Below are 57,214 nucleotides of genomic sequence, written 5' to 3'. Positions count from 1 at the left end.
GTCAATTTGAGGGCTTCGATCGTTTGCTGCATCACTGGGCGAGAAACGACGTTCTGTGCTTCTGTCCTGACAGGATTGCTTTGCATGGTCAAGTTTGACACTCGTCCCGCCGCTTCGCCTCCAAGCCCAGTTAAAGCAGGGATTTTGTTGGGTTTGAGGACGATTTTCCCAGTCGCGACATACGTTGGCTTCTGCGACGAGGATGCAAATCCAGCCACGATCAAACTCAGCGTAATGATCGCAGCAGTGGGCTTCCAACGTCGTTTTGCAATTAACCAATAGTTCTGAAAATCAAGCTTCTCTAGGTTGTCTAGAGATACCGTGCCAGAGTCGGCATTGTTCTTCGCTCTCATTGTTTGGATCGAATTAGTTTGAACAACTTGAAACCATTCTAGAAATAGTCCTAGTGGTATCTACAACCCTGTTAGCTCGATCAATTCCTGTATGATTCTAGAATCGTCTTTGCAGTATTGATCTTTTTCTGATACTTGATGCAACTTTACTCTACATCAATTCAGTTCACAATTTGAAAAACTCGCGTACTTAAAGTGTCCTGCAACAATTGATATTAGTGTTGCTTTTTTTACCCTATTTTCGATCAAAATCGGGATTATTTAGAGGATGAGTTGCATTTCTATCTGTGCCAGTCTACTGAAATTTACGTGTACGATCGCGCAACTGGAACTCGCTCCCGCGATCGCGCTTTCCATCTCCACAGCATATCTTCATAAACTCGGCTGACAATGGCTTGTGCTGCATAAGGTTGAGCCGCACCGACACAGGCTTCTACAGGAAAATGGTCGGGATTGAATAAAACTTGATCGAGAGCCTTCGCGATCGTGATTGCGGCTCGATCTTGACAAACGACTCCACTCTTTGAGTCGAGAAGTCTGGGAGTATCTCCGCAGTCAGTTGTTACAATCGGTGTCCCGCACCCTAACGCTTCTAGGACTGAAACAGGCAGTCCCTCAAATTGACTACTCAGGACAAAGACGCTGGCAGCTTGATAAAGTCTGAGCATTTCGGTCTGAGTTTGTGCGCCGAGCAGGGTTGCTGGAACGCCTAATCGCGCAATTTCAGCCCGAACTTCCGGCGCTAATTCTCCATCTCCAGCGAGCAGTAAATGAGCATTGGGATAGGATAAAGCGGCGATCGCTTGAATCAGCAGAACGGGGTCTTTTTGGGGTTGCAGTCGTCCGGCAAAGAGAATGAACTGCGTTTCTTCAGGCAAACTCATCGTTTGGGCAAGGACTCGACGATGTGCGCTGCGATCTGGGGCAGGCTGAAAGACTCCATCATCGTAGGAGTTGTTAATGTAGGTGATGCGATCGCTCAAATTTGGATAGCGATCCTGATACAGTTCAAGCGATCCGGTATGACAAGACAGCACTTGGTCAAACTGCTGAATCAAATAGCGTTCTAAGGCGTGATTCAGGGCTGGAATTTTCTGTTTTGCCGCTTGCTGCTTGAGATCATTATGGACAAACAGCGTTTTTTCACCTTGCCATTGTTTAGATGCGATCGTCGGTTCTAAACGATGAAAGTGCATGAAGTCTGATTCGAGACAGGTGCGCAGTAGCGCGGCGGTATATCGAACCGTGACCGGAATGCGTTTGCGGTGATTGTTGTCTTGTAGGGTGAGAATGGGCATGAACTGGAGAGCTCTGCCTGCATAGTTCGCTTCTCGCCAAGTGAATAGAGGTTCGGTGGGATCGTCCGTGGTTCCGACAAAGCGGATCTCGAAGCTATCGGGAGCATATTTGAGGAACGATCGAATGATAGTTTGGATACCGCCGATGCTACTTCGCCAAGGGTTGAATTGATAAAAGATGGTGAGAACTGGTTTTTGCATAGAAGGGGTGAGCAGAGAAGGACAAAACGAGCATGGGTGAGCTAGTAAGCTCCTTCTCGACCCAACACAACTTTCAGCGTTTTCAGAATGATCAGCAGGTCATACCCCACATTCCAACGTTCTTGGTACCTCAAATCCAAGTCTACAACCTGCTCAAAATCTTTAATCTTAGAGCGACCGCTCACCTGCCACTCTCCAGTTAATCCAGGTTTGACTTCTAAGCGTCGCCAATGCCGATTGTTGTAATGAGCGACTTCATCTAACGTGGGGGGGCGAGTTCCAACTAAGCTCATCTCTCCCATCAGCACATTCCAAAGCTGTGGCAGCTCATCTAAGCTCGTTCGGCGCAAAAAACGTCCTACTTTTGTAATTCTGGGATCGTTTTCGTTTTTGAAGAGGAGATTACTTCCTTCGTTTTTAATCTGGTGTTTTAGGACTTCGGCATTGTCCACCATGGATCGAAACTTGCGGATCTCGAAGGTTCGCCCGCCCAATCCACAACGCGTTTGCTTGTAAAAGATTGTGCCAGGACTATCGAGCTTGATCGCGATCGCAATCGGAACAAAGAAGATTGATAGCATCAGTAGCCCAACTAAGCTTCCCAGGACATCAATACTCCGCTTCAGCCCAGATTGTGTGGAGGGGTGAAACGTGATGGAGCGGGGGAGCGTTAAGTCAGGAGACAACTGAATAGACTGTAATTCAGACGCTTTGGGGAAGTTCATTTCTGCTTTTCCTTTTTCAATGGTGCAGTAGTTCGCAGGTGATGCAGGAATGGCAATCAGTTGCGCCCGTACTGAGGAGCACAAGCTACGCTGTACGCTGAGAGGATGAGCCTTGTGAGGGGTTTAAAGCAAGATTTAAACGGGTTCTGACAAAGCTTGATCCTTGAGATAAGCAGGTTGGACAGAGGTCGCCATGTGCTTCATCTTCGGTGTAGACAACGACCCTCGCGAGCATCGGTTGAAAAAGGTCAGAGCAGATCACACAGGTCTGCCGAGTCGGACGGGAACACACGTGTTCGATTTGCAATTGCATATAGGATGACAAGTCAATCAAGAGAGTATTTTGGACATTCTTCTGAGGGTTCCAATTCAGATCCTCAGTAATTTAGCTGAGTGAATTGCTGATTTATGCAGCCGAAAAGGCAACATCAGGCTGAATGCAAGTTTTTGCAAATTTGTCTAGTGGAATAACACTGAAAATCCGCAGCACCCTTAATTTCTATCATGTATATCTATTGAGAGCAATAGCTGTTGCTATGAATGTGCGATTACATAGGATCTTTTTACATTCAAGTCAGTTTCGTGAAGTTGAACACACATACAACTGCGATCGATACTCGAACTACTATCGATCGCAGTTGTATGACAGCTAAAAAAAATGAGGAGCAGTGGGACAGATCAGCAGTGATCTACCCATCAGATTTATCGCTTGAAGACGACTAGGGAGATCAACATCTATCACCCCGAGGGATCGCGCTGATTACAGCGCGATCGCGCTCGGATGCATCACCGGAATGTCCTCTGCTTTTGCCATTTGCCGAGCATGTTGTGAGATTGTGAGCACTGTAAAATTATCAGTCAAGACCCGAATAATTTTGCTCATCATTGCCACTTTCTTGTAGCTCGGCAGATTCATTGCTGGAAAGAAAGCGAGTTCCGGCAAATCATCACAGCCCATAAAATCCAAAGGGTGCAGCAAGATAGAAGGCTGGACTTGAAACAATTTGCAAAGCGCGATCGCACATCGGAAATACAACATTGCCAGCATCGGAGAAAACACGCCCAGATACAGAATATAGCTGGCATGAATTGGAACCTTAAACACAGGCATTGTCGTGACTGGAAGCTCGACTAAACTGCCCGCATCCATTCTCAAGCGATACGGCTTGAGCGGGCGCAATCCATCTTGAAATTTCCCAAACAGTTGCTTGCGCTTTTCGAGTTCTTCTTTACTCAGCTTACTGGTCATAAAATAGTAAGCTCGCGCCAACGGTCCTAAGAAGGTTGGAAATGTTGAAGCATCGCAGAGATATCCTCGTCTCGCGAGCACTTGCAGCACAGTTCGAGACAAGCTAAAGCCAGGACCTCGAAAACAGATAGGACGCTGTCCGGTCGCCTGCTCGATGTGCCGTTCTGCGATCGCGAGTTCTGTATTAATCTGCTCCTCGGTGTACAGATGCAACCAGGGTTCATGCAGAAACGAATGGTTTCCAACTTCATGACCGTGATCGGCGATCGCTTTTAATGCTGCTGTATTTTTTTCTAGCGCAGCATCCTGTCCAACAATGAAGAACGTAATTTTCAGATCCCGCTGATCCAAAAACTCCAGTACTCGCGGGATCAGAAGATTTAAATAGGATGGAAAAGACTCCCAGCCCTCATCTCCGTGAGTTTTCATGTAAGACCATTGATTATCCAGATCAAGCGATAAGCTCGCGATCGGTTTTCTACGCTGTTTCATAGGGTTCACACTAATTCAAGTTCGCTGCAAGTTGACGCATTTTCGAGGTTGTGCGCCAGTAGATGTCCTCCATGAGTAAATGGGCGAATTCTCCATTGCGCCCAATACTGTAGAGTCCTGAAATCCCTGTGGAGCGGGCGAGTCGCTGACGATGCTCCTCATACTGGCTCAAGAAAACTGGATAAGCGATCGGAGTTTTCAACACCCGACAGCCAAAATATCGCTGCCGCGCATCTGGAATGATTTCACGCAAATGTTCGATACAGCGCTCTCCCAATTCTTCGTCTGACATCTGCCAAATCTCATCGCCGATTTCACAGCCGATATCTGCGGTGATCAGTGTTTTTCCTTCAGGAGCGAGCCACGGCATGGATAAAGGTGTCTCGGTTAAGCGAAAGAAGAGATAGTCGCGTTCTGGAGTCCAAACGACTGTATCAGAGAGCAAGCCACGACCATGCAAGCGCAAATTCACAAAAACCATCGGACGGTACTTGAAGCTCGATAAAGGCTTGACCGCATCCGAGCCTTGAACCAGCTTGGCTAAAATATGACAAGGTGCCGTACTAATCACAGCAGAAGCAGGCTGCTCTACCCCTTTGACTCGAACTCCGACTGCTTGCTCATTCTCAACGAGAATTGCTTCTACTGGAGACTCAAGCTGAATGCAATCTTGAAGATCTTCGGCTAGCTTTTGGCACAATAAGCCGAGTCCACCTTTAGGATAAACGTGCCAAACATGCGGATTTTCAGGCATGTCATGGCTGTATCCATTGGTGACAGCGCGCTGAGTGAAGCGAGCCATCAGCTTATGGACGATGCTCTGAGCAATTCCGGCTTGCAGCTTATCGCCAACAGACGTTGCTAAATCTTCAGCCGCAGCGCCTGACCAAGCTTCAGTTAATGGAATGGCGACTTCGTTGGCTAAAGTTTGACCATACTCAGCACGATACCATTCGGCTGCATTTTTCGGCTGATGCCGCTTCAATTTGCTGGCGATCCCGCTGGCAACATAGCGAGGATTTTGCAGTAAACCAAATGGATATGTGTAGTTACGACCTTTGAGGTAGACAGTTTCGCCATAGTAGCGCACGTTTCGGCACAGCGCACCTACGCCGATCGCGGCAGCGAGTCGATTGGTGACAAAATGTGCGCCGAAGTCATAAGTAAAACCATCGGGATCGTGAAAACTGCCTGCTAGTCCAGCAATCTGCTTGCCTGCCTCATAGAGTTTCACAGGAATGTTGTGTTGTCGAAGTGCCCAAGCGGCAGTCAAACCAGCTAGCCCACCGCCGACGATCACGACAGGTTTAATTTCAGTGTTCATAAGGTTCAGGGAGGAATTAAATCAGCTTATCAAGGCTTTCTCAACACGGCTCTCAGCAAAGCCCCATGACCCATCCGTTGATGAATCATGTCGAAAATCGTAAACACACCGAGCGAGAGGGTAGATTGCAAGCTGAATTGATTGATGAGCCATTTGGGTGCGTTCCAATCGACGAGCGCATTCCGAATCGAATAGACCCAATTGACTGGCGACACGATCGTGGTCATCTGAGCGACTTCGAGATCAACTTTCTGCGCCAGCATTCTTAAATTGGTTGAATTAAACAAATTCCAGTGTCGCGGAAAATGATAGCCGCCCCAGTGGCGGGCTTTTGAGAGTTTGAAATCCAATGTATCGGTGTTGTCGGTCACAATGACAATTCGACCGCCCGGTTTCAGGAGAGATCGCACAGCAGCGAGCACTTCAGCGGGATGATCGACATGCTCGATCGTGGCGATCATGAAAGCTAAATCATAGCTATTTTTGGGCAAGTCTAAGTCCTGAACCATGCCTGAATGAATCTCCAGTCCTTCATTCATTCCTGCTTTGACTGCGAGATCGCTCGGTTCAATTCCTTCAAGCCTCCAAGTGGGCTGTCCAAAATCACGCAGTAAGCGTAGATGAAAGCCATCCCCACAGCCGACATCAATGATTCGAGCATCTTTGCCTAGTCCTTTGCAAGCTGACAGCAATCGCTTTGCTTCTAATCGCTGCCGCACCCGGTAGACAAAGCCAAATCGCTCAGCCGAGAATTCATACGCATGATAGTCACGCGGGTAAATGCGATCGAGTTCGCTGATGTCAGGGCGCGGATTGAGATAGACCAATCCACAGCCACGACACTGCACAGCTAGAAACGTATCGGGACTAGTACGATACTCGAAATCTTCTCCAACTGCTACAGCACTTGCATCATCGACATCGCAAATACAGCACTTCACCCGTGTCATCGCGAGGGGAGCAGTTCCATCAGCACGGCAGGGCGCGCCATAAGGTTGAGGAAAGGTATCAGATAAATCTTTCATGATCTATAAGAGAGCTATTGAACTGAAGAAAGGAGCGCTTGCGGGGCTTCTAAATGATCGATCGTGGCTATCATCTTGCACGCAATTTTATGAGAATTGACGACCTGTAAGCTTGAGGTGAAACGACCGACCTAGGAAGCCGAAGATTTGAAATGCAGACCTGAGCGTTTTGCAATAAGCAATTTCTGAATTCGTCGATTAAACAAAGCGAACCAAGCCATTAATAGACCTCCAGCGCCAAAGCTCAGAACAATGCCAATCCGTTCTTGAGGCAGGGTTTCTAGCTGCACCGCGATCGTATGTTGACCCGGTGGAACTTTAATTTGTAGCAGTCCCTCTGGAGAGGGCTGTATTGGGAGAGAAAGAGAGTTGGTTTCAGCGATCCAAGCTGGATAGTAGAACTGTCTCAGCGTCAACCATTGTTCAGTTTCTAAACTGGTTTGTAAAGTTAGAAACCTGGGTTTCCAGATCGAAGCATTGACTCGATCTTGTGCTTCGATCGTCACCGCAGAGCCAAATTTCTCATCAATCAGTTTTCGCAGATTATCTGTTGTATAAAGCGATGCAGGAACCCATTTTGGGCGATGTAAGACGGCATCTCGCTGAATCTCAAGCTCTGATTTTAGATTGAGAATAGGATAGAGCGATCGTTTCATGACTACGCTGCTAGAAAAGAGCAATACGATCGTTAACAACAGACTGATTGTGGCGAGTTTAGAACTGACAAGGCGCGTCCAGTATAGAACAAATGTTGTTGCGATCGTACACAAAGTCACAATCACAATGAGCAGTACTTTGTTTGCTGCAGTCCAAGTGAAGAACATTTCTCGTACAGGCAGCAAACTTAGAAATGCTAATCCTGCGCCAATTCCAAGAAGGAGCACCGCACTTAAAATTGTTTTGAGGTTCAGTCGAGCAGGCTGAACAGAGGTCGCTGCCAATCCAACTAAAGCCGTTGTCGCAAGCGTCAAAATTGTATTAAATCGCCAAGGGGCTTCGATGATCTGTAGCGGTGGGATTAATTGCCAGACCCAGTTACTTTGAGGGAGGCACATCCAGCATGAAACCAGCGCGATCGCGATCCAAAACAAGCTAGAATGCCGTGTCGAATTCAGCCGATTTGCGATGAAGAATGTCGTCGCTGCCAGCACAAGCATCAGAACACTTGAGATTCCTAGAAATGAAATCACGCCCTGGAAATTCTGCCGAATGCTCTCTGCAAATAAGAAGTTTGTTGTGTAGTCGTAAAACTCGTACTGAGTCGGATCAGCCTTAAGGATAATGAAATCTTTGGTTGTCATCGCTGGAAACCAGTAGATTGCAGCTAATCCGACTGCCAAGATAAAGGCGATGCTGAAAGCGATCGCAATTTTGACTCGCTGCTTTCCGTACCAAAGCAGATAAAGAAATGGGACAGGTGAGAAAATCAGAAAAGTGGGCAAATGCGTCATGATCAAGAGCGCTTGCGCGATCGTGAATCCAATCGCTGCTTTTTTCTGACCCTGAGCCAATTTATGCGTGAAATATAGAATCAACGGTAGCCAGACAAAGCTCCAAAATTCTGCATAAGCAAATCGAACATACAGATCGACTGCTAAATGATAAGGTGCAATCACATAAAAAATTGCGGCAATGAACGCTGCTCTAGCTGGAACCAAACACTGCAACCACAGATAAGCCGTGATCCCCGATGCAGCGAGTCCCAGTAATGCGCCAAAGCTCAACTGATGCCACCCTAGCGGATCAGCCATCCAGACCAATGGACGCAGTAAGCTCGTGAAATAGTAGGGCACTGGGCTATAAAAGAAAAAAGTTGGACTGCCTAATCCTCCATTCAAATTGAGCAACCAACGGGGATATAGTTCTCCAGACCAGAATTGATCCGAAAACTGTTTTGCCCAACGCAGATGAAATGCAGGTAAGTCATGGGCATCGTACACGCCGTAAAACAGCATCGGCAGCATGACTAAAAGCGCGATCGCGACGATCGCCAAGCGATGGATTTGAGTCATCGATTGAGATTGCTTTGCAAGCACAGGCGTTGTTTTCATTGCAACTTTCGGTGTGAGGATTAGGCTCGAACGGCATCGATTGCGAACTGTCGAGAGCGGGTGAGCAATTCCACGGCAGATTTTTCAGCTAGCAGCACTGTCTCATTCACATTCAAGGTTCCATTCGGAATATGAGCAGAGTTAATGATGTGTACGCCTGGAACAGAAGTATGCATCGGCGGTAACTTTTCCGAATAGTTCAAGGTTGAAATCGCAAAGACCTGCCGCACACGCGAGACTCGGAAAGCTACCACATCATTGCGATCGAACTTTGGATACATCAAGACCAGCGTTTGAATAAACTCTTCTTGAATCTCTTCATCGGTTAATCCAAAGGCGGGATCATTGCTAGAGACATACTTCGGTAAGTAAACGAGCGATCGCTGATCAAATTCTGAGCGATCAACGAGAGCGGACATTTCAATGACACCTGTAAACGGAACCCAGGTATCTGTAATATTCGTGACGTAGTAAGATGCTAAGGGCTTTTTCAGCAACAGGGACGCACAGATAATGCCTTGATACTCAACGTTTCTGAGTAAGTCGTATTCCATCGCAGAAAGCCCTTTGCAGACTTGAGCCGCGATCGGAGATGCCATCGTCAGCACCACTTCATCGAAGTGTTCTGTCTGTCCGTTGGTAAATTCAAGTTGAACTTGTCCTTGCTTGCGAATCACGTGGCTCACTCGATGTCCAACTTTCAGCTCAACATTGTGTTCTGAAAGCACTTCAACGAATCGAGAGAGCAATCGTGCATATCCGCCTGGCAAGTAGCCGAACATTTCTTTTTTCAAGCCTGTTCGTCGCGCGGCATACATGCGAGCAATGATCGCCCAAATGAATGAAGCAGAAGCAATGTGATAATTTTCACCGAGCTTCGATCGCAGAAGCGGCAACCAAATTTTTTCAAATGTGCGATCGCCCGATAGTTTTCTCAACCAAGTTGCGACGGGAATCTTTTCTAGCTTTTTCCAGTTTTTGACCTTTGAGGCATACCAGATCGTGAAGCCTAATCGCAACTTATCGATGAATCGTAATGCTGGAAAGCTCAGAAATTCCAGCGTATTCGACATCGAATAGAGCTTGCCATCGGTGAAGAATCCTGTTTTGGTTTCGACCCATTGCATGTCTTGTTCTAAGCCTAGCTCTGTCAGTAGCGATCGAACATGAGTATCCGAGAGCAATGTGACATGATAGTGCCGATCCCAAAGGATGTTGCCTAATCGCCAAGCACTTGCCAGCCCACCAAATTGATGAGCGCTTTCGTATAAAGTAACTTGCTTACCTTGCTGAGCGAGACGGAGTGCGAGGGTCATGCCGAGGATGCCACCGCCTACGATCGCCCATCGTTGTGATGAAACTGACATGAGTATCTTGGGTAGGTGAATGAATGTGGGGAGTGGGGAGTGGGGAGAACTAAGGTGTCAATTCTTCAACGACCCCTTCGCGAATTGCATACTGAAGTCCACAGGTCGGACAATCAATATCTGCGTGAAACGTCTTAAGATCGGCTGGGAAGCGCGTCAATAGCTGACCGCATCGGCACACAGCGCCTACTGAGCGAGCAGGATGTCCGATCGCTAAATGGAAATCTGGAACGGATTTTGTGACTAGCGATCCCATGCCAACCATTGCGAACTGTCCGATCGACAAATCATTTCCGATCGTGCAATTTGCTCCGATCGTGGCTCCTGCTTTCACAAGGGTCGGTAAAGTATGCTCATCTGGATCAGAGGGACGCAGGTGTTTGAGATCAGAGGTCGTCGCTCTGGGAAAACGGTCATTGGTGAACACCGTTCCTGCACTAATCATCACTCCATCTTCGATCGTGACTGCATTGCAGATATACACAAAGGCATTGATCTTGACGCGATCGCCAATCTTCACACCATAAGCAATATAGGTTTTTTCACCAATGATGCATTCTTCGCCAATCTCAGTGTCAAAGCGAATATGAACATTGTCCCAGACTGAACTCCGCGCTCCAATCGAAACATTCGATTCCACGATCGCCGTTGGATGAATACGCACAGAAGGGCTACTAGAATTGATTTGCAGATTCATAGACTCGTTCTAGATTTTTAAACTAAATCCACGCACAGTAGGCTCGATAGTCTCGGTTAAACTTTGTTTAACCCGCAGGTTTGAAATTCACTCTCTTTGCGGGTTGAACAGCCAAACCCCAACCCTTACGATGCGCTAGCAAACGCTTTATCGCCATTGGTCGGCGCAGTCGCGAAGCCTAGCACCTTCAGCGAGTCGTAAGATACACCTGTCCACTGAGTTTGATTCATCGACTTGTAAGCCGCTTCGATCACTTCTACAGACGCAATACTGTCTTGCGGAGTGATCAACAAAGCTTCTTGTCCCAAAATCGCTTTCGAGAAGTTCTCGATTTGGCTCGTAAATGCTTGAACCTTGTCGTATCCGTTGCCAAACTTGATCCACTCAGGACTAGAAGATTGACGATACTTCGACTCTTTCCAACCGATCGAAATCGTTCCTTGAGAACCGTAGATCCGAATGTAGCTATCCAACTCTTTGTTGATACTCCAGGACAGATCCACGTTACCCACAACGCCGCTCGCACTCTTCGCAAAGATTCTCACGGTATCTTCTACATCCAAGCTCTGAATGCGTTTTCCTTCAATCACCTGGACTTCAGCTAGAGCGCCCAAGAAGTAGCGCATAATATCGATCGAGTGGGTTCCGTTATCAATTAACACGCCCCCGCCACTAATCGCAGGCTTCGAGTTCCAACGCGAGGACATATCCACCCGCGAAGTAAACGCATTCTCAAACAAAACAATCTCGCCTAAAACGCCCGACATGACTAAGCTCTTTGCCCGGATCACATCTTCGACATAGCGGAACTTCGATGCCATCGTCAAAATTACGCCGTTGCGCGCCGCAGTATCGACCATCTCGATCGCACTGTTCACATCGACACTCAGCGGCTTCTCACACAGCACATGAATCTTGCGATCTAAGAAGTAGACGGAAATGTCCCGGTGCGTCACAGGGGGTGTACAGATAATCACTGCATCAAGTTCCAAGCTTTCTGCCATCGTCTGATAGCTATCAAAGCTCTGGCAGTTCAATCGTTCTGCAAGCGCCTGTGCTGCCTCGGGTCGAACATCAACAACGGCGACTAATTGCGCGATCGTAGATTTTTCAAACGCCTGTGCATAAGCCTGTGCAATTCCACCTGCTCCAATCAATCCAAACTTCAGCTTCTCAGTCATGACATTTCCTCTTCACAGCTACTGATGTGTATTGATCCGTGGCAAATGTGATTCACCACGGTTCCAATGGCTCTACCGCGTACTTTTCTCGGATGACCTAAGCTAACGACTCATGAATTGCATTCGCAATGTAGTCAATATGCTCGTCGGTATAAGCTTCATTCCAAGGCAGTACCAGTACTGCTTCTAAGCCTGCAAATGTTCCCGGAAACTTCTCAGGGCTATAATCCACCGCCTCAGGACGCGCCAAAGTAAACGGAAAGCGCGAATTCCCAAACGTCCGCTGTTGCTCAAAAATCATGCACTGAAACGCGGGTTTCTGAATGTATCGAGGAGCCGAGAAAATTCCACGCTCTTTGAGTTTCTTCGCTAAACCGACTGCACCATCTGGCACGACCTTGCTATCGACCCGCAAGCAGTACTTCCAGAACACATGCGTATTGCGCTCATCGCAGTAGGGTGTTTCAATTCCTGCCAAGCCTTGCAGCTTTTGTGTCATCTTCTTCGCTGCAATTCGCCGATGTTCCACACAGCCCCAAAGCTTCGACAACTGTGCGACTGCAACTGCGCCTTGAAGTTCACACATCCGCCCATTCAAGGCAATGAAATAGTGATCAGGATTCGGATCGCCATAACCAAATGCTTTATTGATAAACAAGAACATTCGACGTGCTAGAGCATCATCGTTCGTGGTGACAATTCCACCTTCACCTGTCGTGATGTGCTTACCTTGCTGCAGACTAAAGCAACCAATCTTACCAATGGTTCCCACAGGTTTGTCAGCATGGGTTGCGAGAAACGCTTGAGCACAATCTTCGATCACAGGAATGCCACGAGACTCTGCTAATTCCATGATTGCAGTCATGTCACAGGGATTCCCGAACAAATGCGTCACAATAATGGCTTTTGTGCGATCGCTGATGCATTTCTCGATCGTTTCAGCCGTGACGTTCCAAGTTTGCGGATCAACATCTGCAAAGACCGGAATCGCACCTTGATACAGAATGGGGGTCAAAGCACCCATATCCGTGATTGAAGTCGTGATAATCTCATCACCTGGCTCTGGATCAATTGCTGCGATCGCAGTATGGACTGCGCCTGAACCGGAAGAGCAGGCATAAGCATACTTCACGCCTAGCATCTCTGCAAACCGCTTTTCTAGCGTTTTAACAAAGGTTCCTTTCGTGCTTGTCAATGTTCCGCTGCGAATTGCTTCCGACACCAATGCAATTTCTTCTTCGCCTAATGTCCGACCGCTCGCTTCTTGGTCAGAGGGTAGAACTAAACGAGTTTGTTGTTTCGGTGCTTGTACCATGTGTTTTTCTCCTGTACTGCAAGCAATTCCACGGACTCAGCACAAAGCTGAGAAGGCTTTCTACACAAGCCTTGGAACTGCAAATATTTTCAAGACTTACTTTTCGGAATTGCGCTTATAAATCGCGGTGCCTAGATAGAACAGCTCTTCAAAATAGCTCTTGTTCTGTACCGATACGATGCCTAAACTAAAAAGCTGAATTGCGAGCATCAAAGTTGTTCCGCCAATAAAGAAGGTATGCGGAGCCTGAGCGAATGCTAATGCAACTGCTTCTGTCGCATCTGGAAACTGAGTGTCTTGTGCTAAGCGCTGATATTGCGTGAAGCAATGCACCAGCACCCAAGCATTGGCATAGAGCGACATCAGAAAAAAGAGCACGCTTGGGACGATAAAAAATATCACAGGGCGTAGTAGAAAGCCAGAGAAAAAGATTTCCCAAGTATGCCGAAGCAACTTTGCGCTAGAACTCAGGCTCGATTTGCGCTGCGGCTGCTGCGGCTGGCTTTTCTGCATTCTCCAATTCAAATGGGCTGGAATCTCTTCTACTTTCGTTCCAAGTAAAAAGGCTTTGTGAATCAATTCAGGATTGATTTCCATACCATTTGAGCGCAGATTCAGCGATCGCAGAAATTCCGCATCATAAACCCGAACCATTCCGGTCAACGTCGATAAACTGCGCTTGGCTGCGATCGATAAAAATCGATTTGCCCACACACTTAACTCACGCCGTAACCAAGGGACATTTGAAACTCGTCCTCCACTCATATAAGGTGAAGCAACGACAACACCAGCTTGAGTGTCCTGAATCTTTTTCAGCAGCAAGCCGATATGCTCAGGACAATAGCTCAGATCCAGATCAACGACGACGACATAGTCCCCTTTTGCGCCGCTAAACCCGGTCTTTAATGCTTGTCCGAGTCCTCGATTGACGCGATGATGAAGCACTCGGATATTTGAGTGGGTGCGGGCAAATTCTTGAGCTAACCGACCCGTTTCATCGCGACTGCCATCATTCACAATCACAATTTCCCAGTCATACTCCGACTCTAGCGATCGCATGTAGTCGCAGAGAAAAGACAGGTTATCTTGCAGAATCAGTGCTTCATTAAATGCGGGAGCAATCAATGAAACGAGTGGCTTTTGATCGGATGAAGGCACAATCGAATATGGGCTGTGCCGAGTCGATCGCACAGGTGAAAATTGTTCTTGCATTGGAACACACCTATAGACAAATGATTGATGCAGACTCGATGCAGTCTGATCTCATCAGCTAAAAACTTTTAAAAGCATTCAGGTGCTAGAAAAGCAATATCGCTTAAATCTTCTACCTGCGTAGGCAATCTTTTTCTCGAAACCTAACCGAAACGTCCTCAATTCTCAGTGCCTAGCTTTTCTAGTCTCTCTACCTAACTTCTCTCTTCTGCCGTTTTCAATACGAGCAGTACAGATTCACACAGATTCACATTTTCTTAACACGATATCTTAATTGAATGATTTCATCTCAACCGTGCCACACCGAGCCATCTATATAAGTAAACGTATTCAATCAGTAAAGTCAAGCACGCATTTTGCGCTTGAATGGATGCACTGGCTACAAGGGATAACTAACTATCCGGATAACCTAAAGTTCCGTAGAATAAAGGTAGCTCCTCTATTTTTTTGGAGCTAGACACATACACAGAGAGACTCGTATCAAAACTCTCGTCAAAGCTAGAGCGATCGCAGTAAGTTTAGCGCTTGTCCTGCTTAGATGCAGAGTATATTTACTTCTAGTTAGCCTCTGTACAAGAAGCGAGTTAAAGCTTAAACATCACATTGATACTTACCTTGCGAAAAACCACCTCTCTACTGAACTCCGTTATGCGCTCGATCACTCAGACGAAATTAAAGATTTAAGAAAGTAATCAATATTTCCTTACTCGATTAGAACTCATCATCATTGATGAGAAGTCCTTTCAAGGGGAAAATTCGTCTCAATTTTTGGATTGGGCATTCTAGGTTCAACCTCTGAAAAGATATTTGAAAGATTATAAAAAAGCTGTTTCACTTCGATCTGTCTCGCTTTAGGTATTTAACCAGGACTGATGCACGTCTGTGCTATACGAACTGAGCGCTAGTTTTTTGTTTTTGAATCCTTTTAGTGAACTCACTCTGACTTGCAATCTAGAGATGGTTAGCATTCAACGACGATTTTCAAACTATTTTCAGAGAAATCGCTCTATTGTGTCTTGGATTTGACATGTCGTTATCGCCACTTGCCCAATATTGTATTCGGAAACTCTTACGCCAAAGTACCGATAATCTCGCGCAGCTATTCATGCCCAATTCTAGAGCGGCGGGTCTCAGCGAAATGAGCCTGGATAAAATCCTGTCGAACTGGTCATGTCAGCTAAACTCCGAAGGCTCAGAGACGGTAGAACTTGAACTGCTGCTGAAACTCTATCAGCAATTCGAGAAAGCACCTGCTCACTCAGCGAATCTCATTGAAATTAAGCGCCGAATTTTGCAAATTTTGGGCTTTCAAACCTCGCCTATCCTGCCGACCGAGTTTCCTACGATCATCAAACTTGGCTCGACCCAGCAATTTTCTTTCTTCTACAAGGGGCGAATTCAAACCGGGATGCGCTACCAAAACGAGCTATTTGGTGCTGTCAAGACATTTTCTTTAACACATCGATTGCAAGCGTATCAGAACGCTTGGGCACTGTCAGTCGCCAAAGTTCCGATCGTGCTGACATTCAGTACCTCAGAACTGGTCATCTGGATCAATTTACAGTCTCCAACATATGCGGTGTTAGTCCATCAAAATCCAGCTGTGTTCAGTACCGTTTTAACGCTCAATTCCGCTTTACATAAGCGGAAATTCGCGCGCGAGTAACTCTCCTTTAAGCCACAATCCGCACCTAGCAATCCTGAATCGTGAACTCTCTAGCATACAGAAGGTCAAAGTAAACTCTTACAACAATCCCCGATACCGAATGAAGAGCAAAACCACTGCCCAAGACCCTAGCGCAACTTTAATCGCGACTAGAACATTCAGCAATGGCAAAACTCCACCACTGATCAAAGCTCCCGGTTCTCCATGCGGCAACTCATAGCCAGCTAGCGTGATCACTGCCAACACAATGAACACCAAAACCGAAATCTTCTCCCACATCGCAGCTTTCCACTTGTGATACACTGCTTCCAACCATTCTGGCGAAGAAGTAATCGCAATCAGCCCGATCGCTGTTCCACCCGCAACCCCGGCAGCAAATCCGCCCCCAGGACTCAGATGCCCTCGGATGCCCAATTCAATACTGACCAATGCACAGATGGTCGCTCCTAATCTTGCCAACACAATGGAAGCTTGATCCGTAAAATGGTGCACTTTACTGGGCGGCTCATTCGATAAGAGATACTTCGCCCCGAGAATTGAGATTGTAAACACAATCACTTCAAAAATCGTGTCGTAAAGCCGATTTCTAAAAATAATTCCCGAGACTGCATTAATTACACCACTTTCTTTCACCACCGTTTCTGCGATCGAAAACGGCAATTCTGGCGCAGGATTCGGCATAAAAAGAAATTTCACATACAGCGCTAATCCGGCTGCAATGTAGAGCCATTTCATGATTTCTCTCCTTTGTAAGTCAGTTGAGCGAGAGGAAATGCTAGTTCGTTTTGTAAAATTTCATAGAGGCGTGGGATGCGAACTACTGTGTTATAGTTCTCCGAATCGCGCACACAAGTTGCATGAATTTCTTTCGTCATCAATGCTTGATCTAAATCTTGGCGATCGCGAAAGGGTACTAATTCCACTCGCATATAGTGCTTGTTCATGATCGATCGCACATTCTCAATCATTGGTTCCAAATTCTCTTCTGTAAGAATTCCTAGCCGCATGACGAATGACGATCGTACTGCTACTGCGTATAGCATCGTTGCCAGTAAGCTGCCCATCAATGCTTCTGTCAAGCCAACATCTCCCGCTCCTAACACGGCATATAACAAGGCAGCGATAGCCCCTAAAATGCCGCGAATGATCAGTGCATGATAGGGATTTGTTTGAAACACTAACATAGCTGCCACAATTGGCAAGAGCACGGCAATGATATTTACCTCAGTCATAATCCGGTTCCTCACTACTCGAACAGTGAGCCAGCACATAGCCCAACATGGTGTTCCAAATCATCAGACAAAAGAGCGCAAGCAGTAACAATGCCCATCGGTTCGGAATCCTCAGAAACAATCCGAAGATAATCGTCATCGAACCGAGCGTGTCAGCAACGGACAAACTGTGAAGTTTGTAAAGTACCGATCGCTGAGTCGGTAAGGCTAATGTCCCCCAAAACCAGAGAACAATGCCCGCTCCAATCAAAATATCACTGAGAATATTGATCATCCGTCATTCATCCTCTTGAGAATATGTGCGAGCAGCATCATGCCAGCGTTACCCACACTCAAAATGATCACAGCAACAACGCCAATCATCCAATCGTCTCGAAAGACCGCGATCGTTAAAGCAATAATGGCGGTCTTGGATGAGACGCTGGCAAATGCAAGCATCGTTTGCCAAATATCTTCATTCTTCCAAGCTTCGTAGAGCGGAATTAACAATGCAATCAGCATTGCAATCAGCAGGATATTCATGAAGCATCCCTCCGCACTTCATGCACTTCATACCAACCTCTATCATCGTGTTTCGTGACGATCGTTTTCGGTGTGAAGGTAATCAGAAAGATATCGAGAAAAATCATCCGTGGCGATCGATGAGCGGGAACTCGTTCTTTCACTATCGTTTCATGGCGGTGCGGATGCAGCATAATTTCAAACGCTTCTTGATACGCTGCCGGAATCACCATGAGAATTTTTTTCAGCGATCGTAGCCACTCTCTTAAAGTCTCTGGAGCCGTATAGCTCCGAGGTAAGAGAAAGGCAATACAGAGTCCAATCACAATATTTGCTGCACTGAAATCGGCAGTGAGCAAGAACCAGAGAACGAGTCTGACAAGAACATGTCCAATCATGCGAGTGCCATCCAGAACAACAGAATCAAGGTTAAGCCCATCATGCCGACTAGGTGCTCAAACTCTTCAAGCATTCGCGGCAGTTTGACCGTCGCCCGTCGAAAGATCACCCAATATGCCAACCATCCCCCGCCAATCGTGACGAAGGCTTTCACAATGTTTTCGACGGTATAAGCTTGGATATAGGCAATATTCGCGAACAACAAGCCTCCGAGAAGGAGCACGATCGCGGCAATCAATCCCGGACGCACTTTTTCCTCGGTCTTGCCATGTGGCAAAAAGATAAATTTTGCAAAAGAGGTCGCTGTGCCAACGGCACAAACATTCATTGCGATCACTTGCCAAGGCAGTAGATTCTTCAGGGTAAAAACCTTGGCTCCAAATCCTGCCCACAAAGGCGATCCAGAAATCGAAAGACTGGCAATCACCAACGCAATCCAAACCGGGGTCGAAATCGTCTTGGTCTGCAATTCCTTAAAGTTCCGACTGGGCAAATTCCCGGCGAGCAAGAATAGTGAGGATTTCACTAAGCCGTGCGAGAGCGTGTAAAAGCCTGCTGCCTCCGGTGCTGCCAGAATAAATCCCAATTGCGAAACAGTGTGAAATGCTAACATCCGTTTCGTGTCTTTCTCAAAGACCGCATAAAACACTCCTAAAAGCGTTGTTGCGACTCCAAAAATTCGTACGATCGCATCGATATCATCCAAAATCAACGCACATCGCACCAAAGCTAAGAGGCTTGCCTTGACCACGACTCCGGACAATAAGGCAGATACAGGCGTTTCTGCTTCAGAATGTGTCATCGGTAGCCACAAGCCTGAAATGAATACTCCTGCTTTGACCAGTAAGCCTAGAAACAGAAGCGCGACTGCTTCAGGTGGTGCATTCTGCAATCCTGTAAAACTGAAAGAATGATCTGCTTTATAAACCAAAGCTGTCCCAATCAGGTAGAACAGCATGGCGACATTACTGGTAAACAGATAACGCAGCCCGACCCAAATACTGCGATCGGTTCTCGGATAAGCAATTAGCAAAAATGCTGCAATTCCGCTGACTTCTAACGCAATATATAAGCTGAGAAAATCTGAGCAAACAAATGCCGCATTAATGCTGGCGTGTAAGAGCAGCGTTTGCGCGTAAAAAAAGGTTGATTTGCTGGTTTGCCAACAGTAAAATAGCACGGCAATCGTGACGATCGCATTCGTTAAAATAAAGTACGCTGTTAGCGAATCAACCGTTAAGACTACGCCAAAGCTATCTAATAGTTTTAGGTTTAATGCAGGCTCAGTAAATAGTTTCAAAGCATAAGCAACAGAAACTAATGTGCCGAACAATGAAAGCTGTTTATCGAGTTTTGGTACTAAATAAATCACAAACCCGAGAAAGAACGGGAATGTAATCCAGGCAAGTGTAAGAATATTCATGGTGTATTCTGTTTTTCAATTTCGTGACTCTCTAACGTTGGATTTTCTTTGGCTAACTTCATGACACCAACCAGCATGAGTGCCTGAATTGAGAAGCCAATCACAATACCTGTCAAAATCACAGCTTGAGGAACTGGATCAGCAAAAGCTCGTTCTGTTGTTCCAGAGAGAATAGGTGTGAACGTTCCTTGCCGAGCAGCAATCACGACATAGTAAGCAATCACCCCTGCACTCATCACATCCATTGAAATGATTTTCATGACAAGATTCTTTTTCAGAATAATGCCAAAAAAACCGCACAAAACTGTGGCAAAGACACACGCTTCTAGCACGAAATTTTCCTGTTAAAAACTAGGGTGTTCGATCGTAATTTGATCAATAGCGAAAAGTCGTAGCTTTGCACTATTGATTGAATAATATTGATGATCCATTAAAGGATTGATTCGTCTCTATTTGATATTACGAGATAGCTGTCTTAAAAAAAACTTGAAGAGTATAGAAAACCCCATACCTTACCATAGGTTTCATTCGCTTCAAGTCCTTAATAATTGAGTGGATTCGACCCTAACAACTCGAAATTTTCTATATAAAGTCCGACTGAAACCGAAAAGACAAACTCGGCTCTGCTGACCATTGTTCTCTTGCAGGACGAGTCTGGTTTATGTCATCTCGATCAACAAATTGAGCCTTCTGGCACAGGTTCAGCAAGACTTGCCGAACTCGTGCCAGGACAAGTTGGAATAACAATATCGGGAGATTCGGAGCAGCGTTCAATCGAGCGACGATTATTCGTTCTCTTCTTCGCTACCAAACAACACAGGTAGACTCACATGGGTAATCCGTTCTGTTTTCGCCAATTTGACAACTCGATCGCCGCGTTCATCTTTTGCTCTCAGTTCCAAACGATCGACATCGATCCGCGCTAAGTGATTTTCATTTGTCAATAAGAACACTAATGCTTGAGGCAGTACCGCCACGATTCCAGCGACTAAATCAGCCTTATTGTTGAAATGGAACGATTGAGTTCCAAGTTCTCCAGTACTGGCGCGACGCATCGCTGAGACTTCCATATGTTTTGCATAGCCCTGCTCGGAAATCATCAGGAAGGTATCATCTTCGTTCGCGATCGCCCATCCAACAATTCGTTCCTTCTTGCCCACGCGCATTCCCGTTTGACCTTGAGAAGTCCGGCTTGCTACGGGCACCTGCAAATCATTCACTTCAAAGCGTAAGACTCGCCCACTTGAAGTTGCTAACATCACCTGCTCACCTACTTGAACTGGGCTAGCAGCTAAGAGTTGATCCCCTTCTTTGAGTTTCAGTGCGGTCAAGCCTCGTCCGGTAATATCCGCAAATTCAGATAGCGGTAGACGTTTAATCTTGCCTTGCTCGGTTAGAAGTAGAACAAATTGATCGTCTAGAACTTCTGGCAGCATAAAGGTTGCCGCGATCGCATCGGGTTCTGCTTGCGCCGCAGGAGGTAACAACGTCACAAGGGGCGAACCTTTTGCTTTATTGTTATTCGCTTGCGGAATGTCTCGAACTTTCAACGTAAAGGCTTTTCCATTGCGAGTAAAGACAACCAGCGTTTTACCTGTGGTTGTAAAGTCAGTTTGAGTTGCAAAATCATCTCCGTCTTCTAAGTCTTTGGTGACGGTATCATCATTGCGAGTTTTGCTTAAGCGATCGTAGGTTTTCGGGGTCATGCGCCGCACATAGCCCCGCTGAGTTACTTCTACAACGGTATCTTGCTCTTCTTCCTCAAACTCAAAGGCTAAATTGACCGATTTTGCAGCAGTCGTCGCTTCATCTTTATCCTTGACTTCCATCGCTGCAACTTCAGTGGAAGAAAGGATTTTAGTGCGACGATCGTCTCCGTATTTCTTCTTCAATGCGCGTAGATCTTTCTTCAATGCTTTGAGCAATTCTTTACGATCGCTGAGCAGCTTGTGCAACTCATCCATTTTTGCCAGCAGCTCATCATACTCGGTTTGTAAGCTTTGCCGCTCCATTCCGGTGAGCCGACGTAGTGGCATCGACAGAATGGCATCTGCTTGTCGATCGCTCAAGTCTAAGCGCTCTTGCAGTTGAATCTTCGCAGTTCCTCCATCGGGTGCGTTTCTTAAAATATCAATCACGTCATCCAAATTCGCTAGCGCTTTTAAGCGACCTTCGACCACATGAAGCTGGCTATCGGCTTGATCGTATTCATGACGATATTGCCGCGTTAAAGTAGTTTCGCGGAAGTCTAAGAACGCTTGCAGCATTTGTCGGAGGGACATTTGCTTCGGTTGTCCGTTCTCAAGCGCGAGTAAAATTACTCCGAAATTGTTCTGTAAGGGGGTTTGACGATACAGGAAATTGAGAATTTTTTGAGGATTCGCATCGCGACGTAGTTCAATCACGACGCGAATACCTTCGCGATCGCTTTCATCGCGAAGATCACCAATCCCTTCAATTTTGCCAGTGTTGACTAATTCGGCAATCTTCTCAATCAAGCCAGCTTTGTTGACCTGATACGGTAATTCGGTAATGACGATCGCACTTCTACGATGCTTCCCTCGTCCGGTTTGAATTTCTTCTAAGTTTGCAATTCCCCGAATCGGAACACTGCCCCGTCCGGTTAAGTAAGCTTCTCGAATTCCATTCGTATCAATGATTTCCCCACCTGTCGGAAAATCGGGTCCTGGAATCAACTTGAGCAGTTCTTCATCTGAAAGCGTGGGTCGATCGATTAAGGCAATCAATCCTTCGACCACTTCACCCATATTATGCGGCGGAATATTCGTTGCCATTCCAACTGCAATTCCTGAACTCCCATTCAGCAGCAGGATCGGGAGTTGGGCAGGTAAAACGGTTGGCTCTTGCTGTGAATTATCAAAGTTCCCAATAAAATCGACGGTTGATTCGCCAATTTCTGTGAGTAAGGCTTCGTTCCCGATCGCGGAGAGTCGCGTTTCGGTATATCGCATTGCCGCAGGCGGATCGTTATCAACGGAGCCGAAGTTTCCGTGCCCCCCAAGTAGCGGATAGCGGCTGGAAAAATCTTGAACTAATCGAACTAACGCATCATAAACAGCTTGGTCGCCATGCGGGTGATATTTACCGAGTACGTCCCCGACGACACGGGCGCATTTCCGATAAGGACGATCGGGAGTTAATCCCAATTCATGCATTGCGTATAAAATACGACGATGGACAGGTTTTAAACCATCGCGCACATCGGGTAGTGCTCGCCCAACGATGACGCTCATGGCATATTCCAAATAAGACTGCTGCATTTCTGTATGTAACGCAGTCGGGATGACTTGCCCACTTGGAAGAATGTTTAACTGTTCTGATTGAGTTCGCGTCCGCGCCATGAGCCTACTTGTCCTGCTGAATTTTACAAACTATATGCGGAAATGATCGGTTCGGTGATTTAATTTGATCGCTGTCCTGAAAATACTAATACAGTTGCGTTATCTTACAATCGTTTTATTGTGCCGTATCCAGCATCTTGTCGTAAGAGGAATTTGATATGCAAACCGTCCTAATTGTGGAGGATGATCTGACAAATGCTAGAGTCTTTTCCAAAATTCTGACAAAACGCGGAGGTCTAGCGGTCAAACATACTGAAAATGTAGATGAAGTGATTGAGATTGCCCAGTCCGGCGAGGCAGACATTATCCTCATGGATGTCTCTCTCTCTCGTAGTATGTACCAAGGCAAAGCAATGAATGGGATTCAGCTAACTCAGTTGCTCAAGGCAGATGAGAAGACTGCAAGCTTGCCGATCATCTTGGTCACCGCTCACGCCATGGAAGGCGATCGCGAAAATTTCCTCAAGCAAAGTGGTGCAGATGGCTATATCTCGAAGCCAGTCGTCGATCACCAAGCCTTTGTTGATCAGATTATGGAACTGCTGCCGGGGGCGTAGCGGCATAACATTTGCCTCAAAGATTTGCATACATTAGTACTATTTTAGCGCGATTTTGGCAAGACATTGCTGAAAAATCGGGCTTAGGGCTAGAAGATTCACAGTGTCAGCGATCGCATCTTGATCAGGTCTTGATCAAATGAGGTGTCATTAAAGTTGGTTCTTGAGTTTGAGTTGCAGATAGCGATCGACCAATTCATTCGTGATTTGATTTGCAGGCGCATCTAAAACTAAAACGCCTCGCTGTTTCAACGTACTAAACGCCATCTGTCTTTGAGCGATTAAATCCAATGCCACTGCCCTTTCATAGGTTGAAGGCAGATCTTCAGTAACAGTATGAGCTTGTTGATCGACCTGTGGATCGCGCAACGTGACACAGAAGGGTAAGTATCTCGGTGTTAATCTTCCCAATGCTGCAAGCAATTCTGAAGACGCAGTACTGTCAACAATATCGGTAATGACGACGACTAAAGCACGTCGGGTTTGTTGATTGACGAGCGTTGTCACTGCACCGAGATAATCTGGCTCTAGCATCTCGGGCTGAATCGGAGTCAACCGCTCAATCAGATGATTGAGATGAGCTTGCCCGCGTTCCGGTGGAATCCAAGTTTGAACTTGGCGATCGAATACTCCGACTCCGACTCGATCTCCCCGATGCAATCCTGCCAGAGCCAAAGCTAAAGTTGCATTCAGTCCCCAGTCAAATCGCGTCAATGCCTTTACTTGCGAAGTCATTAACCGACCGCGATCGAGCAAAATAATCAACGTTTGCTCTTGTTCTGGTTCCAACACTCGAACTAAAGGTTGTCCGCGTCTCGCTGTTGCTTTCCAATCAATGAAGCGTGGATCATCTCCAATCCCATATTCTCGAAGCTCTGAAAATTCGGTTCCAATTCCCATTCTTCGAGCGCGACGCATTGAGCCAGACGATTCTAGCGTTAGGCGAATTGAGAGCGATCGCAATCCCATCAAATCTGGATAGACAGCGACTTTCTGTTCTTGTGGGATCTGCCAATTGTGCCAAGCTAAACGCCAAGGGCTTAACTGCCGAACTTGAATGTCTTTCCAGATATACTCGCCTCTTTCACTGGGATGAACCGTATAAGAAAGCTGTTGCGAAGTATTTGGAGGTAGCTTTGCCGCTAAAGGCATCGAAGAGATACCAAATGCGATCGGATATTTGTCATAAATCCGCACCTCTGCTGTCTCCTTGCCTGCTTCAACCGAGAGACTGACTAAGTTGTCTCGCCCGATCGATAAGCGCGATGCGACCTGCCGTTCGATCTTGACTCGATGCGGCTTGACGCGCCAGCCATCCCAAATCGTTAAAGCCAAAACAATCAAGTCAAACAGCAACATTCCCAAAATCGCCAAAGCGGGATTAAAGAAGAATGCAATGACCGCGATCGCACCACCCAGCAATAACAATCCGTAAGTTCGACGTGAAGGCAGCATAAGTTAACGAGGCACAGCAACTTGATTGAGGACAGCATTGATCACCGCTTCGACTCCAATCCCGTCTAACTGGGCTTCAGGACGCAGAATCAGACGATGACGCAATAGAGGAAATGCAACAGCTTTAATGTCATCCGGTGTGACATAGCTGCGCCCAGACAGCCAAGCTTGAGCCTTACTGACATTGAGCCACGCGACCGCCGATCGCGGCGATGCTCCTAAAACTAAGTCTGGATGTTGCCGAGTCTTTTGAACCACTGCGAGTAAATAATCCAGAACACTCTCTTCGACTTTGATCGATCGAATTTCCCGTCTCGCCTGCAAAATTTGCTCGACAGATGCAATGGGCTGAATATTATCTAAATCCAATCGCTTACCCTGAAACCCTGCTTGATGATTGAGCAGCATTTTCTTCTCGGCAACCGGATCTGGATAGACCGCCATTAACTTGAATAAAAAGCGATCGAGTTGTGCCTCTGGCAGCGGATACGTGCCTTCAAATTCCAGCGAGTTCTGAGTCGCAATCACCCAGAAGAAATCAGGCAACGGTAAACTCTCACCGTCTAAGGTGACTTGCTGTTCTTCCATTGCTTCGAGCAGTGCTGATTGAGTCTTGGGCGGGGTTCGATTGATTTCATCCGCGAGAAGAATCTCAGTAAAAACGGGTCCTTTTTTCAGTAAAAAGCTGCGGGTATTGAGATCGAAAATATTCGTACCGAGAATGTCAGAAGGCAGAATATCAGGCGTAAGTTGCACACGTCGAAACTGCGATCGCACTAGCCTCGCCATCACTTTGACAGTTAATGTTTTTCCAGTTCCAGGCACGCCTTCTAAGATCACATGACCGCCTGAAAGCAACGCAACCAAAAGCTGCTGGATGAGGGCACTTTGACCAACCACAATCTGATCAAGGCTCTGTCTCAGTTTAGAAAATGTTGTTTGCAGGTCGGACATAGGCGGATGGGGTAACTATGAGCACAACCATCTTAGTGCGGAAGTTTGGGTTTGGATAATTTAATGAGGAGTGGGGAGGTTATTCTGCGTTTGCTTCTAGGTATTGGCTGTCTAGCAGAAATGCTCCTTTCTCGAATCTCACACCCCAGTAGCCACCGGGTCGGCGATCGAGCACAGTTCCTTCATCCCCGACCTGCAAAATATCCGCCGGACGCAGCATCGGCATTGGATCAGCCGACTTCAAATAAGGCGGCAAAGAAATCAAACGAACCTTTGCACCGATCGTAAATTCTTTCATGACACCGAATCTCTGATATCTGCCAATCGAGCATAGCCTTTAAAGCGATCGACATCCTACTTCCCATTCCCTCACTCCCTACTCCCCACCCCTTTTTCCAACAAAATTATTCGATTTCTTCCAAACTTTAGGGTATACTACTCATAGTCGTTATGAGTTTGTGTAAAAGTCTTATGGCAAACCCCACTGTCGAAAATTTAGTCATTATTGGCTCAGGTCCTGCTGGCTATACGGCAGCGATTTATGCAGGACGCGCCAACCTCAAACCCTTAGTTTTTGAAGGTTTTCAGGCGGGCGGGCTTCCAGGAGGTCAGCTAATGACGACAACTGAAGTTGAAAACTTCCCTGGTTTTCCGCAAGGCATCACTGGCCCGCAACTCATGACCCAGATGAAAGCGCAGGCTGAGCGTTGGGGTGCAGAACTGGTTACAGAAGATGTCTTATCTGTTGATTTCTCAACTCGCCCATTCAAGATTCGCGCCGAAACGCGAGAGGTTGAAGCGCACAGTGTCGTAATTGCGACAGGAGCAACCGCAAAACGCTTAGGCTTACCGAGCGAGCATGAATTCTGGAGCCGTGGAATTTCGGCTTGTGCAATCTGTGATGGTGCAACCCCGATCTTTAGAGGTGTCCCTCTCGTGGTGATTGGTGGCGGCGATACTGCTGCCGAGGAAGCAATTTATCTGACAAAGTATGGCGATCATGTGAATCTCTTGGTGCGAAGCGATGTGATGCGCGCTTCAAAAGCGATGCAAGATCGAGTCCTGAGCAATCCTCGCATTACGGTTCACTGGAATTCAGAAGCGATCGATGTTGTCGGCGATGAGAAGCACATGACAGGTGTAAAAATTCGCAATCGTCAAACAGGCGAAGAAAGCATCATCGAAGCGAAAGGCTTGTTCTATGCGATCGGACACACTCCCAATACAGCTTTGTTTAAGGGTCAAATCGAACTCGATGAAGTAGGCTACATCAAAACGCATGGTTCTGTCGAAACCAATTTGGAAGGAGTCTACGCAGCAGGCGACGTGCAAGATCACGAGTTTCGGCAAGCGATTACCGCTGCAGGAACGGGCTGTATGGCAGCGATGTTGGCAGAGCGCTGGTTATCCGCCAATGGCTTAGTGCAAGAATTTGAGCGTATTGAAGCGGATGTTCCCAACGAAGAAAATACGGCGCATCCAGCTTCTGAACAATTGGTCGAATTCAGTTTGGAACATACTCGCCATGTCGGTGGCTTAGCGTTGCGGAAGTTGTATCACGAAAGCGATCGCTTAATCTTGGTCAAGTATGCTTCTCCAAGTTGTGGTCCTTGTCACACGCTCAAGCCAATTTTGAATAAAGTTGTCGATGAGTTCGATGGCAAAATCCACTATGTCGAAATTGACATTGAGGAAGATCCCGAAATTGCAGAAGCAGCGGGCGTGATGGGAACTCCGACCATTCATCTTTTCAAAAATAAAGACAAGGTGGCAGAAGTCAAAGGTGTCAAGCAAAAGAGCCAATATCGCGAATTGATTACCGCTTACATCGCCGATTAAAGACTTGGCATATCAATGCTGAAATTCAAAAGCTCCGGGTTTTTCAAAAAACTCGGAGCTTTTGCGTCTGGTGAAGTCAAAACTCGCTTTAGAGGATGTTTGCAACGTATCAACAGGTTTCTCACTTCGTTCTAGCTCGCCCTGGAATGGAATTCCAAGGCTAACGGTGCTAAGTCCACTAAAGGGACTGAAGATCTGATTCTGCTTGGCTGTTAGTCCCTTTAGTGGACTTTGTTCAACTAGCCCGGAATTCCATTCCAGGGCGGGGGAACGCGATGAACGATACGTTGCAAACATCCTCTCAGAGATGCTTCGATCGTACACATCTCAACCAACAGAACTAACTTCCACCTCATTAGGCTCTTCCAGCACAGAGTTCTCTGAAACTTCCTTCACGGTCTCTGCCGCAACAGATTCCTCGGGTTTCGGCTTCTTCTGAATCAACTGCCCAATATCTTGATTAATCTGAAAATACTGATGGAACTTATCTGTCACCTGCACCAACGACGATCGACCATCTGAATTTTTCCGTTTCCGCACAAATCCCAATTCCACCAGTTCAGGAATATGTTGATAGACTCCTGATCCCCGAATCTCAACTAATTCTGTTTGGCTGATTGGACCTTTCAGGGCAATCACCGCCAAAGTCCTCAGCGCCCCAACTCCCAAATCTGCTGGAATCAGCGCATTAATCAAATTCTGATACGTTTCGCGAAGTTGCAAACTATATCCTGAATCTGTTTCAGCGATTTCCAGTGCCCCGTCGCGGTGAGCATAATCCGACATCAACTCCATCAATCCCTCTTCGGTGGTTTGCCGATCGAATCCTGCTAATTCAGCGAGTTGCGCGATCGTCATCGGTTGCGCTTTGAGATAAAGAATTGCTTCAAGCGTAGTGGTCAGACGAGTCATGAGAATCGCATCAGAAAAAGAATGACTAATAGAGTAGCAAACTTCAGCAAAGGCGCTGAACTTGTTACATTAGAAATTGCCTTTCATCATGTATCAGTTCTCATGACGGATCTTCCCGAAACCCCAACTTCTGAGACCCCAATTTCTGAAACCCCAAAAGAGCCGCAGCCTAGCTACGTCAAACTGGCAATGCGGAATATGGTTCGCAAACGCGGGACATCGATTTTTCACTTTGCCCTCACCACGATTGGCTTATTGGGCACGCTTGTCGTTCTTTCTTATTTGACCCGCTAATGCAAGTCGAATTAAGCGTTCAGGATTGCTGTCCTCAAAACTCGTCCATTCAGCCCGAAACCTGGGAAATTTGGTTTCGGCAGTGGCTTGATCTCCTAAAACCTGAACTCGATGGAGCGCCGCTTCATCCCCAGGAAAATTATGAACTGAGCTTACGATTAACCGACGATCGCGAAATTCAGTCTCTCAACCAAAACTATCGCCACAAAGATCAGCCAACTGACGTACTCGCCTTCGCATCCCTAGAGGTAGACTGTCCACAGATTGATGAATTAGAGACAGAACCGCTTTATTTAGGGGATATTGTCATTTCGGTTGAAACTGCCGAACGACAAGCCGCTCCCCACAATTTAGAAACGGAACTGGCTTGGCTTGCTGCGCATGGACTGCTTCACCTTCTTGGGTGGGATCATCCCGACGATGCAAGTTTGCTACGAATGTTAGATCAGCAGCAGATTTTACTGAATGCAGTGGGATTGGACGCAAAACGGTAGAAAATGTTGAGAAATGCAACCCAGGACTATTCTCTCTGAGCAATTGTATTTTTCAGATTTATTTTCTCAGGTCGAGCTTTACCTTTCCTAACAATGTTGTAATACTGTGTTTACTGTGATCTGATGCGATAGCCGCGCCATGAGGGTATTGCTAAAGTATCTTCACTGGTTTCTCACCTGGTCTGCGTATGTCTCAAGAAGTCCCCACTCAGTCCCCAAAACGTCCCAAAGTCGTCCCTCTGGTCAAACCTGAACGGGATCTGGCTTGGCAAGTTGCACCTACTCTCTTCACGAGCTTTCGCTATGCCTGGATGGGGGTCAGCTATGCATTTCTGACTCAGCGAAATTTCAGAATTCATGTCTGTTTGGGATCAATCGCGATCGGATTAGGGTTGCTTCTCCATGCCAGCGTCGTTGAACTGGCTGTGATTGGTTTAACAATCGGCTTAGTTCTCGCGATGGAATTATTGAATACTGCGATAGAATCTGTGGTCGATTTAACCGTTAAACAGACCTATCACGAACTCGCAAAAATCGCCAAAGACTGTGCAGCAGCAGCGGTTTTAGTGTCAGCGATCGCAGCAGTTTTAGTCGCAGGCTGCATTTTATTGCCAAAACTTTGGTTAGTCTTGTAGGTAATTTTCTAGAATTTCTGAGAAACTGAAAAGACTGATTCAAGGCAGTCTTTCATGATTCTGGTCATTGATAATTACGACAGTTTTACGTATAACCTCGTCCAATACTTGGGAGAATTGGGCGAAGAATTCGCGATCGCATCTGACATCCAGGTCTATCGCAACGATCAAATTACACTGGATCAAGTGCGCGCATTACAACCGGATGCGATCGTCATTTCACCCGGACCCGGACGACCTGAAGATGCCGGAATCTCGATGGAACTCATTCGGCAATTGGGAGCCAACACTCCGATCTTAGGCGTTTGTCTGGGACATCAAAGTATTGGGCAAGTTTTTGGCGGCGAGATTGTATCCGCGCCTGTATTAATGCATGGCAAGACTTCGGAAGTGAAGCATACAGATACCGGAGTGTTTGAAGGACTCGACAATCCGATGACCGCAACTCGGTATCATAGTCTGGTGATTGATCGATCGAGTTGTCCATCAGTGCTAGAGATTACGGCTTGGGTCGAGGATCAAACGATTATGGGCGTTCGCCATCGCGAGTATCCGCATATTCAAGGGGTGCAGTTTCATCCAGAAAGCGTGTTGACAAGTTCTGGCAAGCAACTGTTACGGAACTTTTTGCGATCGATTCAAGGTCAATAATTCAAAACTTGGTGTGAGGGAGTATGAAACGCAGGCAGTTTATTCAGTACGCAGGTGCGGGCTTGGTTGCGGGCGCAGTTCCAATTGCAGCGCAAGCACAGTCGGGCGGATTAACCGTGCAGTATCTAGGTCATATGTGTTTCCTGTTTACCGGGGGTGGAAGGCGCATCTTAGTGAATCCTTTCCGAAGTGCAGGCTGTACTGCTGGCTATCGCGCACCGAAGGTTGCAGCTGATTTAGTCATGATTAGTAGCCAAATTCTCGATGAGGGTGCGATCGATGTTGTGCCTGGGAATCCAAAGCTATTAGTGGAATCAGGTGCCTATGACATTAACGGATTCAAAGCGCAGGGAATTGCAATGGATCACGATCGCGTCGGTGGAAAACGATTTGGTCGTAATATCGCTTGGCGTTGGTCGCAGGGTGGTCTGAATGTGGTGCATTTAGGTGGGGCTGCGGCTCCGATCACGTTAGAGCAAAAGATTTTGATTGGCAGTCCAGATGTCGTGTTTCTGCCTGTTGGGGGCGGAGCGAAAGCGTATGACCCACAAGAGGCAAAACAGGCATTGCAGGTCCTGAATGCCAAGATCATCGTGCCCATGTACTACCGGACGGCAGCAGCAAAAGAACAGTGTGATATTGGCGGATTGGATGCGTTTCTGAGCGTGATGAGTGGGACGCCTGTGAGAAAGGGCGGAAGCTCAATTTCCTTAACTAAGGCAAACTTGCCGAAGGAGGGATCGGTGATTCAGGTTATGACTTACGCCTAACGAATTTAGGGAGTTCGCGCTCCGCATCTACTCTGGGATTTTCACCTTGCACGATTGAGCTATTTAGTTAGACTTCCTGCATAAATCATTGCGCCTTGGCGAATGGAATTCGCGGCTAAACGAACAAAGTGTGCGAAGGCACACTAACAGCCCTTTTCGCGGTTAGTCCACAGCGGTGGACTTTGTTTGTATAGCACCGAATTCTATTCGGAGGGCATTCTCAATGGCTCGACAACTTGAGTCAATTCTGATCGCTGAATCTTGAATTTGTTTTTACACTAGATTTTGTGACAGTAAACCCTCGTGCTGTAAGTAGCACTTGTAACGAGTAAAGCCGTGAAATTACCAGACTTAGACTCCGAAACAATCGACAGAATTCTTGAAATGGCATGGGAAGATCGCACTCCCTTTGAAGCGATCGCACTGCAATTTGGTTTGGATGAGCCCCAGACGATTGCACTAATGCGACGAGAAATGAAGCGATCGAGCTTTGAGATGTGGCGGAAACGAGTGACAGGACGCAAAACCAAGCATTTGAAACAGCGAGATTTTGTAGAAGGACGGTTTCGCTCTCAGAATCAGAAAGGCTCCTAGAAGACGTACCAGATTAGAGAGCCGTCCTAAAATAAAAGCTGTGTGGCAACACTCGTTTATCCTTCATCCTTCTAGATTCATGCTCCATTCCGAATTTCAGCAAAGACGCGATCGCTACTTGGCAAAAATTGGTAACGGCACAGCAATTTTTCGCAGTGCGCCGATGGCAGTGATGCACAACGACGTAGAATACAATTTCCGCCAAGATAGCGACTTTTACTATCTGACGGGATTCAACGAAGCTGATGCAGTCGCAGTCTTTGCACCCTGGCATGAAGAACACAAATTTATTCTATTTGTGCAGCCAAAGGATCGAGATAAGGAAACCTGGACAGGTTATCGCATCGGAGTCGAGGCAGCGAAAGAACTCTATGGAGCGGATGAAGCTTATCCGATTACTGAACTCAATGAGAAATTAGGGCAGTATGTCACGAAAGCTGAAAAACTTTACTATCACTTTGGACGAGATCGCACGTTTAACGATCTCGTTCTCAGACTTTGGCAGCGCTGTGTCGCTTTATATGAACGCAATGGAGTAGGGCCTACGTCGATCGAAGATCCAAGTTTTACCCTGCACCCTATGCGACAAGTGAAAAGCGAATACGAGCTTTCCGAGATGCGGCGGGCGGTTGAAATTGCGGCGGAAGCGCATAATCTGGCTCTGAAAATTCGCAAGCCTGGAATGTATGAGTATGAGATTCAAGCCGAAATGGAGCATTTATTTCGGCTCAGAGGTGGGCAAGGCATTGCTTATCCTTCGATCGTTGCATCCGGCAAAAATTCTTGCATTCTGCACTACACCGAAAACGATCGCCAAATGCAAGACGGCGAGCTTTTACTCATTGACGCAGGCTGTTCTTACAACTATTACAACTCAGACATTACCCGCACCTATCCGGTCGGCAATCAGTTTACTGAGGAGCAGCGGATTTTGTATGAATTGGTGTTGAAGGCGCAACTTGCTGCAATCGAACAAGTCAAACCTGGCAAGCCGTGGAATGAATTTCATGATGCATCGGTTCGAGTCATCACGGAAGGATTGCTGGAATTAGGCTTACTACAAGGTGATATCGAAGAAATCATCAAAGAGGAAAAATACAAAGCCTTTTTCATGCATGGAACAGGACACTGGCTCGGCTTAGATGTACATGACGCAGGCGCGCGAAAAGTCGGAGAAACCTGGTTGAATTTTCAACCGGGACAAGTCGTGACGGTTGAGCCGGGAATTTATATTCGCGAGGACTTCCAACCGCTCGAAGGACAGCCGGAAATTAGCGATCGCTGGCGAGGAATTGGCATTCGGATTGAAGATGATGTCTTAGTGACAGAAACGTCCAATGAAATCCTGACCGCAGCAGTTCCGAAATCACTTGAAGCAATGGAGCGATAAGAAATTCGCACTGTGCAGCGCATCTACGCACACAGTGCGACAAAGATTAAAATCAGGTGTACTATAACAAGCTGTAGCGTGAACCAGAGAAACTCATGGGATCAACGGCACAATTTGGACTGATCTGCTTTGTCATTTTTTTCATCTTCTCCCAAGCGTTTGAATGGGCAAGCGAGATCAAATTACCTCTGCCAATTTTTATCTTAGGCGGCGCATTTCTCGCGATCGCATCTAACTTTGATCGCCGCGCCGGCTTTCCCTTTAATCTGCTCAACACTGTTCCGCCTCCTGAAGAACCCCTCATCCCTAGCGCACCTCCGACGATCGCGCAATCCTCCACACCGAAATTTCCTCAGGAAGTTTCTTTCACCATTCGCAAGCCGGAAAAACTCGATCAGTGAGATGCGCCCGTCTTCCGTCACAATGAGATATGAGTGACGTTTTTTCTCCTGACCCTTATGTTGAACCGTTTAGTCTCTGTTTTTATCGCCGTTTTCATCGTCTGTTTTACGATCGCTCAACCGGCTTGGGCAAGTCTGACCGACGATCGATATGATGGCGAGATCTTCGCACTCTATGCTGGAAATGGCTCACTCGTTCCCCCCAAAGTCACTTTAGCCGACTCTTTCAACCAAAAGAAACCTGCACTGCTTGTGTTCTACACAGACGACAGCAGCGACTGCAAACAATACACCAACATCGTTTCTCAAACTCAAGCCTTCTATGGACGCGTCATCGACATTCTCCCAATTCGAGTCGATTCGCTCCCCATCAAAGCCAAATTTGATCCCAAAGAACCAGGCTACTACTACAAAGGCTTCGTTCCTCAAACTGTCTTATTTGACCAAAACGGAAAAGTGCGCCTCAACGAAATTGGCTCGATTCCTTACGAAAAAATCGATGACGAATTTCGCAAAGTCTTTGATTTGCTACCTCGATCAGAATCGGTCATTCTCAAACGTCGCCCAGTCAACGAAATCAATTCCGAACTCGTTCCTCAATCAAAATCTTAAGAATCAGATCAGAAAAGCCCACGGCTCTAGATTTACTCGGTACTATGACGGATAGGACACCTAGCCCCTTTGCCTGAGATGCCCCAAATCTATAGCACTGAGGAACTGATCCAAATCCTGTCACGAGAGCGGCACGCCTGCATGAATGGGCAACGCCTCAATCTTGCGGCAATGCCCTCTGGCATTAATCCCCTGCTCGATCGCTTCGTCAACTCGGACGGAATTCAGCGATTTACTGCCTACCGAGACTTCCGCACAGCAATTCACCAGTACCAGATCGAGCATCAAGTCTCAGGCATCGTCTGGTCATCGATGACGATCAAGGGGAAAACCTGTACTTGCCCCAAAATTCATGAACACCTTATCAGTCTGCCTTCTGATCTTGCAATTCTCAGAGCCGAGAAAATTAAGATTGTGCAATTCTGGCAAAATCTCACGACTGAATTAGATCTCTATCTCAGTATGAACAGCGGTAAACTGTACCAGCTGATTGCTCAAGAAGATATCGATCGCATTTTGCACCGCTCAGAATGGGCTGTCCTTAGCCAGCAAGGAAAAGATGAAACTCTAGAACTGATCTTGCAACTCGGCTGGGGCAAACCCGAAGAAGCTGTCTACCGTCGTGGGTTTCCCGAATCTGGCAGTGAGTACATTCATGCTGTGCAACCTGGCTATGTTCCAATCGGATAGCACGCTATTTTCGATGCAAAAGATTTCTGTTGAAATTAGACTAGAATAATAAACACTTCAGAGCATGATTTTCCAACGTTTTATGTAGGGTATAGTCTATCTTTTAACCCTGCATAAATGAGTTCTGTTTTTCAATAATAAGTAGCATTTTATACATCTAGGTGCATCAATTGAGTTCCTAATTTAGTGAAAGAATGTGCTTGTGAAATCATCACTTTCAACCCAGGCAGGTGAGCAAAAAATGGTGGGTGAAAAGATCGCCATTATTGAAGATGAAGGCATCGTTGCGCTAAATCTTTGCTCACGCCTAGAAGCTGCAGATTATGCGGTTACAGGTATCGCGAACTCTGCAAAATCTGCTTTGGCTCTTGTTGCAAATACAGCACCTGATCTCGTTTTGATGGATATTGGACTGAAAGGTCAGCAAACGGGGATTGAAGTTGCCCAAACCATCCACGATCGCTGGAAAATCCCGGTCGTATTTCTCACCGGGTATACCGATGCAAGTACTTTGAATTCAGCCCAACAAGCTGAGCCTTTTGGCTTTTTATTAAAGCCGATCGAGCCGAGTGAACTGTATAGCGCGATCGCAATTGCCCTGCAACGTCACCAAGACCAACAACAACTCGAGCGCCTCGTCCAGGAACGCACTTGTGAATTAGCCTTAGTCAACGCGCGGCTTCAGATTGAAATCGAAGAGCGTGAACGATCGGCTACGGAAGTTACACAAGCTTTAGACGAACTGAAAGAGCTGAAATCTCGGTTTATCACAACGACTTCGCACGAATTTCGGACTCCATTGGCGATCGTCCTGACCTCTGCCGAACTTTTAGAACGACTAGGAACAGACTGTTCCGAAGAACGTCGCTCTCGCTATTTCCAAAAAATCCGCGAAGCCGTTCGATCAATGACAACGATTCTCACCAATGCGCTTACGTTCCGAAAAACAGAGGCTGAAGGCATCGAATTGCAGCTGCATACATTTGACCTACATCGATTTTGCAGCAGCTTACTGTCAGATATTCAAGGCGAAATCGAATTGAACTATGTTGGCAATTGCACTCAGGTCATGCTTGATCCAGAATTGCTGACCTTAATTTTGCATCATCTTTTGAGCAATGCCCTCAAATTTTCTCCTGCACACCAACCGATCAACTTAAAAGTGCAATGCTCTGGCGATCACGTTGTGTTGACAGTCAGCGATCAAGGTGCGGGCATTCCAGAACAAGATTTACCCTTAATTTTCGAGCCATTTCACCGTGCGAAAAACGTAGATACAATCGCAGGTGGCGGCTTAGGATTATCGATCGTCAAACAATGTGTCGAATTACAGGGCGGTACGATCGACATCAAAAGTAAAGTGGGACAGGGCACAACCGTGCAGGTTCAACTTCCACTCACCTAGCCGTTTAGTAAATCTCAAATCCAAGGGCAAATTCTTCTGGCTTGTCCGAAATAATTTCGATCGTATATTCGCCATCCATTGGCAAACGTCCCTGCCAATTCTGCGACTCAGTCGAACTGCCGCCAATGCGCTGCCCATTTGGTGCAAGAACTGTTAGGAGCGATTTCCCTTTCAGAACGCGTACTGCCATCACTTGGCGACCAGATGCTTTTAACAAATATTTGCGACTTTGATTAGGCTGAAGCTTTCCAGTGACTACTGTCTGCGTCTTGTTGCGTGGGAATCGAACATGCTGAATATTTGAATCGATAAATTGCGAAATGGGCGTGATTGCCACATCTAGCGAATATGAGCCTACTCCTGTTACCTGAATCGTATACCGATCGTTCTTTGGCAACTGACCTGTCCAATTCCGAGTCTGATGAGACGAACTATCAATTGCCTGCCCATTCGATTGCAGCAAATTCATCAACACCCCTGTTCCTTCAACCGTCACAGTCATAATCTGCCCCTGTGCAGCTTCAACAGTATAGGGTTGAGAGGTTTGCTCCAGTAAGTTTCCTTGCAGCACAGCCGAAATTTCTCCCGCTGGGATGACAATCCGCTGCGGCTCTCCATTACTCACAGTTCCGGAATTCCGAAAAGGAGCAGCTGTCCTGATCTGTTGGGTACTTGGTAAGGGATCTGTGATCCGAAACAGATGCAATCCAATTCCTGTAGAAACCAGTAGGCTGGTTGCGATCGCGGTCGGAACTGCGAATCTGCTCATCGTTGAAGTCTTTCTAGATACTGAAGAACTTCTAGAGAGTCCTGATCTTGACCTCCCCGAAGCCTCATTCTCAGTGTTGCTGCTCATCGATAATCGCGTCCTAATTGTCGTCGTGACCTGCTTCAAGCTGGTATCTCTTGCTGCGGGTGCAATCTCTCGTTCAATCAACTGAAGCGGCTGTGACATCGGATTCAGTAGGGTGCTTTTTACCGATTCCTCTATCAAGGGCTGTAGGTCTGCCCATGCTTCGCGTGCAGATTGATAGCGATCGCTCGGATGCAGCGACAGCATTTTCTGAAATATCAATGCCAACTCATCACTGATCTGACTATAAGGCTGCCATTGCCATGCCAACGTCTGGCTATCCAGAAGATTTTGAGGCTCTCGACCTGTCAGGAGTACTAGACAGGTTGCTCCTAACGCATAGAGGTCACTATGTGGAGAAACATTCCCCGTTTGTAGCTGCTCGGGAGGAGCATAACCCACCTTTCCTACCCGAGTAATCGTCGAAATAATCGGCCAATGACTTGCTGCTTCCTTCACTGCGCCAAAATCAATTAATATCGGCAAGCTTTGGTTCGTCGTTGGTGTCACGACAGCCGGAATCACCCTTTCACGCACTTCAGCGGCTCTCAAGATGATGTTTTCCGGAGAAATATCTCGATGAATAATATCTCGATCGTGCAAATAAGCTAGAACAGGCAATAAATGATTCAGCAAATGTAAAATTTCGGCTTGAGAAAATGCTTCTCCGTTCTGCCGTCGAGCCTGCAATAAATCCCGATACGTTTGCCCTTGCACAAAATCTTGAACGAGAAACAGCCGCTGTTCACTCTCAAATGCTGCCCAAAACCGAGGAATTTGCGGGTGCTGAATTTGATAAAGCGTACTTGCCTCACGCTGGAACAGTGCTTTCGCTTTCTCCACTAAGCTGTCATCTTGATATGGAACAGTAAATTCCTTAATAACGCACAGCTCATCAAACCGTTCTTGGTCAACGGCTAAATAGGTTCGTCCAAATCCGCCTTGACCTAAGATTTGCTTGATCAAATACCGTTGCCGGAGCAGCGTTCCTGATGCGATCGAAGATACCATAGTGGGATGCACAACTTTGAAAACAGCGCAAGGGATGACTTGCTGTAATAATTGTTACTCAGACTTCGGTATTATTCCTATGGGGTGAAACCCCTCACCGCGACGGCAAAATTTCAATCGGTTGCCTTCTATCGGGATCACTCCGTTGATAGAGGAAGGCATGAGTTGACCAAATGCATACTTATGTAAAGCATTTCACTGGTGTTTTGGCTTGACTCTCTTAGGAAGTTAAGCGAAACTGACAGATAATCAGAAACCACTCTTATTAGCTGCTAAGTTCTGTAACGTTTTAAAGTGAAATTGCTGGAACTTTGAATAGAAGTAACTTTCGACTTTGTTTGACAAGCCTTCCATTCCCAGACATTTTGCTAAGTACCTTCTAGACATTGGGCAAAGCGCATGGAGACGTTAGAGTTCATCATCTATCCAGACGGTCGGGTGCAAGAGAAAGTAACCGGAATTATTGGGACTTCTTGCGAAGAAGTCACTGCCGCGATCGAAGCTCAGTTGGGTCGAGTTATCGCCCAAGAACGCACCTCTGAATACTTTGCCCAAACGGTTCAGCAATCCGAAACGGTAAAGACCCAAGCAACGTACAGCGATTGGTAAGTTCGTATAGACCCCTTACAATTCGATTCGTAACCATTTGCCATGTCACATTTTAGTCAAATCAAAACTCAAATCCGCAATCTCACTTCCTTACAATCTGCGCTCTCGGATTTAGGAATGGACTGGAAAACCGGTCCTCGAGACGTTCGGGGATATCGCGGTCAGACTCAATCTGCAGAAGTTGTGATCGAACAAAACAACGGTTACGATGTCGGTTTTGCCTGGAACGGTCACGAATATGAGCTGGTTGCCGACCTTCAGTTCTGGAATTTGGATAACTCCGTCGATCGTTTCTTGAGTAAGGTAACGCAGCGCTACGCTTATCACACAATTGTGAATGAAGGTGCTGACAAAGGCTTCCAGGTTGCCGAGCAGCAAAAGAACGAAGATGGTTCGATTCGTCTAGTTTTACAACGCTGGAGCGCGTAAATGGCTGACTCCTTCCAACTACCCGAAGGTGATAATTCTCTCTCTGGGGTTGACCCCGAACGGTCTGGACTGGAACCCGAATTGGGTGGGTTTCTTCGTGAGACAGAAGGGCGATCGGGTTTTGAGCCTGAGTTGGGAGGAGTTTTCCGACAAAAGGGTGTGTACGTCGATGAAATTACTTGTATCGGCTGTAAGCATTGTGCTCACGTTGCCCGAAATACTTTCTATATTGAGCCAGACTACGGCCGATCGCGTGTGATTCGCCAAGACGGGGACGCTGAAGAACTCATTCAAGAAGCGATCGAGACCTGCCCTGTCGATTGTATTCACTGGGTCAATTACGCTGAGTTAAAACGACTGGAAGAGGAGCGTAAGTATCAAGTCATTCCAGTTGCAGGTTTCCCAGTTGACCATGCCATGATTGCGGTAAGTCGCCGACACCAGAAATCAAGACTCAAACGTAGGACTAAAGATAGCTGAATTAAAGGAATCTCTTGATCATTAAGTCGAAAGGTTTTTTAATGTCATTCTTCAGGAGCCAGATAGTCGGACGCTTCCTCTAACTCAGAGCTATCATTGCTTGTGCCTTGCAGGGTAAAGGGCAGATGCGCGCCTTTCAAGCCGCGTACAATCCGTTCAGGTGTCTCTTCAAAGACGACAAATAGAGGGTATATTTTGTCAGCCCCATCATTCAGGATGTGCTGGTGACGAGGTGGCATCACCCACTCATAATCTTTCTCTAAAATAATCTGTGTCCGTCGCCAACGACTTAACAGATCAGAAAAATCTTCATCGGGTTGATGAATAAAGATAAAGATTTCTTTTCCGGTTTTGATTTTCCACTCTGGATCACACATCAAGATTGCTAATTCACACGGCAAAAGATGAGATTCAAGCGTTGTGATGTTGGTTCCATTGGCTGCCATTGTTGTATGGCGAATTCGCACGATCGGCAATGGAATCGTAAGCACACTCTCCTCTGCCCGTCGCATACTTGGAATCATTTCTAGATAGGCGCGGTGGCATTTTAGAAGCTCGATCGCTTCTGTGGAATGACTATATGTGGCGAGTAATTCTTCGTATTGAACTTTTTGAGCGGACATTGCGACGGCTTTGGGATCAACAATAGATGAACAACAAAGGTCAGATGCGGTGAACTTGTGCCCCGTACATCTGACCCGAATTTGTGAATTAACGGAATGTGATTGCACATTAACCGAGTTTTTCAAAGATGGCAAACATCGGTAAGTACATTGCAACGAGAATACTGCCGACCATGCCGCCCAAAAATAGAATCATAATCGGTTCCATAATGCTTGTTAGGGCTTTCACAGCTTGCTCAACTTCATCCTCGTAAAAATCTGCAACTTTCATCAGCATTTTGTCGATCTCGCCGGTTTCCTCACCAATGCTGATCATTTGAATTGCCATTGCTGGAAAAACTTGCTCTTTTTGTAACGCAATACTGATCATGCCGCCTGTCTGAATTTCTTTGCGGGCTTCATCAATCGCGTTTGCGACAATCTGATTTCCCGAAGTGTCCCGGACAATTTCCAAACAGGTCAAAATTGGAACGCCCGATCGAGTCAATGCCCCAAAAGTCCGACAGAACCTCGCAGTTGCCGTTTTCTGAATGAGATCACCAAATAATGGCATCTTTAAAAAGAAGCGATCCATTGTTTCGCGGCCAACGCGAGTTTTGTAATACTGCTTGTACGCGAAAACCATTGATGGAACAATAATAAAAAGGCTAAACGCTGATGGACTGGTTAGAAAAGCACTGATATCCAGCATGAGTTGAGTAAATGCTGGCAGATCGCCCCCCATTTGTTTAAAGATATTTGCAAAGATTGGGATTAAGAAGATCGTCATTCCCAAGAAAATTAGTGTTGCAAGCACCCCAACTACAACTGGGTAGCTCATCGCTGATTTAATTTGGTTCTGCAAGCGGGCAACATCCTCAAGCAGTTTTGCCAAGCGATTGAGCACTTCATCGAGTACTCCACCCGTTTCCCCAGCTTGCACCATACTGACATATAAGCCATCAAAGCATTGAGGATGTTTTCTCATCGCCTCAGACAGGTTGACCCCTTGCTGAACATCTGAGCTAATTTCCATCAGTGCTTTCTTCAATTTGGGATTGGTGCACTGATCCGCCAATACACCTAATCCTCGAACTAGGGCAACCCCTGCGTTTACAAGTGCTGCAAACTGACGCGAAAATACTGCTCTGTCTTTGACCGTGACAGAAACCATTGAAGTTTGAAAATCGGCAAAGCTCTTATTGATATCAAAGGCTTCGTTTTCTTTCAGTTCTTGCACAAACAGTCCTTGTTCACGCAAGGCAGACCGCGCATCACTTAGAGAATCCGCGATAATTTTTTCCTTTTTGGCGTTTCCTTTAGCGTCTCGGACGCGGGCAACATAGGTTGGCATAGATTTTCGGTAAGAGGTAGAAAAAATGGAAGATGCGGATTCCGCAAAGTGATCGATCTAAAAAATCACCTTCTCACTAAGATGTTGAGTAGAAGGTGTGAGTAACTTGAGTTAGCGCTTCACTGCTGTGCCTGCTGCACCATTCGGAACTCCACCAATTAAGCGCTGAAGTTCATCAGGACGAGAAGTTTTAGAGGCGGCGGCTTCAAATGTAATTAGTCCAGCTTTGTATTGATCAGCTAGCACTTTTTCAAGGGTTTGCATTCCCAATTTTCCGCCTGTCTGAATTGCTGAGTAAATTTGGGCGGTTTTCCCTTCACGAATCAGGTTGGCGATCGCAGGGGTGACAATCATAATTTCCTGAGCCATGACTCGCCCATATTCACCCGGTTTGGGATTCTTCTTCGGCACCAGCGTTTGGCTGAAGACTGCAACGAGTGAGTTGGAAAGCTGCACCCGCACTTGCGTTTGACGCTCGGATGGAAAGACATCAATCATCCGGTCAACGGTTTGTGCCGCAGAACTCGTATGGAGCGTGCCGAAAACTAAGTGACCTGTTTCTGCAGCAGAAATTGCTAGTGAGATAGTTTCCAAGTCCCGCATTTCCCCAACCAGAATAATATCTGGATCTTCCCGGAGAGCTGCTTTTAGAGCATTTGCAAAGCTCTTTGTATCTTCATGAAGCTGGCGTTGGTGAACCAAACTTTTGATAGGTTCGTATACAAACTCGATCGGATCTTCGATCGTCAAAATATGTTCTGCACGAGTGCGGTTGATCAAATCAATCATTGCAGCTAAAGTCGTTGTCTTACCTGAACCGGTAGGACCTGTAACTAGGATTAAGCCTCTTGGCTTTTCGGACATTTCTCGAACGACATCGGGAAGATTCAGTTTTTCAAAATTTGGAATTTTGGAACTGAGTGCCCGTAGACATGCAGCGTAAGTTCCGCGATCTTTGTAGACATTGACCCGAAAACGAGCTAATCCGCGCACACCATAAGAGCAGTCAAGCTCCCAGTTTTGCTCTAGTGTTTTGCGCTGAGTGTTATTCAGCATACTGAAAATCAAACGCTGACATTCTTCTGCACTGAGAACATGATCGCTGACGGGTTGAAGATGTCCGCTGATGCGAAAATAAGGCGGCAGTCCTGCGGTCAGGTGCATGTCAGAACCGCCCATTTCGATGAGTTGTTCCATCAAGTCTTCGATCATCATTTCCATGTGAGTTGCTCCTTAAGAGATAAGAACGAGTGCAAATGAGTTAAGGTCAAGGATTAATCTTGGAAGCGCGGAGTCGTGCAATAGTGGCAGTCGAGCCAATCCTGCTGCATTTCTGCTCCACAAGTCCGGCAGGTGAGCGAAGTCTTACGCTTTGCCTTGAGTTCGGCTTCGAGTCCAGTGTCAGTGAAGGTGACCCGCTCAATTTCTTCAAGCGTGCAAAGTCCTTTGCGAACAAGATCCAAGCTGTAAGCGAGTAGGGTTTGCATTCCTTCTTCCACAGCTACTTCTTTAATTCGTTCAGTCGGAGCGCCCTCTGTAATTAAGGTCTGAAGCGCTTCTGTCACTCGCATCACTTCATAAACCCCGAGTCGTCCTTTATAACCAACCCCGCTACATTTCTGACAAAGTTGATTTTTCGAGCGAGCTTCCTGAATTTCCTGGGGACTTAAAGTGTTGGCTTTATATAACGTCAGTTGGGCATCACCCGCACTGGTTAATCCGAAGCGAGCAAGTTCTTCGGGGGAAGGTTGGTAAGGGATTCGGCATTCGTCACAGACTTTCCGAACCAAACGCTGAGCAACAACACCCAGCAATGCGCCGGACACCATGAAGGGTTCAACTCCCATTTCATCGAGTCGAGCGATCGCACCTGCGGCATCATTGGTGTGGAGAGTGGTCAAAACCAAGTGACCCGTCAGAGCAGCTTCGATCGCGGTTTTTGCTGTTTCTTTGTCGCGGGTCTCACCGACCAGAATGACGTCCGGATCTTGTCGTAGGAACGCTCTCAAAATTGCAGCGAAGTCCATCCCTTTTTCCCGGATGACCTGAACTTGGGTAATTCCAGGGAGAGAATACTCGATCGGGTCTTCAGCCGTACTAATGTTGACTCCAGGTTCGTTACGTTCAGCCAAAGCTGAGTACAGTGTTGTGGTTTTTCCGGACCCCGTGGGGCCAGTTACTAACATGAGACCGAAAGGACGTTTCACCATTTCTTGAACGATTCTCAAAGAAGTTTCGTCCGTAATCAACTTATCGAGTCCAAGCTGTGTCGCCGAATTATCTAGAATCCGAAGGACAACTTTTTCGCCATAGCGACTGGGGAGTGTGTTGACTCGGAAGTCTACTTTGCGACCGTCATAAATCCGGCGAATCCGGCCATCCTGCGGCGCTCGACGTTCTGCGATATCGAGTTGAGAAATAATTTTGAAGCGTGCCACAACTGCGGGGATAATCTTCTTCGGAAAAGGCTCAAACGCTTCTCGTAAGACTCCATCTTTACGAAATCGGATGCGGAGAGATTCTTCTTGCGGTTCGATGTGAATATCAGAGACTGCCATTTGCAGTGCTTTAATCAGAATTTTATTCACCAGCGCAATGATCGGAGCGGCATCAGCCTCAGCACCAGCATCGAGATCCATTTCTGCGCTGTCATCTTCTGATAGCTCGGCAAGAGATTCTAACCCTTCGAGATCTGAGCGCACATCTACTCTAGATTGGGCTTCAAGCTGCTTCTCCTGCTCAAGCCGAGCATCCATGTAGGTAGAAATCAGCCGCTGATAATCATCGATCGTAATGACTAATCGCTGCAATCCAATGCCTTTTGGACGTAAGATGCGATTTAATTCATCCTGCGCTGCTAGATTGTCGGGATCCACCATTGCCACAAGCACAAAAGGTGGATCGGTCTCGCTTTGAGAAAGGGGAATGAGATTATAACGACGGCAAAGCTCAATTGGAATCAACGTGTCGATTAACTGCCCGACTTGAGCGGAAGAAACCTGATTGAGTTCAGGATCAAGAGATTCAACGCCGTAAAGAATCTTCAACTCAAACAGTTGCTGCCGTTTATATTGGCGAATCAAATCCGGTGACAGTTGCTGCCCGGTCAGCGCTTCTAGCACGGCAGTCAGCGGTCTACCTGACTTTCGACATTCAATAAGAGCCTGCTGCATTTGCTCGTTATTGACATAGCCAGATTGAATCAATTTATTGCCAAACGGCGAAAAATTGTTTTGAACAACAAGGGCGCGCCGCTGAGAAGAAGAGTTTGTCATAACGGATGAACGAAGATCACCTTATTGAGCATTCCCAAAATGTTTTTTGAAGAACGCTTGGATTGAATGAGATCGAGCTTCAAACCGAAGGCAGTGCGATATGATGCTTAACGGTTGTAAGCAGTGCGGCATCTGAGGACTCATTCGCTAGGATGGAAGAAGTTTGCTTAAGCCAGCGTTCTATACAGGGGAATTAGCGCACGATGATCGACGAACAAAATCAACAAGTAGACGAAACTCAAGTTTCAGCCAGTGAATCTTCTGAACCAACTTCTACTCCGTCTGAGCCAGCGAGTGAAGCCGTGGAAACGGAAGTTGCTGCAACAGCTTCTGAATCTGAAGATGAAACGGATTATGAAGCGGCATTTATGGAATTGAGATCGAATTATGCTGCGAAAGAGCGAGAAATTGAAGGTCTGAAAAAGCAAGCAGATGAACTCAACAATCAGTACATGCGGATTGCCGCCGATTTTGAGAATTTCCGTCGTCGCACTCAGCGCGAAAAAGAAGAGTTAGAAACTCAAATTAAATGCAGCACCGTGAAAGAGTTGCTTCCGGTTGTAGACAACTTTGAGCGAGCACGATCGCAGATTAAGCCGCAAACTGATGGTGAAGCGAACATCCATAAGAGCTATCAGGGTGTCTATAAGGATATGGTCGATCGCTTGAAGAAAGTCGGTGTTGCACCGATGCGAGCAGAAGGGAAAGAATTTGATCCGAATCTGCACGAAGCGGTCATGCGCGAACCGACCAGTGAACATCCAGAAGGAACCGTGATTGAAGAACTGATGCGGGGATACATGCTCGAGGATAAAGTTCTGCGTCATGCCATGGTCAAAGTTGCAGCACCTCCTGAAGATGGCGATAGTGCCGAGACTGAAGGCTAAGTCTGTTCGTGAAAGTACCGAGGATAGAGCGACTGGATCAGGTTGCCTGTCAGCGCAGCGTTAAAAAATTTCTGCAATAGGGAATCATTCGGAAAGTTAGTTCAAAGATATCCGTATGGTACGGAGAACTAACTTAGAACTTTATGTTCTGCGTTCACCTCGCGTACTTTCGGCAGCGCTAGTTATGGGAAAAGTCATCGGCATCGACTTAGGAACAACCAACAGTTGTGTAGCTGTGTTGGAGGGCGGTCAGCCCTTAGTCATTACCAATTCTGAGGGCGGGCGAACCACGCCAAGTATGGTCGGATTTGGCAAGGCGGGTGATCGCCTAGTCGGTCAATTGGCAAAGCGACAAGCTGTCACTAATGCGGAAAATACTGTATTTAGTATCAAACGGTTTATTGGTCGGCGATGGGATGATACACAGGTCGAACGCTCACGGGTTCCCTACAACTGCGTCAATGGGAAAGATGCGACCGTAGATGTGAGGATTCGCGATCGTAATTACACAGCTCAAGAAATTAGTGCCATGATCCTGCAAAAACTCAAGCAGGATGCAGAAAATTATCTGGGCGAAGAAGTCACCCAAGCGGTGATTACGGTTCCTGCATATTTTAGTGATGCTCAGCGTCAAGCGACGAAAGACGCTGGCACGATCGCAGGATTAGAAGTTCTCAGAATTATTAACGAGCCAACTGCGGCTGCACTTGCGTATGGGTTAGAGAAACAAGATCAAGACCAATGCGTTTTGGTCTTTGACCTGGGTGGTGGAACGTTTGACGTGTCGATTTTGCAGTTAGGCGATGGCGTTTTTGAAGTCAAAGCGACTTCTGGCAATAACCATTTGGGTGGAGACGATTTTGATGCTTGTATCGTAGATTGGTTGAGCCAAACGTTCCTACAACAAGAAGGAATTAATCTTGCAGAAGACAAGATGGCGCTTCAACGCCTGAGAGAAGCTGCCGAGAAGGCAAAAATCGAACTTTCTGGAACCCTCAGCACATCGATTAATTTGCCGTTTATTACTGCCGATGAATCGGGACCGAAGCATTTAGAGACAGAACTGACTCGCGCTAAGTTTGAAGAGCTGGCAAACGAGTTGATTCAAGCGACGCTCAATCCGATGGAGCAAGCGTTGAAAGATGCGAATCTGACGACAGAAGATATCGATCGCATTATCCTCGTCGGCGGTTCGACTCGAATTCCAGCCGTTCAAGATGCACTCAAGAAATTTTTCAACGGCAAGACTCCTGACCGTTCCGTCAATCCAGATGAAGCAGTGGCACTCGGCGCAGCGATTCAGGCGGGCGTATTGGGTGGAGAAGTCAAAGATTTGCTGTTGTTAGATGTCACGCCGCTTTCGTTGGGGATCGAGACATTGGGGGAAGTCTTTACGCGGATTATCGATCGCAATACTACGATTCCCAGCAGTAAAACGCAGGTTTTCTCAACCGCAACGGATGGGCAAACCTGCGTTGAAATTCATGTGTTGCAGGGCGAACGGGCAATGGCTCGGGATAACAAGAGCCTGGGTAAATTTCAACTCACGGGCATTCCACCCGCACCGAGAGGTGTGCCTCAAATCGAGGTTGCCTTTGAAATTGATGCAAACGGCATTCTCAAAGTATCAGCGCTTGACAAAGGGACAGGACGCGCTCAGAGCGTTGAAATTTCCAATACGGGTGGATTGAGCGAGGGTGAGATTGAACGGATGCGTCAAGAGTCAGAACTCTTCGCAGAAGAAGATAGTCGGCGAATGCAGTTGGTTGAATTGAAAAACCAGGCAGATAGCCTCTATCACAGTTATGAAATGACTCTCAAAGAGAATGGTGAAGTCATCAGCGACACTTTGAAATCGCAAGCGAATGAGAAAATTGTTCAACTTAGGAGCGCGATCGCCGATCCAAAGGTTAGTATCGATGAGGTGAAATCGTATCTTGATGGGTTGCAGCAACTGCTGTATACCATTGGTTCAGCAGTTTATGAACATGCTCAACCTGTCGCAAGCTCTCCTTTTGAAACTGATACCAGTTCTCGGATGAGTTTTGAAGATGACACCGTTTCTGCTGATATGAGTGGGTTCACCTTTGAGGCAGATGCAACCGTGACTGCGGATTATGAAACAGTCGATTAGTTCGGCGTTAGGGTAGTAAGATAGGGAGTCTAGACCGTTACCTTAACGCCTTGTATATCCCTTTATTAGCCCTCTTACCCCCTGAATCTCTACCCTATGGCTCGTGATTACTACGAAATTCTTGGCGTTTCCCGTGATGCAGACAAGGAAGAAGTCAAGCAAGCCTTTCGTCGTCTCGCCCGTAAATATCATCCGGATGTGAATAAAGAGCCTGGAGCAGAGGAGCGATTTAAAGAGATCAATCGCGCCTATGAGGTGATTTCTGATCCGGAGGCACGGGCAAGATACGATCGCTTCGGTGAGGCTGGTGTTTCTGGTGCTGGTGCTGCTGGTGGCTATCAAGATTTCGGCGACATGGGTGGTTTCGCGGATATCTTTGAAAGTTTCTTTAGCGGATTTTCAGGTGGTGCTCCAGGCGGCGGACAGACTCGACGAAGAGGCGGCCCGGTTCGAGGGGATGACCTCCGACTCGACCTGAAATTAGACTTCCGAGAAGCGGTTTTCGGAGGCGAGAAAGAAATTCGGATTAGCCATTTGGAGACCTGCACAAACTGTAATGGCAGTGGTGCAAAACCAGGGACTCGTCCCAGAACTTGTACAACTTGTTCTGGAGCGGGTCAAGTTCGTCGGGCGACTCGTACCCCTTTCGGGAGTTTCACTCAAGTTTCAGTTTGTCCGACCTGTAATGGAACAGGGCAGATGATTGAAGAGAAGTGCGAAGTTTGTAGCGGAAACGGACAGCGCCAAGAAACGAAGAAACTGAAAATTACCATTCCGGCAGGGGTGGATAATGGCACCCGATTGAGAGTTTCAGGTGAAGGCGATGCGGGTCAGCGCAGTGGACCTGCGGGTGACTTGTATGTTTATTTGTTCATCAACGACGATCCTGATTTCCAGCGCGATGGCATTAATGTCTTGTCTGAAGTCAAAATCAGCTACTTGCAGGCAATTTTAGGATCTCGCATTGAGGTGAAGACCGTTGATGGTGAGGAAGAATTGACCATTCCAGCAGGCACACAGCCAGGAACAGTTCTGACCTTGGAAAATAAGGGAGTTCCTAAACTTGGAAATCCAGTCAGCCGAGGCGATCATTTGATCACGGTGTCAGTGGATATTCCAACGCGGATTACTCCTGAGGAGCGCGAATTGCTGGAGAAACTTGCAAAGATTCGCGGCGATCGTGTGGGAAAGGGCGGTGTTGAAGGTTTTATTGGGAAGATTTTTGGCGGATGAGTCAAGCAGAAGAAGCATTACAAATGGATTTACGCGGGACACCTTGCCCGATCAATTTTGTGCGGACGAAGTTGAAGTTAGAACAAATGGCAGAGGGAGCTTTGCTCGAAGTTTGGCTTGATCCGGGTGAGCCGATCGAGCAAGTTCCTGATAGCCTGACGATGGAAGGCTATACGGTTGAGAGCATCGAAGATCGATCGAGCTTTTTTGCGGTCAAAATTCGTCGCTGATCTTATGAGTTCTGATGACAAGGTTTTGGAAGAGGATCAGCCTGATCAGGAGCCATTAACAGGTACAGTTCTAGCAGTTCAAGCTAATTTTTATTGGGTACGGCTTCATCAAAAGAGCCTGCCTAAATCTCTGCTGCTCTGTACTCGACGCACTCGGTTAAAGAAAATCGGGCAACGCGTTATGGTGGGAGATCGGGTTTTAATTGAGGAACCAGATTGGAATGGCGATCGCGGCGCAATTTCTCAAGTCTTGCAAAGACGATCAGAATTAGACCGTCCGCCGATTGCCAATGTGGATCAGATTTTGCTCGTCTTTGCATTAGCATCTCCCACGATCGAGCCATATCAATTGAGCCGATTTTTGGTGAAGGCTGAATCGACAGGATTAGCCGTTAGCTTGGCGTTAAGTAAAAGCGATTTAGTTTCGCAGGATGAGCAGCAAGGATGGAAAGAACGTCTAGCTGAATGGGGCTATCACCCAATATTTATTAGCGTTCGTCAAAAATCTGGTTTAGATGAATTAAAGCAGTATTTAAACAACAAAATTACAGTCGCATCGGGTCCATCGGGTGTTGGAAAGTCGAGCTTAATTAATCAGATTATTCCAAGCGTTGATTTACGAGTTAATGCTGTTTCTGGCAAGTTAGAGAAAGGTCGGCATACTACGCGCCATGTCGAACTCTTTGAGTTACCAACGGGCGGATTATTAGCAGATACACCAGGATTTAATCAGCCTGATTTGTTTTGTTTGCCCCAGGAATTAGCACAATATTTTCCAGAGATACGGCAGAAATTAGCAGGAAAAAGCTGTCAGTTTAGTGATTGTTTACATCGAGATGAACCTGGATGTGCTGTGCGCGGGGATTGGGAGCGATATGAGCACTATTTAGATTTTTTGGAAGATGCGATCGCGTATGAAATTCAGGTTCATCAGCAAACTGATCCTGATGAAGCTTTAAAGCTTAAATCGAAAGGAAAAGGAACTCAGTTTGAGCCGCGTTTAGAAGCGAAGAAGTACCGTCGTGAATCGCGCAAAAATCAACAACAATCGCTGAGAAAATTAGACATTGAGAAATTAATGAAAAGTGAGGAAGACGAATAGTTGAGTTCGTTCAAGATTGAAATCCAGACTGATGATACGAAGTCTCCCTCGATAAACTGCATCATCTCGTTTCCTAGCTGACTGATTTTAAGTGATCGAGATTAAATTCTTGGGCACTCTGGCAAGGCAATGCTTGAGAGAAAAAGAATGCAGTGGATTGACTTTCAGAAAACAATGCATCAGAGGTCGATTTTTTCAGAGCTAGATGAGACCCAGAAGCAGGCAAGGAATTTCAATCTTCGAGGGCATTCTTTAATCCGAGGTGTAGCTGGTTCTGGTAAATCTTTGGTGCTGCAACAAAGAGTGAAGAAATTGGTAGAAGAACAATTTGATCGTATTCTTGTTCTTTCCTACAATCGCTACATGCAAGGATGGATTGAATCAAACTTAACTTATCCTGTTGAATGTAGTACATTCCATCGTTGGGCGTTTCAAAATTTTCAATATCGCTATGTATCTGATCGAGCAAGAGAATCGAGACAAAAGTTGATTGAATTGGCACATCAATCGGATTTGAATTATCAAGCAATTCTAGTTGATGAAGCGCAAGATTTTTATGATGAATGGTTTCAAGCGTTATTGAAAGTTCTCGATCGTCAAACGAATTCTCTATTCTTTGTTTATGACAATACTCAATCTGTATATGGGCAGGAACATCGTCGGAGAAGCGGCTGGAGTTGGGCAAAACTAGGAATTGATGTTGTAGGACGATCGCAAATCTTTGATCTCAATTACCGCAATTCGCCCGAAATTCTAGAACTGGCTTGGAAGTTTATTCAACCTACCTTAGCGAAAGCGGAGATTAAAGTCGAAAAACGCGAAAATAGTCCGTCGATCGATAAACTGATTGAACCGAAAAAGAAAGCATCTCGGAGTTCTGGAATTTCTCCTCTTTTAGTTCAGATTGAATCAGAAAAAATTGCGATCGAGATTGCAAATCAAGTCAAGACTGCTCTAGAAAGTTGTGCAAAATCCTCGATCGGAATTCTATTTCATTCAGGTGATGAAAAGGCAAGAGCCATAAAAACTCAAATCAGCAAAGAGTTATTTCGCTTAGGCGTGAGTCATCATGCACCGATGACCTCGTCAGAACGAGATAAGAATTTTACGGCTCGATCGTCGGTTTTGATTGATTCTTGGAATGCAGCAAAAGGTATTGAATTTGATGCTGTGATTATCGTACTGTCTGAGATTTCCGAGGAATTTGAAGAACAAGCAGGGCTTTATACTGCAATGACTCGTGCGAAAGATCATCTCGTGTTTGTCTATGAGAATAGAAGCGGAATTGTTGATATTTTAGAAGATATTTTGACCTCACCTGATCAGCTTAGCGAATCATAAGAGAAACAGATTGAAGCGCTCCGATGATTAGCCCTAGAATTCCACCTAGATTGACGATCGCTTGTAATTCGCTGCGCACAATTCCATTAATTGCAGCTTCTAAATCAGCAGGAGAAGTCGCTTTTACTCGATCCGTGATCACTTGATCGATATTGAGGATTGGAATTGCTTGAGCGACAATTTTCTCCAAATCTTTCTCCAAATAACGCTCTAAAATGAGCGCTAATTCTTCGCTAACTAGATCTAGAGAAGAAAGAACTGCTTCTGAGTTTTGTAAGCGATTCAGAACAACAGATGCGACATTTTCCCAATCGACAGATTGGCTCAATCCTTGCAAGACATCTGAGCCACGATCTTGAAGATAGTGACGAACACTATCCCGCATGGTTTTGCGAAGTTGTCTCACTGTTGCAACAGGAAGATTTTGTAACGATAGATTCTGTAGCCATTCTTTAAATCGCTGCTTGACTCCTAACGAGAAAGTCAACTCTGCTAGAACGGCATTGCTATTTTCTTTCTCATCTAAACAAAACGTTCTCAGACGAGTTAGAGTATTCCGTACTCCAAATAAATTAGCAACAACCCAGTAAGTTCCGCTTGTTTTTTCTCGGAAGCCTTCGTCGATGACTTGAATATTACGATCGGTCAAAAAATCGATTAATGTCTGCCGCAAGACATCAGGTGGAATGACAATTTCGATTAACCATTCTGACAGCTTCTCTGCTTGTTCTTCACTCAGCTGAAACTCTAAAATGACTTGATCAAAAATGTGATTTAACTGATCCTCAAGAAATTCTTCTTGTCTGGCTACAACCTTCAGCAATCGAGGCAAAGACTGCCCAAATAGATCTCTCAGAATACTTCCTAAGATTTTTGCAGTTTTTTGTTCTTTGCTTTCTTGAAGTTGTTCGATCGATAGTTTTAACAACCAAAGAATTGCAGCCTGCACACGTTCTGTTTGCAACAGTCGTCGCGCCAAATTTTGTAATTCTTCGGGCGTTAATAGCGATCCCATAATCGTGTCAGAGATTCGCTTTGCCAGTCGTTCTTGATTTCTTGGAATCAAACCCGGCGTAAACGGAATTCGCCGTCGCCCGATATAAACTGCTCGATAAGGGCGAAACAGCATCTTAATTGCGATGTCATTGGTGAAATAGCCAATCACACCGCCAACTACAGGAGGTCCAACAAATAGCCAGAGCGTCGAGAGATCCACAGGATTTCAGGAGAGGCGATCGCCTCATTTCGTAATAACCAATACTCCCATCGTACCGCCCGCGATCGGGTAATGGGTGGCAGTTGCAAAACCTGCTTGCTCGGCAAGGCGAACTTGCTCGCGACCCGTTGGAAATTTATCAAGACTGGGCGCGATATAGGCGTATTCTTCAGTAAAGCCCATGCGTTGAGCCGCCGGAACTACGACTTCATCGAGATACCACTGTTGAAAAGTTCTGACGAACGCACTGTCAGGACGGTGCATATCGAGAATTGCGGCCTTTGAGCCAGGTTTGAGAACACGATGGATTTCTTTCAAACTGCTTAAGATGTCAACCACGTTTCGTAAGCCATAGCCCATCGTGATGCAGTCAAATTGATTGTCTGAAAGTGGAAGATTTAAGACATCGGATTGAATCCAGTGAATCGGAGGCTTGATGCAGCGGCGTTCACTGCGATCGCGTGCGACCTCTAACTGAGCCGCTGAGAAATCAACTCCGTAAACTTGTCCGGTTCTGCCTGCTTTTTCTGCCAGCATTTGAGCCAGATCGCCACTTCCGCAGCACAAATCCAGACAGGTATCTCCAGGTTTGGCACCGCTCCACTTGACTGTCATCTGTTTCCAGATGCGGTGCATTCCGAAACTCAGTCCGTGATTTAGCTCATCGTAGACGGGAGCAATACGATCGAATAAAGCTTGAATATGATCAGAATTCATTAAGATAAGCGCTTCTCTAAAATGGGTCTCTCTAAAATTTTAAGTTTCGAGAGGTGTAGTTGCGACAGGGATTTTAGAGAAACGCTGATTTGGCTATACTGCGACTGCAATATGAGCGGAGCGGCTACAAGTGATGGCTAATGCCACTTGTTGAGCTGAGAGGTGCAGCAGCAGCAGTTCGTCTTCTCTCAGGCTTTGCGGGTGTTTCCATTGCAGGCAGAGAACGGCTAATACTTCGCCTCGGAGTGTGACTGGGACGACGAGATGTGCGCCGAAACTGGGATCTTCTGCTTCGGTTGCGACTTGCATACTTTGAGATGCGATCGCTTCTTTCACTAATGAAGATGCTGCTATATCGGAGGTACCACTTGCACCATAGGTTGCACTATTCGTAAATGCACCATTTTCAATTAATTGAATGGTACAGAGATCGGCAAGGAAGTTTTGACCAAAGGCGGTAGCGATTGGCTCTAATGTACTTTCAACGCTGGTTGCGCTTTGGGCGACTCCAACAATCGAGGATAAGAGCGCCGTTTGCGATTGCGATCGACGCAGTTCTTCTGTGCGCTGTTTCAATAATTCATAAGTTTCGGCTGCTCGTTGGACAACGGCTTTTAACTCGTTGGGATCCCAAGGTTTGGTGATGTATTTATAAACTTGTCCAGAGTTAATGGCTTCGACTAAATCTTCGACATCGGTGAAGCCTGTAAGGATAATCCGCATGGTGTCGGGGAAGTTCGGCACTGTGCGGCTGAGGAACTCGGTTCCTTTCATTTCGGGCATCCGTTGGTCAGAAATGATCACAGCGACTTCGCCTTCTTCGGAGAGCAATTTCAGCGCGTGGATGCCGCTTTCTGCTTTCAGGACGTTAAAATCGCGACGGAATGTCCGGTAGAGCAGATCGAGGTTGTCGGGTTCATCATCGACGACGAGCATTTTGGCTTTTTTGGGTCGATCGAGATTCATCAGTTGGCGGCTAATCGGTTCTAGTTCTGGAATTGCATATTCCATCGATCGTCACTCCTTCGCAGCTTGGGAACAGTGAGTTTGAGTACTTCTAGTCTTGCCACTTTGAGCGAATTTGTAACAAATACCTTTGGTTTAGATGAGATCTCTAATCATTCATGTCGCAATTTGAGCGCATGAACAATGCTCAAAACGTCACATGTCCAAGCAGGCAGGATGAATGTCATGGCAATTTCTTCCAAACTATTGATCCAACAGAGGACGATCGCGCCCCAAAGTGTCGGAGCATAACCGAATCCGAACAGTGCGATCGCTGCCACCAGTAAAGCTAATCCCCAAGCCTTTGCGGTGTAAGTATGAAAACTGGGAAGCTTCCTAAACTTAATCAAGCTAATTGAAAATAGAAGAAATTGCGCCGCAACAGCAATTAATAAGGGGATTTTAAAATCAAGAATAACCGTTGGATAAACGAGCCAGGTACTCAAAGCAAGACAGAGAAATAAACAGATGTCTGCCCAACTATCTGCTTGACGAAGTTGAGGGGTGCTCACTTTTAATTTACGAGCAATAATGCCATCGAAAATATCAGAAACGATCGCGAGAATATAACCGCAAAGAAACCAATTTGTAACTGCTCCATCGAGAGCATCTAATAGGAGAAAGGGCGCGATCGCAAATCGAAATCCTACTAAAATTGCGGGGAGATAAGTAAGTTTGATCATTTTCTTAGTATGAAAACTTACTCGTTAGATACGAATTGATTTTCAAAAATCCGGAAGTTCAAATTGCTAACTATTTAAAAGTGATTGTTCTTCAATCTCAGTTTTGAGCATCTTCTACCTGATTTCTCAAGACATTAGGAGATAACACTTGGATTGCTGAATCTGTAAAGCCTGAAACATCACGAGTGACGATCGCATCTAAACTCAGGGCGATCTCACAAGCAATCTGGACGGCATCCTCGAAGTCACTCTGATTTGAAAGGATTGCTTGCTCTAAAACATTACGATCGACGGTACAAATTTCCATCAATTCCATCAGACGATTCACAGTAGTCATCGCAATCTCAGCACTTCTTGTCTGTCGCCTTACCAAGTAATACACATCTGTGATGGTTGTGGCTGAAACAAATCCTATAATTCGACCTAATTCGACTGCGGTTAGCAAAAATCTCGCATCTGTATCAAATGGTCCTCTAGTTAGAATTGCATCTAGCAGAATGTTTGTATCAAAAAGAACCCGCATTATAAATACTTCTGAGCCAAACGTTCGTCTAATATTTCTCTTACTTCTTCATCTGAGGGAGGTGGTGTATCTGTTTCTGCAATTCCAAACAAACTTTCAGCAAGTCCTGCACGTTTAGCTGCTGGTCTGGAAGTCGGTTGAAGAGATTTCATTAGAGCATTGGCTAACTGCAACCGTTCTTCATGGGACAGTTTCAAAGCTTGGTCTTGAATTTCATCTAATTTCATAAGCGATGCTCGTCAAGAAATTCTAGCTTTATTTTATCATCACCATATTATTTGACTATGATTCAGAACGATAGTTAGTATCCGAACCAAGATCTGAGATCGACATTAAATCTTTTCTGACTCAGCTTCTTTTTCAGGATGTTTTTGGAAAGTTTAGCGAGGAGGGGATTTCTGCAAGTGTCTTTAACGGTGAGTTTTACGATCGCTGGCATGATTTTCTCCCTCGAATCATTCTTCTAATCTCTCATATTGTTAGGAAAATAGTGTTTAGTAGATACTCTGGCAGAAATATATGTCTAATAGTGCAACATTTGAATTGAAGACAAATGAGAGCATCATAGAAATCCAGAAGCGTCTTTCTCAACGATGGAAAGGACATTCAGTAGATGTGTTTATTCAGCCTGCTCTTTTGTTTCAAGACATCGAAGATTCAATATTTTGTGTTCTTGAGTAACTACTCAGGCTGAAGCACCGTTGGCATTGTCGGGTTGCCCAAGAAAACTTGCTTGAGTGCTTCGAGGACATTCACCCCTTGCTTTTTGAGCGTGGAGATATAGCCGCGAATCCGCCCAAACAT

General features: G+C 46.3%; 59 protein-coding genes (1 of these 59 cut by a window edge). 24 read left to right on the top strand and 35 right to left on the bottom strand.

What is annotated here, in order from left to right; all coding sequences use genetic code 11:
- The 12 genes from J0L70_RS16130 to J0L70_RS16075 all read right to left on the bottom strand — a co-directional run.
- On the bottom strand, positions 1 to 353 hold the start of the coding sequence (locus tag J0L70_RS16130) for a GumC family protein (protein WP_287455256.1). It extends 1,846 nt beyond the left edge of the window; only the first 353 of its 2,199 coding nucleotides appear in the window; the start codon lies at positions 351 to 353; its stop codon lies beyond the left edge, outside the window.
- 305 nt (positions 354 to 658) lie between these two features.
- Positions 659 to 1,852: a glycosyltransferase family 4 protein gene (locus J0L70_RS16125; protein WP_287455255.1), complete on the bottom strand. Its 1,194-nt coding sequence runs from the start codon at positions 1,850 to 1,852 to the stop codon at positions 659 to 661.
- A 41-nt stretch (positions 1,853 to 1,893) separates the two neighbouring features.
- On the bottom strand, positions 1,894 to 2,577 hold the full coding sequence (locus J0L70_RS16120; RefSeq protein WP_287455254.1) for a sugar transferase: 684 nt from the start codon (positions 2,575 to 2,577) through the stop codon (positions 1,894 to 1,896).
- Positions 2,578 to 3,337: 760 nt separating this feature from the next.
- Positions 3,338 to 4,318 carry a polysaccharide deacetylase family protein gene (locus tag J0L70_RS16115; protein WP_017288806.1) on the bottom strand — a complete coding sequence of 327 codons (981 nt, stop codon included), beginning with the start codon at positions 4,316 to 4,318 and terminating at the stop codon, positions 3,338 to 3,340.
- A gap of 10 nt (positions 4,319 to 4,328) precedes the next feature.
- Complete coding sequence (locus tag J0L70_RS16110) at positions 4,329 to 5,642, bottom strand: protoporphyrinogen/coproporphyrinogen oxidase (RefSeq protein ID WP_287455253.1); 1,314 nt, start codon at positions 5,640 to 5,642, stop codon at positions 4,329 to 4,331.
- A 29-nt stretch (positions 5,643 to 5,671) separates the two neighbouring features.
- A complete protein-coding gene (locus J0L70_RS16105; protein ID WP_017288808.1) occupies positions 5,672 to 6,667 on the bottom strand; it encodes a class I SAM-dependent methyltransferase in 996 nt (331 codons plus the stop codon).
- A 131-nt stretch (positions 6,668 to 6,798) separates the two neighbouring features.
- Positions 6,799 to 8,718: a putative glycosyltransferase family protein gene (locus J0L70_RS16100; protein ID WP_287455252.1), complete on the bottom strand. Its 1,920-nt coding sequence runs from the start codon at positions 8,716 to 8,718 to the stop codon at positions 6,799 to 6,801.
- 20 nt (positions 8,719 to 8,738) lie between these two features.
- The gene (locus J0L70_RS16095; RefSeq protein ID WP_287455251.1) at positions 8,739 to 10,085 is read right to left on the bottom strand and encodes an NAD(P)/FAD-dependent oxidoreductase; all 1,347 of its coding nucleotides are present in this window, start codon (positions 10,083 to 10,085) and stop codon (positions 8,739 to 8,741) included.
- A 49-nt stretch (positions 10,086 to 10,134) separates the two neighbouring features.
- Positions 10,135 to 10,782 (bottom strand): acyltransferase, encoded by a 648-nt coding sequence (locus J0L70_RS16090; protein ID WP_287455250.1) that lies wholly within the window; start codon positions 10,780 to 10,782, stop codon positions 10,135 to 10,137.
- A 125-nt stretch (positions 10,783 to 10,907) separates the two neighbouring features.
- A complete protein-coding gene (locus J0L70_RS16085) occupies positions 10,908 to 11,963 on the bottom strand; it encodes a Gfo/Idh/MocA family protein (RefSeq protein ID WP_017288812.1) in 1,056 nt (351 codons plus the stop codon).
- A gap of 97 nt (positions 11,964 to 12,060) precedes the next feature.
- A complete protein-coding gene (locus tag J0L70_RS16080) occupies positions 12,061 to 13,278 on the bottom strand; it encodes a DegT/DnrJ/EryC1/StrS family aminotransferase (RefSeq protein ID WP_017288813.1) in 1,218 nt (405 codons plus the stop codon).
- Between the two features lie 96 nt (positions 13,279 to 13,374).
- Positions 13,375 to 14,490 (bottom strand): glycosyltransferase family 2 protein, encoded by a 1,116-nt coding sequence (locus tag J0L70_RS16075; RefSeq protein ID WP_287455249.1) that lies wholly within the window; start codon positions 14,488 to 14,490, stop codon positions 13,375 to 13,377.
- Positions 14,491 to 15,517: 1,027 nt separating this feature from the next.
- Here J0L70_RS16075 and J0L70_RS16070 point away from each other — a divergent pair.
- Positions 15,518 to 16,156 carry a hypothetical protein gene (locus J0L70_RS16070; protein WP_017288816.1) on the top strand — a complete coding sequence of 213 codons (639 nt, stop codon included), beginning with the start codon at positions 15,518 to 15,520 and terminating at the stop codon, positions 16,154 to 16,156.
- 78 nt (positions 16,157 to 16,234) lie between these two features.
- Here J0L70_RS16070 and J0L70_RS16065 read toward each other — a convergent pair whose 3' ends face one another.
- From J0L70_RS16065 to gyrA, 8 genes are all read right to left on the bottom strand, one after another.
- Positions 16,235 to 16,891: a Na(+)/H(+) antiporter subunit B gene (locus J0L70_RS16065; RefSeq protein ID WP_287455248.1), complete on the bottom strand. Its 657-nt coding sequence runs from the start codon at positions 16,889 to 16,891 to the stop codon at positions 16,235 to 16,237.
- The gene (locus J0L70_RS16060; RefSeq protein WP_017288818.1) at positions 16,888 to 17,388 is read right to left on the bottom strand and encodes a DUF4040 domain-containing protein; all 501 of its coding nucleotides are present in this window, start codon (positions 17,386 to 17,388) and stop codon (positions 16,888 to 16,890) included. The genes J0L70_RS16065 and J0L70_RS16060 overlap by 4 nt, the downstream gene beginning before the upstream one ends.
- Entirely contained in the window at positions 17,381 to 17,662 is a 282-nt protein-coding gene (locus J0L70_RS16055) for a monovalent cation/H(+) antiporter subunit G (RefSeq protein WP_017288819.1), read from the bottom strand. Before J0L70_RS16055 ends, J0L70_RS16060 begins: the two co-directional genes overlap by 8 nt.
- Positions 17,659 to 17,910 carry a hypothetical protein gene (locus J0L70_RS16050; RefSeq protein ID WP_017288820.1) on the bottom strand — a complete coding sequence of 84 codons (252 nt, stop codon included), beginning with the start codon at positions 17,908 to 17,910 and terminating at the stop codon, positions 17,659 to 17,661. Before J0L70_RS16050 ends, J0L70_RS16055 begins: the two co-directional genes overlap by 4 nt.
- Positions 17,907 to 18,287: a Na+/H+ antiporter subunit E gene (locus J0L70_RS16045; protein ID WP_017288821.1), complete on the bottom strand. Its 381-nt coding sequence runs from the start codon at positions 18,285 to 18,287 to the stop codon at positions 17,907 to 17,909. Before J0L70_RS16045 ends, J0L70_RS16050 begins: the two co-directional genes overlap by 4 nt.
- A complete protein-coding gene (locus J0L70_RS16040; RefSeq protein WP_287455247.1) occupies positions 18,284 to 19,711 on the bottom strand; it encodes a cation:proton antiporter in 1,428 nt (475 codons plus the stop codon). The genes J0L70_RS16045 and J0L70_RS16040 overlap by 4 nt, the downstream gene beginning before the upstream one ends.
- Entirely contained in the window at positions 19,708 to 20,043 is a 336-nt protein-coding gene (locus J0L70_RS16035) for a cation:proton antiporter subunit C (RefSeq protein ID WP_017288823.1), read from the bottom strand. Before J0L70_RS16035 ends, J0L70_RS16040 begins: the two co-directional genes overlap by 4 nt.
- A 453-nt stretch (positions 20,044 to 20,496) precedes the next feature.
- Positions 20,497 to 23,073, bottom strand: a complete 2,577-nt coding sequence (gene gyrA / locus J0L70_RS16030) for a DNA gyrase subunit A (protein ID WP_287455246.1) — start codon at positions 23,071 to 23,073, stop codon at positions 20,497 to 20,499.
- 158 nt (positions 23,074 to 23,231) lie between these two features.
- Between gyrA and J0L70_RS16025 the strand changes: the two genes are divergently transcribed.
- Both J0L70_RS16025 and J0L70_RS16020 read left to right on the top strand, forming a co-directional pair.
- Entirely contained in the window at positions 23,232 to 23,630 is a 399-nt protein-coding gene (locus J0L70_RS16025) for a response regulator (protein ID WP_017288825.1), read from the top strand.
- A gap of 11 nt (positions 23,631 to 23,641) precedes the next feature.
- Complete coding sequence (locus tag J0L70_RS16020) at positions 23,642 to 23,773, top strand: hypothetical protein (RefSeq protein ID WP_287455245.1); 132 nt, start codon at positions 23,642 to 23,644, stop codon at positions 23,771 to 23,773.
- 7 nt (positions 23,774 to 23,780) lie between these two features.
- On the opposite strand, the gene J0L70_RS16015 is transcribed toward J0L70_RS16020, so the two are convergent.
- The 3 genes from J0L70_RS16015 to sipA form a co-directional block, all read right to left on the bottom strand.
- Positions 23,781 to 25,085, bottom strand: a complete 1,305-nt coding sequence (locus J0L70_RS16015; protein WP_287455244.1) for a DUF58 domain-containing protein — start codon at positions 25,083 to 25,085, stop codon at positions 23,781 to 23,783.
- A 3-nt stretch (positions 25,086 to 25,088) separates the two neighbouring features.
- Positions 25,089 to 26,039, bottom strand: a complete 951-nt coding sequence (locus J0L70_RS16010) for an AAA family ATPase (protein ID WP_287455243.1) — start codon at positions 26,037 to 26,039, stop codon at positions 25,089 to 25,091.
- Positions 26,040 to 26,118: 79 nt separating this feature from the next.
- Entirely contained in the window at positions 26,119 to 26,337 is a 219-nt protein-coding gene (gene sipA / locus J0L70_RS16005) for a regulatory protein SipA (protein ID WP_017288830.1), read from the bottom strand.
- Positions 26,338 to 26,510: 173 nt separating this feature from the next.
- Between sipA and trxB the strand changes: the two genes are divergently transcribed.
- Positions 26,511 to 27,878 (top strand): thioredoxin-disulfide reductase, encoded by a 1,368-nt coding sequence (gene trxB, locus J0L70_RS16000; protein ID WP_287455242.1) that lies wholly within the window; start codon positions 26,511 to 26,513, stop codon positions 27,876 to 27,878.
- Between the two features lie 327 nt (positions 27,879 to 28,205).
- Here trxB and scpB read toward each other — a convergent pair whose 3' ends face one another.
- A complete protein-coding gene (gene scpB, locus J0L70_RS15995) occupies positions 28,206 to 28,790 on the bottom strand; it encodes an SMC-Scp complex subunit ScpB (protein WP_287455241.1) in 585 nt (194 codons plus the stop codon).
- Between the two features lie 21 nt (positions 28,791 to 28,811).
- Here scpB and J0L70_RS15990 point away from each other — a divergent pair, with 21 nt between their 5' ends.
- From J0L70_RS15990 to J0L70_RS15940, 11 genes are all read left to right on the top strand, one after another.
- Complete coding sequence (locus J0L70_RS15990) at positions 28,812 to 29,084, top strand: DUF3285 domain-containing protein (protein WP_017288834.1); 273 nt, start codon at positions 28,812 to 28,814, stop codon at positions 29,082 to 29,084.
- Positions 29,084 to 29,578 (top strand): rRNA maturation RNase YbeY, encoded by a 495-nt coding sequence (gene ybeY / locus J0L70_RS15985; protein WP_017288835.1) that lies wholly within the window; start codon positions 29,084 to 29,086, stop codon positions 29,576 to 29,578. The genes J0L70_RS15990 and ybeY overlap by 1 nt, the downstream gene beginning before the upstream one ends.
- A gap of 188 nt (positions 29,579 to 29,766) precedes the next feature.
- Positions 29,767 to 30,213, top strand: a complete 447-nt coding sequence (locus J0L70_RS15980; RefSeq protein WP_017288836.1) for a diacylglycerol kinase — start codon at positions 29,767 to 29,769, stop codon at positions 30,211 to 30,213.
- Between the two features lie 54 nt (positions 30,214 to 30,267).
- Complete coding sequence (locus J0L70_RS15975; RefSeq protein ID WP_287455240.1) at positions 30,268 to 30,864, top strand: anthranilate synthase component II; 597 nt, start codon at positions 30,268 to 30,270, stop codon at positions 30,862 to 30,864.
- Positions 30,865 to 30,887: 23 nt separating this feature from the next.
- Positions 30,888 to 31,634, top strand: a complete 747-nt coding sequence (locus tag J0L70_RS15970; protein ID WP_190652028.1) for an MBL fold metallo-hydrolase — start codon at positions 30,888 to 30,890, stop codon at positions 31,632 to 31,634.
- Positions 31,635 to 31,970: 336 nt separating this feature from the next.
- Positions 31,971 to 32,228: a TIGR03643 family protein gene (locus J0L70_RS15965; RefSeq protein WP_026148721.1), complete on the top strand. Its 258-nt coding sequence runs from the start codon at positions 31,971 to 31,973 to the stop codon at positions 32,226 to 32,228.
- A 79-nt stretch (positions 32,229 to 32,307) separates the two neighbouring features.
- A complete protein-coding gene (locus J0L70_RS15960) occupies positions 32,308 to 33,618 on the top strand; it encodes an aminopeptidase P N-terminal domain-containing protein (protein WP_017288840.1) in 1,311 nt (436 codons plus the stop codon).
- A gap of 95 nt (positions 33,619 to 33,713) precedes the next feature.
- Positions 33,714 to 34,019: a hypothetical protein gene (locus tag J0L70_RS15955; RefSeq protein ID WP_017288841.1), complete on the top strand. Its 306-nt coding sequence runs from the start codon at positions 33,714 to 33,716 to the stop codon at positions 34,017 to 34,019.
- 57 nt (positions 34,020 to 34,076) lie between these two features.
- Complete coding sequence (locus J0L70_RS15950) at positions 34,077 to 34,631, top strand: thylakoid membrane photosystem I accumulation factor (RefSeq protein ID WP_017288842.1); 555 nt, start codon at positions 34,077 to 34,079, stop codon at positions 34,629 to 34,631.
- Between the two features lie 78 nt (positions 34,632 to 34,709).
- Positions 34,710 to 35,321, top strand: a complete 612-nt coding sequence (locus J0L70_RS15945) for a hypothetical protein (RefSeq protein ID WP_287455239.1) — start codon at positions 34,710 to 34,712, stop codon at positions 35,319 to 35,321.
- Between the two features lie 202 nt (positions 35,322 to 35,523).
- Positions 35,524 to 36,726 carry a hybrid sensor histidine kinase/response regulator gene (locus J0L70_RS15940; RefSeq protein ID WP_287455238.1) on the top strand — a complete coding sequence of 401 codons (1,203 nt, stop codon included), beginning with the start codon at positions 35,524 to 35,526 and terminating at the stop codon, positions 36,724 to 36,726.
- A gap of 4 nt (positions 36,727 to 36,730) precedes the next feature.
- On the opposite strand, the gene J0L70_RS15935 is transcribed toward J0L70_RS15940, so the two are convergent.
- Positions 36,731 to 38,590, bottom strand: coding sequence for a serine/threonine-protein kinase (locus tag J0L70_RS15935; protein WP_287455237.1), 1,860 nt, complete (start codon positions 38,588 to 38,590; stop codon positions 36,731 to 36,733).
- Between the two features lie 399 nt (positions 38,591 to 38,989).
- Here J0L70_RS15935 and J0L70_RS15930 point away from each other — a divergent pair, with 399 nt between their 5' ends.
- The 3 genes from J0L70_RS15930 to J0L70_RS15920 are packed head-to-tail and all read left to right on the top strand — an operon-like array spanning position 38,990 to position 40,108.
- Positions 38,990 to 39,199 (top strand): DUF2997 domain-containing protein, encoded by a 210-nt coding sequence (locus J0L70_RS15930; RefSeq protein ID WP_017288846.1) that lies wholly within the window; start codon positions 38,990 to 38,992, stop codon positions 39,197 to 39,199.
- A gap of 42 nt (positions 39,200 to 39,241) precedes the next feature.
- Positions 39,242 to 39,628: a DUF1257 domain-containing protein gene (locus tag J0L70_RS15925; protein ID WP_190652032.1), complete on the top strand. Its 387-nt coding sequence runs from the start codon at positions 39,242 to 39,244 to the stop codon at positions 39,626 to 39,628.
- Positions 39,629 to 40,108 carry a ferredoxin gene (locus J0L70_RS15920; RefSeq protein WP_287455236.1) on the top strand — a complete coding sequence of 160 codons (480 nt, stop codon included), beginning with the start codon at positions 39,629 to 39,631 and terminating at the stop codon, positions 40,106 to 40,108.
- A 44-nt stretch (positions 40,109 to 40,152) separates the two neighbouring features.
- Here J0L70_RS15920 and J0L70_RS15915 read toward each other — a convergent pair whose 3' ends face one another.
- The 4 genes from J0L70_RS15915 to J0L70_RS15900 all read right to left on the bottom strand — a co-directional run bounded on the left by J0L70_RS15915 (position 40,153) and on the right by J0L70_RS15900 (position 45,339).
- Positions 40,153 to 40,731, bottom strand: a complete 579-nt coding sequence (locus tag J0L70_RS15915; RefSeq protein WP_287455235.1) for a hypothetical protein — start codon at positions 40,729 to 40,731, stop codon at positions 40,153 to 40,155.
- A 109-nt stretch (positions 40,732 to 40,840) separates the two neighbouring features.
- Complete coding sequence (locus J0L70_RS15910) at positions 40,841 to 42,064, bottom strand: type II secretion system F family protein (RefSeq protein WP_287455234.1); 1,224 nt, start codon at positions 42,062 to 42,064, stop codon at positions 40,841 to 40,843.
- A gap of 111 nt (positions 42,065 to 42,175) precedes the next feature.
- Positions 42,176 to 43,285, bottom strand: coding sequence for a type IV pilus twitching motility protein PilT (locus J0L70_RS15905; RefSeq protein WP_017288851.1), 1,110 nt, complete (start codon positions 43,283 to 43,285; stop codon positions 42,176 to 42,178).
- 53 nt (positions 43,286 to 43,338) lie between these two features.
- A complete protein-coding gene (locus J0L70_RS15900) occupies positions 43,339 to 45,339 on the bottom strand; it encodes a GspE/PulE family protein (RefSeq protein WP_017288852.1) in 2,001 nt (666 codons plus the stop codon).
- Between the two features lie 203 nt (positions 45,340 to 45,542).
- Here J0L70_RS15900 and grpE point away from each other — a divergent pair, with 203 nt between their 5' ends.
- The 6 genes from grpE to J0L70_RS15870 all read left to right on the top strand — a co-directional run bounded on the left by grpE (position 45,543) and on the right by J0L70_RS15870 (position 52,266).
- Positions 45,543 to 46,226 (top strand): nucleotide exchange factor GrpE, encoded by a 684-nt coding sequence (gene grpE, locus J0L70_RS15895; protein ID WP_017288853.1) that lies wholly within the window; start codon positions 45,543 to 45,545, stop codon positions 46,224 to 46,226.
- 184 nt (positions 46,227 to 46,410) lie between these two features.
- Positions 46,411 to 48,360 carry a molecular chaperone DnaK gene (dnaK, locus tag J0L70_RS15890; protein WP_026148725.1) on the top strand — a complete coding sequence of 650 codons (1,950 nt, stop codon included), beginning with the start codon at positions 46,411 to 46,413 and terminating at the stop codon, positions 48,358 to 48,360.
- Positions 48,361 to 48,456: 96 nt separating this feature from the next.
- Entirely contained in the window at positions 48,457 to 49,593 is a 1,137-nt protein-coding gene (gene dnaJ / locus J0L70_RS15885; protein WP_017288855.1) for a molecular chaperone DnaJ, read from the top strand.
- Complete coding sequence (locus J0L70_RS15880; protein WP_017288856.1) at positions 49,590 to 49,823, top strand: sulfurtransferase TusA family protein; 234 nt, start codon at positions 49,590 to 49,592, stop codon at positions 49,821 to 49,823. The genes dnaJ and J0L70_RS15880 overlap by 4 nt, the downstream gene beginning before the upstream one ends.
- 4 nt (positions 49,824 to 49,827) lie before the next feature.
- Positions 49,828 to 50,925, top strand: coding sequence for a small ribosomal subunit biogenesis GTPase RsgA (gene rsgA, locus J0L70_RS15875; RefSeq protein ID WP_287455233.1), 1,098 nt, complete (start codon positions 49,828 to 49,830; stop codon positions 50,923 to 50,925).
- A gap of 147 nt (positions 50,926 to 51,072) precedes the next feature.
- Positions 51,073 to 52,266: an AAA family ATPase gene (locus J0L70_RS15870; protein ID WP_287455232.1), complete on the top strand. Its 1,194-nt coding sequence runs from the start codon at positions 51,073 to 51,075 to the stop codon at positions 52,264 to 52,266.
- Here the strand turns inward: J0L70_RS15870 and J0L70_RS15865 are convergent.
- The 6 genes from J0L70_RS15865 to J0L70_RS15840 all read right to left on the bottom strand — a co-directional run bounded on the left by J0L70_RS15865 (position 52,253) and on the right by J0L70_RS15840 (position 56,637).
- The gene (locus tag J0L70_RS15865; RefSeq protein ID WP_017288859.1) at positions 52,253 to 53,482 is read right to left on the bottom strand and encodes a DUF445 domain-containing protein; all 1,230 of its coding nucleotides are present in this window, start codon (positions 53,480 to 53,482) and stop codon (positions 52,253 to 52,255) included. The genes J0L70_RS15870 and J0L70_RS15865 overlap by 14 nt on opposite strands.
- Positions 53,483 to 53,506: 24 nt before the next feature.
- On the bottom strand, positions 53,507 to 54,199 hold the full coding sequence (gene ubiE, locus J0L70_RS15860) for a bifunctional demethylmenaquinone methyltransferase/2-methoxy-6-polyprenyl-1,4-benzoquinol methylase UbiE (protein ID WP_190652038.1): 693 nt from the start codon (positions 54,197 to 54,199) through the stop codon (positions 53,507 to 53,509).
- A gap of 93 nt (positions 54,200 to 54,292) precedes the next feature.
- Positions 54,293 to 55,210 carry a response regulator gene (locus tag J0L70_RS15855; protein WP_190652039.1) on the bottom strand — a complete coding sequence of 306 codons (918 nt, stop codon included), beginning with the start codon at positions 55,208 to 55,210 and terminating at the stop codon, positions 54,293 to 54,295.
- Positions 55,211 to 55,317: 107 nt separating this feature from the next.
- The gene (locus J0L70_RS15850; protein WP_017288862.1) at positions 55,318 to 55,887 is read right to left on the bottom strand and encodes a CDP-alcohol phosphatidyltransferase family protein; all 570 of its coding nucleotides are present in this window, start codon (positions 55,885 to 55,887) and stop codon (positions 55,318 to 55,320) included.
- A gap of 97 nt (positions 55,888 to 55,984) precedes the next feature.
- The gene (locus J0L70_RS15845; RefSeq protein ID WP_287455231.1) at positions 55,985 to 56,410 is read right to left on the bottom strand and encodes a PIN domain-containing protein; all 426 of its coding nucleotides are present in this window, start codon (positions 56,408 to 56,410) and stop codon (positions 55,985 to 55,987) included.
- On the bottom strand, positions 56,410 to 56,637 hold the full coding sequence (locus J0L70_RS15840) for a hypothetical protein (RefSeq protein WP_287455230.1): 228 nt from the start codon (positions 56,635 to 56,637) through the stop codon (positions 56,410 to 56,412). The genes J0L70_RS15845 and J0L70_RS15840 overlap by 1 nt, the downstream gene beginning before the upstream one ends.
- Between the last annotated feature and the right edge of the window lie 577 nt (positions 56,638 to 57,214).

This window comes from Leptolyngbya sp. UWPOB_LEPTO1 (assembly GCF_017302695.1).
Lineage (GTDB): Bacteria > Cyanobacteriota > Cyanobacteriia > Leptolyngbyales > Leptolyngbyaceae > Leptolyngbya > Leptolyngbya boryana.
Note: the sequence above shows the minus strand (reverse complement) of the source record. Positions and strands in the feature narration are given on the sequence as shown.

Coding starts and splice junctions, on each gene's coding strand:
- J0L70_RS16125 (WP_287455255.1), bottom strand. CDS start 1,852: ATGCAAAAACCAGTTCTCACCATCTTTTATCAATTCAACCCTTGGCGA.
- J0L70_RS16120 (WP_287455254.1), bottom strand. CDS start 2,577: ATGAACTTCCCCAAAGCGTCTGAATTACAGTCTATTCAGTTGTCTCCT.
- J0L70_RS16115 (WP_017288806.1), bottom strand. CDS start 4,318: ATGAAACAGCGTAGAAAACCGATCGCGAGCTTATCGCTTGATCTGGAT.
- J0L70_RS16110 (WP_287455253.1), bottom strand. CDS start 5,642: ATGAACACTGAAATTAAACCTGTCGTGATCGTCGGCGGTGGGCTAGCT.
- J0L70_RS16105 (WP_017288808.1), bottom strand. CDS start 6,667: ATGAAAGATTTATCTGATACCTTTCCTCAACCTTATGGCGCGCCCTGC.
- J0L70_RS16100 (WP_287455252.1), bottom strand. CDS start 8,718: ATGAAAACAACGCCTGTGCTTGCAAAGCAATCTCAATCGATGACTCAA.
- J0L70_RS16095 (WP_287455251.1), bottom strand. CDS start 10,085: ATGTCAGTTTCATCACAACGATGGGCGATCGTAGGCGGTGGCATCCTC.
- J0L70_RS16090 (WP_287455250.1), bottom strand. CDS start 10,782: ATGAATCTGCAAATCAATTCTAGTAGCCCTTCTGTGCGTATTCATCCA.
- J0L70_RS16085 (WP_017288812.1), bottom strand. CDS start 11,963: ATGACTGAGAAGCTGAAGTTTGGATTGATTGGAGCAGGTGGAATTGCA.
- J0L70_RS16080 (WP_017288813.1), bottom strand. CDS start 13,278: ATGGTACAAGCACCGAAACAACAAACTCGTTTAGTTCTACCCTCTGAC.
- J0L70_RS16075 (WP_287455249.1), bottom strand. CDS start 14,490: ATGCAAGAACAATTTTCACCTGTGCGATCGACTCGGCACAGCCCATAT.
- J0L70_RS16070 (WP_017288816.1), top strand. CDS start 15,518: ATGTCGTTATCGCCACTTGCCCAATATTGTATTCGGAAACTCTTACGC.
- J0L70_RS16065 (WP_287455248.1), bottom strand. CDS start 16,891: ATGAAATGGCTCTACATTGCAGCCGGATTAGCGCTGTATGTGAAATTT.
- J0L70_RS16060 (WP_017288818.1), bottom strand. CDS start 17,388: ATGACTGAGGTAAATATCATTGCCGTGCTCTTGCCAATTGTGGCAGCT.
- J0L70_RS16055 (WP_017288819.1), bottom strand. CDS start 17,662: ATGATCAATATTCTCAGTGATATTTTGATTGGAGCGGGCATTGTTCTC.
- J0L70_RS16050 (WP_017288820.1), bottom strand. CDS start 17,910: ATGAATATCCTGCTGATTGCAATGCTGATTGCATTGTTAATTCCGCTC.
- J0L70_RS16045 (WP_017288821.1), bottom strand. CDS start 18,287: ATGATTGGACATGTTCTTGTCAGACTCGTTCTCTGGTTCTTGCTCACT.
- J0L70_RS16040 (WP_287455247.1), bottom strand. CDS start 19,711: ATGAATATTCTTACACTTGCCTGGATTACATTCCCGTTCTTTCTCGGG.
- gyrA (WP_287455246.1), bottom strand. CDS start 23,073: ATGGCGCGGACGCGAACTCAATCAGAACAGTTAAACATTCTTCCAAGT.
- J0L70_RS16025 (WP_017288825.1), top strand. CDS start 23,232: ATGCAAACCGTCCTAATTGTGGAGGATGATCTGACAAATGCTAGAGTC.
- J0L70_RS16015 (WP_287455244.1), bottom strand. CDS start 25,085: ATGCTGCCTTCACGTCGAACTTACGGATTGTTATTGCTGGGTGGTGCG.
- J0L70_RS16010 (WP_287455243.1), bottom strand. CDS start 26,039: ATGTCCGACCTGCAAACAACATTTTCTAAACTGAGACAGAGCCTTGAT.
- sipA (WP_017288830.1), bottom strand. CDS start 26,337: ATGAAAGAATTTACGATCGGTGCAAAGGTTCGTTTGATTTCTTTGCCG.
- trxB (WP_287455242.1), top strand. CDS start 26,511: ATGGCAAACCCCACTGTCGAAAATTTAGTCATTATTGGCTCAGGTCCT.
- scpB (WP_287455241.1), bottom strand. CDS start 28,790: ATGACTCGTCTGACCACTACGCTTGAAGCAATTCTTTATCTCAAAGCG.
- J0L70_RS15990 (WP_017288834.1), top strand. CDS start 28,812: ATGACTAATAGAGTAGCAAACTTCAGCAAAGGCGCTGAACTTGTTACA.
- ybeY (WP_017288835.1), top strand. CDS start 29,084: ATGCAAGTCGAATTAAGCGTTCAGGATTGCTGTCCTCAAAACTCGTCC.
- J0L70_RS15980 (WP_017288836.1), top strand. CDS start 29,767: ATGTCTCAAGAAGTCCCCACTCAGTCCCCAAAACGTCCCAAAGTCGTC.
- J0L70_RS15975 (WP_287455240.1), top strand. CDS start 30,268: ATGATTCTGGTCATTGATAATTACGACAGTTTTACGTATAACCTCGTC.
- J0L70_RS15970 (WP_190652028.1), top strand. CDS start 30,888: ATGAAACGCAGGCAGTTTATTCAGTACGCAGGTGCGGGCTTGGTTGCG.
- J0L70_RS15960 (WP_017288840.1), top strand. CDS start 32,308: ATGCTCCATTCCGAATTTCAGCAAAGACGCGATCGCTACTTGGCAAAA.
- J0L70_RS15955 (WP_017288841.1), top strand. CDS start 33,714: ATGGGATCAACGGCACAATTTGGACTGATCTGCTTTGTCATTTTTTTC.
- J0L70_RS15950 (WP_017288842.1), top strand. CDS start 34,077: ATGTTGAACCGTTTAGTCTCTGTTTTTATCGCCGTTTTCATCGTCTGT.
- J0L70_RS15945 (WP_287455239.1), top strand. CDS start 34,710: ATGCCCCAAATCTATAGCACTGAGGAACTGATCCAAATCCTGTCACGA.
- J0L70_RS15935 (WP_287455237.1), bottom strand. CDS start 38,590: ATGGTATCTTCGATCGCATCAGGAACGCTGCTCCGGCAACGGTATTTG.
- J0L70_RS15930 (WP_017288846.1), top strand. CDS start 38,990: ATGGAGACGTTAGAGTTCATCATCTATCCAGACGGTCGGGTGCAAGAG.
- J0L70_RS15925 (WP_190652032.1), top strand. CDS start 39,242: ATGTCACATTTTAGTCAAATCAAAACTCAAATCCGCAATCTCACTTCC.
- J0L70_RS15920 (WP_287455236.1), top strand. CDS start 39,629: ATGGCTGACTCCTTCCAACTACCCGAAGGTGATAATTCTCTCTCTGGG.
- J0L70_RS15915 (WP_287455235.1), bottom strand. CDS start 40,731: ATGTCCGCTCAAAAAGTTCAATACGAAGAATTACTCGCCACATATAGT.
- J0L70_RS15910 (WP_287455234.1), bottom strand. CDS start 42,064: ATGCCAACCTATGTTGCCCGCGTCCGAGACGCTAAAGGAAACGCCAAA.
- J0L70_RS15905 (WP_017288851.1), bottom strand. CDS start 43,285: ATGGAAATGATGATCGAAGACTTGATGGAACAACTCATCGAAATGGGC.
- J0L70_RS15900 (WP_017288852.1), bottom strand. CDS start 45,339: ATGACAAACTCTTCTTCTCAGCGGCGCGCCCTTGTTGTTCAAAACAAT.
- grpE (WP_017288853.1), top strand. CDS start 45,543: ATGATCGACGAACAAAATCAACAAGTAGACGAAACTCAAGTTTCAGCC.
- dnaK (WP_026148725.1), top strand. CDS start 46,411: ATGGGAAAAGTCATCGGCATCGACTTAGGAACAACCAACAGTTGTGTA.
- dnaJ (WP_017288855.1), top strand. CDS start 48,457: ATGGCTCGTGATTACTACGAAATTCTTGGCGTTTCCCGTGATGCAGAC.
- J0L70_RS15880 (WP_017288856.1), top strand. CDS start 49,590: ATGAGTCAAGCAGAAGAAGCATTACAAATGGATTTACGCGGGACACCT.
- rsgA (WP_287455233.1), top strand. CDS start 49,828: ATGAGTTCTGATGACAAGGTTTTGGAAGAGGATCAGCCTGATCAGGAG.
- J0L70_RS15870 (WP_287455232.1), top strand. CDS start 51,073: ATGCAGTGGATTGACTTTCAGAAAACAATGCATCAGAGGTCGATTTTT.
- ubiE (WP_190652038.1), bottom strand. CDS start 54,199: ATGAATTCTGATCATATTCAAGCTTTATTCGATCGTATTGCTCCCGTC.
- J0L70_RS15855 (WP_190652039.1), bottom strand. CDS start 55,210: ATGGAATATGCAATTCCAGAACTAGAACCGATTAGCCGCCAACTGATG.
- J0L70_RS15850 (WP_017288862.1), bottom strand. CDS start 55,887: ATGATCAAACTTACTTATCTCCCCGCAATTTTAGTAGGATTTCGATTT.
- J0L70_RS15845 (WP_287455231.1), bottom strand. CDS start 56,410: ATGCGGGTTCTTTTTGATACAAACATTCTGCTAGATGCAATTCTAACT.
- J0L70_RS15840 (WP_287455230.1), bottom strand. CDS start 56,637: ATGAAATTAGATGAAATTCAAGACCAAGCTTTGAAACTGTCCCATGAA.